The organism is Streptococcus sp. V919, from assembly GCF_054353475.1.
Genome location: NZ_JBTHHY010000001.1, coordinates 881,878 through 939,548, shown reverse-complemented (window position 1 = coordinate 939,548; position 57,671 = coordinate 881,878). Strand labels below are relative to the sequence as shown.

The window sequence follows — 57,671 nt, the reverse complement described above, 5'->3', positions numbered from 1 at the left end:
AATCTCGGACTTCTTTTTCAGTACGAGCCTTGAAGGATAAGTGATAGAGAGCTAGATTTTTTCCGTAGGAAAATTGTGCAAAGGTCTGAATTTCTGCAAACTCTTCGGGACTAATGTCCTTATCCTTGGTCAACATAAAGCGAACAATGGTATCCTCTGTAATATAGCAGGTTTGCTCCTTGTCAATTTCTAGCAGATAGAGTCTTTTTTTCTTTTCTAGTTTTGTGATTTTCATGGTTTTCCTTTTATCCGAATACTTCAAAGGCAGCAACGAGTCGAAGTTTATTGATATCAATCAGCTCTCTCCCGTAATAGTCGAGAAATAGTTCAGCGTATTTAGAGTCCTGTAGGTTATAGTTGAGAGACCAAACTGCCCAAAAGAGATCGATATGTCGGTCACTAAAATCAGCCAAACCAAGATCAATAAAACAAGAGAAGTGTTCAGCATCTTTTAGAATAAAGTTTGGTAGACAGGCATCACCGTGAATAAAGGCATCTGTTTTTAAAAGGTGGCCCTGCTCTTGAATAAGCTGAAAGGCTTCTTCACGACTATTAATATGAAATTGGGGCAAGAGGACCTTAGCGTAAAATTTGCCCTGTTCATAGTTTTTAAAGGCTCTATCTTTATAGGTCCGTAAATGATTTTCTGAAGGAAAATTTTGTGGGTTTAAGTTGTGAAGCTTTTTAAGAGCCTCTGCCATTGTTCGGCAGATTTTTTCTGGCTGGTCTAAAAAAGCGAGTGCATTATGACCAATAGCTTCTTTCGTCAAAATATAGTCTTTATCTGTCGATAGATAGTGGATGACTGGAGTTCCTATTCCCTCTTGTTCAAACCAATTCGCAATGCTAGCTTCTCGCTCTAAACGTCCCTTTCGATCTATTTTCAAATAGTAACCTGAGTCAAGATAGAGAACCGTTGCTCTTGAATGAGAAGAGCTGTCAGAAAGGGTTGCCCCCTCTATATAAGTTCGTAATTGCTCAGGAAAATCCAATGGGGAAAAATGAGATGTCTCTGTATTCATGGTTTTATTGTAACATATTCTTAACCATTGAGAAACTACGTGGTATAATAGACTTATGAGTCTTAAAGTCAAACAAAAAATTCCATTAAAAATCAAGCGCATGGGGATTAACGGGGAAGGTATCGGATTTTATCAGAAAACCCTCGTTTTTGTCCCAGGTGCTCTCAAGGGTGAAGATATCTATTGTCAGGTGACTTCTGTTAAGCGTAACTACGTTGAGGCTAAACTGCTAGAGGTCAATAAAAAATCTAAGTTTCGAGTGGTTCCAGACTGTACTATTTATAATGAGTGTGGAGGCTGTCAAATTATGCACCTACACTATGACAAGCAGTTGGAATTCAAGACAGATCTTCTCCATCAAGCACTGAAGAAATTTGCCCCTGCTGGCTACGAAAACTTTGAAATCAGACCAACCATTGGCATGCAGAAACCAAAATATTATCGGGCCAAACTACAATTTCAAACACGAAAATTTAAAGGTCAAGTCAAGGCAGGTTTGTATGCTCAGAATTCCCATTATTTGGTCGAGTTAAAGGACTGTCTTGTTCAAGACAAGGAGACGCAATCAATTGCCAATCGCATCGCTGAACTCTTGACTTACCATCAAATTCCGATTACAGATGAACGGAAAATCCTTGGGGTTCGGACCATCATGGTTCGTCGAGCACGGAAAACTGGGCAAGTCCAGATTATCATTGTGACCAATCGTCAATTGAATCTGACTCAATTTGTGAAAGACCTAGTCAAGGATTATCCTGAAGTAGTGACTGTCGCAGTCAATACCAATACTGCTAAAACTAGTGAGGTTTATGGGAATAAGACAGAGATTATTTGGGGGCAGGATAGTATACGCGAGGGTGTATTAGACTATGAGTTTTCTCTTTCACCTCGAGCTTTCTATCAGCTCAATCCCGAACAGACGGAAATTCTCTATAGTGAAGCCGTTAAAGCTTTAGATGTGACTGAGGACGACCATCTGATTGATGCTTATTGTGGTGTTGGGACCATTGGTTTTGCCTTTGCTAAAAAAGTCAAAAGTTTGAGAGGGATGGATATTATTCCAGAAGCCATTGAGGATGCCAAAGAAAATGCTAAGCGTATGGGTTATACCAATACTCATTATGAAGCAGGGACTGCAGAAGAAGTTATCCCTCGTTGGTACAAGGAAGGCTATCGCGCCGATGCTTTGATAGTAGACCCACCACGTACTGGTTTAGATGATAAGCTCTTGGATACCATCGTCAAATACGCTCCTGAAAAGATGGTTTATGTATCCTGTAATGTATCTACCTTGGCGCGTGATTTGGTTAGATTGATGGAGGTCTATGACCTGCATTATATCCAGTCTGTCGATATGTTTCCCCACACGGCTAGAACAGAAGCAGTGGTCAAATTAACGAGGCGTAAGTCAGCTTCCAAATAGAAAGAATAACAGGAAAGTTTTTGAAAAGAAGACTTTTAGTTACAGAGTATGATTTGCAAGCTCCCTCTATTTATGATAAAATAAGTAGAAAATAAAATGAAAAAAGAGGTATGTGAAATGTCACGTAAACCATTTATCGCTGGTAACTGGAAAATGAACAAAAACCCAGAAGAAGCAAAAGCATTCGTTGAAGCTGTAGCATCAAAACTTCCTTCATCAGACCTTGTTGAAGCAGGTATCGCAGCTCCTGCAGTTGACTTGACAACTGTTCTTGCTGCTGCTAAAGGTTCAAACCTTAAAGTTGCTGCTCAAAACTGCTACTTTGAAAATGCAGGTGCTTTCACAGGTGAAACTAGCCCACAAGTTTTGAAAGAAATCGGTACTGACTACGTTGTGATCGGTCACTCAGAACGTCGTGACTACTTCCACGAAACAGACGAAGACATCAACAAAAAAGCAAAAGCAATCTTTGCGAACGGTATGCTTCCAATCATCTGTTGTGGTGAGTCACTTGAAACTTACGAAGCTGGTAAAGCAGCAGAATTCGTAGGTGCTCAAGTTTCAGCTGCTCTTGCTGGATTGACTGCAGAACAAGTCGCTTCAACAGTTATCGCATACGAGCCAATCTGGGCTATCGGTACTGGTAAATCAGCTTCACAAGACGACGCACAAAAAATGTGTAAAGTTGTTCGTGACGTTGTAGCTGCTGACTTTGGTCAAGAAGTAGCTGACAAAGTACGTGTTCAATACGGTGGTTCAGTAAAACCTGAGAACGTTGCTGAATACATGGCTTGTCCAGACGTTGATGGAGCTCTTGTTGGTGGTGCATCACTTGATCCAGAAAGCTTCTTGGCATTGCTTAACTTTGTAAAATAAGCCTCAAATATCTGAGACAGACAGTTCCCTCTCTCGAGGTTAAGACTGCCTGTCTTCTTTTTAGTAAAAAGGCGTGCGTAAGCACGCTCTTTTCTGCATTTTGAATGAAAAAGAAAGGAGAATTATGCTTTATATTTGGTCTTATCTTAAACGTTATCCCAAATGGCTAGTTTTAGACTTCCTTGGAGCTATTTTCTTTGTTATTGTCAATCTTGGACTACCGACTGTTCTGGCCCGCATGATTGACCAGGGAATCAACCAAGGAGACAAGGATAAGCTCTATTTTTGGGCTATTGTCATGTTGGTCATAATCGTCTTGGGAACATGTGGGCGGATTGTTCTAGCCTATGCTGCTAGTAAATTGACCACTAATATGGTTAAGGATATGCGAAATGATGTTTATGCTAAATTACAAGAGTATTCTCATCACGAATATGAACAAATCGGTGTGTCTTCACTAGTTACTCGTATTACCAGTGATGCCTTTGTCCTCATGCAGTTTGCAGAACAGACGCTTAAGTTGGGTGTTATCACACCCATGATGATGCTGTCGAGTATTCTCATGATTTTCTTGACGAGTCCTTCACTGGCCTGGATTGTAGCTTTTTCCGTACCTTTTCTAGCTGTTGTTGTCATTTATGTGGCGGTAAAAACGCGCCCCTTATCTGAAAAACAACAAAAAACACTGGACAAGATTAATCAGTATGTCCGTGAAAATTTGATGGGTTTGAGAGTGATTCGTGCCTTTGCTCGTGAAGACTTCCAAGAAAAACGTTTTGAAGAGAAAAATGCAATCTATGCGGATAATTCGAATCGCTTGTTTAAATTAACTGGTTTGACGGAACCGCTTTTTGTGCAAATTATTATTGCCATGATTGTGGCTATCGTTTGGTTTGCTTTGGATCCCCTCAAGCAAGGAAATTTGCAGATTGGGGATTTGGTTGCCTTTATCGAGTATAGTTTCCACGCTCTCTTATCCTTCCTCTTCTTGTCAAACCTCTTTACCATGTATCCACGTACGGCTGTATCTAGTGAGCGTTTGAAGGAAATCATGGACATGCCCATTTCCATTGATCCAAATGAGGATGGAATTCAAGAAACAGAAACTCATGGATATCTAGAATTTGATAATGTGACCTTTGCCTATCCTGGGGAAACAGAAAGCCCTGTTTTGCATAATATTTCCTTCACTGCTAAACCGGGAGAAACCATTGCATTTATCGGTTCAACTGGGTCAGGTAAGTCTACTCTAGTTCAATTGATTCCTCGTTTCTACGATGTTACGCTAGGGAAAATCAAGGTCGATGGTGTTGATGTCCGGGATTACCGTCTCAAATCACTCCGTCAGAAGATTGGATTTATTCCACAAAAGGCCTTGCTTTTTACTGGGACTATCGCAGACAATCTCCGTTACGGGAAAGAGGATGCCAGTCATGAGGACTTGCACCAAGCAGCCGATGTAGCCCAGGCCAAAGACTTTATCGAAAGTCGAGAAGAAGGTTTTGCGACGCATCTGGCAGAAGGCGGAAGCAACCTATCAGGTGGTCAGAAACAACGTTTGTCGATAGCACGAGCAGTCATCAAGGGTCCAGATATCTATATCTTTGATGATTCTTTCTCAGCCTTGGACTACCGTACAGATGCTATTTTGCGCCGTCGTCTCAAGGAAGTGACACAAGATGCTACGGTATTGATTGTCGCGCAGCGTGTTGGAACTATCATGGATGCTGACCAGATTATCGTCCTTGATAAGGGTGAAATTGTTGGTCGTGGGCGTCATGAAGAATTGATGGAAACCAATGACATTTATCGAGAAATTGCTGAGTCGCAGTTGAAAAATGCGTCTCTAACAGAAGAATAGGAGGTAAAGGATGAAACAACAATCTAGTCTAGCTCGTCTATGGAGCTATTTGAAAGCCTACCGTTTTTCTGTTTTCTTTGCAGTCTTCTTGAAAATAGTCAGCGTCATTATGAGTGTTATCGAGCCATTCGTATTGGGGCTTGCTATCACTGAGTTAACCAGCAACCTCCTTGCCATGGCAAATGGTGTTGCAGGAGCGGGTATCAATACCAGCTATATCGCAGTAATTCTAGTGATTTATCTCTTGCGTGGTCTTCTCTATGAGTTGGGGTCATATTATTCAAACTACTTTATGACCAATGCGGTGCAGTCCATGATACAGGATTTGCGAAATGAAATGAGCGAAAAAATCAATCGCATTCCTTTGTCCTACTTTGACAAGCACCAGTTTGGAGATTTGCTAGGTCGTTTTACCAGTGATGTAGAGACTGTTTCAAACGCTCTGCAACAATCTTTCTTACAGATCGTCAATGCAGTCTTTACCATTCTTTTTGTTATGGGAATGGTCCTCTATCTAAATCTTCAGTTGGCCATTGTTGTCATCTTGTCGATTCCAGTGACTTACTTTGGGGCTAAAACCATTCTAAATCGCTCCCAACCATACTTTAAACAGCAAGCAGCTATTCTGGGACAAATGAATGGATTTGTACAGGAAAGCTTGACTGGTTTCAATGTTCTTAAACTTTTCGGACGTGAAGAGAAATCTCAAGAGAGATTTGAAAAAATTACGGATGAATTGCAACAAATTGGATTCAAGGCTAGCTTCATTTCAGGTTTGATGATGCCTGCCTTACACATTGTATCTGACTTAACTTATTTGATAGTCGCTGTCCTAGGTGGTTTGCAGGTTATTGCAGGACGCTTAACCATTGGTAATATGCAAGCTTTCGTTCAGTATGTGTGGCAGGTTAGTCAACCGATCCAAAATATCACTCAATTAGCGGGACAAATGCAAAGTGCTAAATCTTCGCTTGACCGTGTCTTTGAAGTTTTGGATGAACAGGAAGAAGTTCAAACTGCTAAAGTAAAAGAACTGGCGCCATTAACAGGACAAGTTAGCTTCAAGAATGTTGATTTCCAATACGTGGAAAATAAACCATTGATTCGCAATTTCAACCTAGATGTTGAACCTGGAGAGATGGTAGCTATCGTTGGACCTACTGGAGCAGGAAAAACAACCTTGATTAACCTTCTCATGCGTTTTTATGATGTAACTGCTGGAGCTATTTTAGTGGATGGCCAAGATATTCGTGACCTGTCTCGTCAGGACTATCGTCGACAGTTTGGGATGGTATTGCAGGATGCCTGGCTCTATGAAGGCAGTATCAAGGAAAATCTTCGCTTTGGGAATCTTGAGGCAACAGATGAAGAAATCGTTGAAGCTGCTAAGGCTGCCAATGTTGACCACTTTATCCGCACCCTTCCTGGTGGTTACAACATGGAAATGAACCAAGAGTCAAGTAATATTTCTCTTGGTCAGAAGCAACTTTTGACTATTGCGCGTGCACTCTTGGCTGATCCAAAAATTCTAATCCTTGACGAAGCGACCTCATCAGTCGATACGCGTCTAGAACTCTTGATTCAAAAAGCCATGAAGCGTTTGATGAAGGGGAGAACAAGCTTTGTTATCGCCCATCGCCTTTCTACTATTCAGGAAGCGGACAAGATTTTGGTGCTGAAAGATGGACAGATTATCGAACAAGGAAATCATGAAAGTCTCTTAGCTTCAAAAGGTTTCTATTATGACCTTTATCAAAGCCAATTCTCTCGGAAAGATACTGAAAATAACTAAAAAGATATCTGCTCATTTTCTTAAATTATCAGTCTATTACAACTTTTTTAATATGGGTTAATTTTCTTGCTTTTGTCTACTAGGTGTAGTATACTGAGATAGTAATCAATAAATATGGTTGCAAAAATAATATTATGAGGTGAGAAAAATGGTAGAATTGAAAAAAGATGCATTAAAAGACGTAGCAACATTATCTAAACCAGCGGCAGAAGCGCTAGTAAATACAAAGGAAGTTTTGAATCAAGCAGTAGCAGATTTGTATGTAGCCCATATTGCTCTACATCAAGTACACTGGTACATGCGTGGACGTGGTTTTATGGTATGGCATCCTAAGATGGATGAATACATGGATAGCCTTGATGGTTACCTAGATGAAATCAGCGAACGCTTGATTACACTCGGTGGTAAACCATACTCTACTTTGACAGAATTCCTTCAACACAGTGAAATCGAAGAAGGTGTTGGAGAGTTCCGTAACGTAGAAGAAAGCTTGGAACGTGTCCTTGAAATTTATCGTTACCTCATCAATCTGTTCCAAAAAGCATTGGATGTTACTGATGAAGAAGGTGATGATGTAACAAACGACATCTTCGTTGGTGCTAAGGCAGATCTTGAAAAAACTGTCTGGATGATTGCAGCAGAATTGGGACAAGCACCTGGTTTGTAAGATACTGAATTTTTCTAAAAATCCGTAGAAGTTTTCTACGGATTTTTTCTATTCAGGAGGGCATTCCAAAACAGTCTTTTTTGAAGATTTTTGATAAAATAGAACTATCAATGAAAAGGATGAGAGCATGACAAAAAAAATCGTAGCCATCTGGGCTCAAGATGAAAAGGGTGTAATCGGAAAAGAGGATCGCTTGCCATGGCATTTGCCAGCAGAGTTAAAGCATTTTAAAGAAACAACCTTGAATCATGCCATTTTGATGGGGCGTGTAACCTTTGATGGAATGGGACGACGTTTGCTTCCAGGACGTGAGACCCTGATTTTGACGCGCAACCCTGAAGAGTCAATTGAGGGTGTTCTGGTTTTCCAAAATGTTGAGGACGTTTTAGACTGGTATCAGAACCAGGATAAAAATCTCTATATCATTGGGGGTAAGCAGATTTTTCAGCTTTTTGAACCTTATCTCGATGAAATTATTGTGACACAAATCCATGCTCAAGTTGAAGGGGATACTTTTTTCCCGGAAGATTTTGACTTGACTGTTTTTGAGACTGTTGCAAGCAAATCTTATACTAGAGATGAGAAAAATGCCTATGATTTTACCATCGAATATAGAAAGAGAAAGGAAGTCTAATGGAGCGTAGTATTTTTGGATTTTTTACAGCTCTTTTGTGTGCTGTCTGTTTTGTAGCTGGAACACACGCTTTTCGTAAAAAGCGTTTTGGACTTGCTACTCTACTTTGGCTTAATGCCTTCACAAACTTGGTGAATAGCATTCATGCTTTTTATATGACCTTATTTTAGAGAGAATGAATAATTAGAACGGAAGGGAATCATGCCTACAAATAGGAAAAATGATATGATGGTTTATTGCTCATTTTGTGGCAAAAGCCAAGAAGAAGTTAAAAAAATAATCGCTGGGAACAACGCTTTTATCTGTAATGAGTGTGTGGAGTTGGCTCAGGAAATTATTCGTGAGGAGTTGGCAGAGGAAGTCCTAGCAGACTTGTCTGAAGTACCAAAACCAATCGAACTCTTAAACATCTTGAACCACTATGTGATTGGTCAAGATCGTGCTAAACGTGCTTTGGCAGTGGCTGTATATAACCACTACAAACGCATCAATTTCCATGACACTCGTGAAGAGTCAGAAGATGTGGATTTGCAAAAATCAAACATTTTGATGATTGGCCCAACTGGTTCAGGGAAGACTTTCCTTGCTCAAACACTTGCTAGAAGTTTGAATGTACCTTTTGCCATTGCAGATGCAACAGCTCTTACTGAGGCTGGTTATGTAGGTGAGGACGTGGAGAATATCCTCCTCAAACTCTTGCAGGCTGCTGACTTCAACATCGAACGTGCAGAACGTGGAATTATCTATGTAGATGAGATTGACAAGATTGCCAAGAAGAGCGAGAACGTGTCTATCACACGTGATGTTTCTGGTGAAGGGGTACAACAAGCCCTCCTCAAAATTATCGAAGGAACTGTAGCCAGCGTACCACCTCAAGGTGGACGCAAACATCCACAACAAGAAATGATTCAAGTGGATACAAAAAATATCCTCTTTATCGTGGGTGGTGCCTTCGATGGCATCGAAGAGATTGTCAAACAGCGTCTAGGTGAAAAAGTGATTGGTTTCGGACAAAACAACAAGGCCATTGATGAAAATAGTTCTTACATGCAAGAAATCATCGCAGAAGATATTCAAAAATTCGGTATTATTCCTGAGTTGATTGGACGCTTGCCTGTCTTTGCAGCCCTGGAGCAGTTGACTGTAGATGATTTGGTTCGCATCTTGAAGGAACCAAGAAATGCTTTGGTTAAACAATACCAGACCTTGCTTTCTTATGATGATGTGGAGCTTGAATTTGACGACGAAGCTCTCCAAGAAATTGCTAACAAAGCCATCGAACGTAAGACTGGTGCGCGTGGTCTTCGCTCAATCATCGAAGAAACTATGCTAGACGTAATGTTTGAAGTTCCAAGTCAAGAAAATGTGAAAACAGTTCGTATCACAAAAGAAGCGGTTGACGGAACGGCTAAGCCAATTCTAGAGACAGCCTAGAGGTGACTATGGAAATCAATACACACAATGCTGAGATTTTGCTGAGTGCAGCCAACAAGTCCCACTATCCGCAGGATGAACTTCCTGAGATTGCTCTTGCAGGGCGATCAAATGTTGGGAAATCAAGCTTTATCAACACCATGCTCAATCGTAAGAATCTGGCTCGTACTTCTGGAAAACCAGGAAAAACACAACTACTCAATTTCTTTAACATTGATGACAAGATGCGTTTTGTGGATGTGCCTGGTTATGGTTATGCCCGTGTTTCCAAAAAGGAACGTGAAAAATGGGGTCGTATGATTGAGGAGTACTTGACTACTCGAGAAAATCTTCGAGCGGTTGTTAGTCTCGTTGACCTTCGTCATGATCCGACGGCAGATGATGTGCAGATGTACGAATTCCTTAAATATTACGAAATTCCTGTCATCATTGTGGCGACCAAGGCAGACAAGATTCCGCGTGGGAAATGGAACAAGCACGAATCAGCTATTAAAAAGAAATTAAACTTTGATCCAAGTGATGATTTTATCCTCTTTTCATCCGTAACAAAAGCAGGAATGGATCAAGCTTGGGATGCTATTTTAGAAAAATTATGAGGAATACATATGGCAAAAACAATTCATACAGATAAAGCTCCAAAAGCAATCGGACCTTACGTTCAAGGAAAAATCGTTGGCAACCTTTTGTTCGCTAGCGGTCAAGTACCTCTATCTCCTGAAACTGGAGAAATCGTAGGAGAAACAATCCAAGAACAGACAGAACAAGTCTTGAAAAACATTGGAGCTATTTTAGCAGAAGCAGGTACAGATTTTGACCATGTTGTTAAAACAACTTGTTTCTTGAGTGATATGAACGACTTTGTACCTTTTAATGAGGTATACCAAACAGCCTTTAACAAGGAATTTCCAGCTCGTTCAGCTGTGGAAGTAGCTCGTCTTCCTCGCGATGTAAAAGTCGAAATTGAAGTCATCGCAGAGATTGGATAAGCTAGTAGAAGTTTGGTTCTTCCAAACTTCTTTTGATATAAGGAGACTATGATGACAAAGAAACAACTTCACCTGGTGATTGTGACAGGGATGAGTGGTGCAGGGAAAACGGTAGCCATTCAGTCCTTTGAAGATTTAGGATATTTTACCATTGATAATATGCCGCCTGCTCTCTTGCCAAAGTTTTTGCAGTTGGTCGAGACCAAGGATGATGACCACAAGTTAGCTTTAGTGGTTGATATGCGTAGTCGTTCTTTCTTTTCAGAGATTCAGGCTGTCTTGGATGAGTTGGAAAATCAAGATGATTTAGACTTTAAAATCCTCTTTTTGGATGCGGCTGATAAGGAATTAGTGGCACGTTATAAGGAAACAAGAAGAAGTCACCCACTAGCAGCAGATGGTCGTATCTTGGACGGGATTAAGCTGGAACGCGAACTCTTGGCGCCTTTGAAAAATATGAGTCAAAACGTGGTAGACACGACAGAGTTAACTCCACGTGAACTTCGAAAGACCATTGCAGAACAGTTTTCAGACCAAGAACAAACGCAGTCTTTCCGTATCGAGGTTATGTCTTTTGGGTTTAAATACGGAATTCCAATTGATGCCGATTTGGTATTTGATGTTCGTTTTTTGCCAAATCCTTACTATCTACCTGAACTCCGTAATCAGACGGGTGAGGATCAGGCAGTTTATGATTATGTTATGAATCATGAGGAATCTGAAGATTTCTACCGTCATTTGCTAGCCCTGATTGAACCGATTCTCCCTGGCTATAAAAAAGAAGGTAAATCAGTTTTAACCATTGCAGTGGGTTGTACAGGTGGGCAACACCGAAGCGTTGCCTTTGCAAAGCGTTTAGCCAATGATTTGGCGAAACATTGGCCTGTAAACGAAAGCCATCGTGATAAAGACCGAAGAAAGGAAACGGTAAACCGTTCATGAGAAAACCCAAAATTACGGTGATCGGTGGAGGAACCGGAATCCCTGTTATTTTAAATAGTCTACGGGAAAAAGACGTCGAAATTGCAGCCATAGTAACCGTTGCGGATGATGGTGGTTCTTCAGGTGAATTGCGTAAGAATATTCAACAGTTGACACCTCCAGGGGATTTACGTAATGTCCTTGTGGCCATGTCAGATATGCCAAAATTCTATGAAAAGGTCTTTCAATACCGTTTTTCAGAGGATGCAGGTGCTTTTGCTGGTCATCCATTAGGAAACATTATCATAGCTGGATTATCTGAAATGCAGGGTTCGACCTATAATGCCATGCAATTGCTGAGTAAATTCTTCCATACTACAGGAAAGATTTATCCCTCTAGTGACCATCCTTTGACACTCCATGCTGTCTTTAAAGATGGTTCAGAAGTTGCTGGGGAAAGTCACATTGCAGATCATCCAGGTATGATTGACCATGTCTATGTTACCAACACTCTAGATGATGAAAAACCGCAGGCTAGCCGTCGAGTTGTCAATACTATTCTTGAGAGTGATATGATTGTCTTGGGACCAGGTTCACTCTTTACTTCGATTTTGCCCAATATTGTCATTGAGGAGATTGGACAGGCACTTCTTGAGACCAAGGCAGAAATTGCCTATGTCTGCAACATCATGACCCAGCGTGGAGAGACAGAACATTTCTCAGATAGTGATCACGTAGAAGTCTTACATCGTCATTTGGGCCGTCCATTTATCGATACCGTTCTTGTTAATATTGAAAAGGTTCCGAGAGATTATATGGATACCAACCGTTTTGATGAATATTTGGTGCAGGTTGAGCATGATTTTGAAGGTTTGCGCAAACAAGTACCTCGTGTCATTTCATCAAACTTCCTACGTTTGGAAAATGGTGGAGCCTTCCATGATGGAGATCTAATCGTAGATGAGCTCATGCGAATTATACAGGTGAGAAAATGAGTTTCACAGTAGCAGTAAAAGAAGAAATCCTAGGTCAGCACCATCTGAGTCGCTATGAGTTATCAGCAATTATCAAGATGTCTGGTAGTGTAGGTTTATCTAGCTCTGGTTTGACATTATCCGTCATTACAGAAAACGCTAAGTTAGCTCGTCACCTCTATGAATCTTTCCTGCACTTCTATGGTATTAAGTCGGAGATTCGTCACCATCAGAGAAGTAATCTTCGGAAAAATCGTGTTTATACCGTGTTTACTGATGAGCGAGTTCAAGAACTTTTAGCGGATTTGCGTTTGGCTGATTCTTTCTTTGGCCTAGAGACTGGGATTGATCCAGATATTTTAGGAGATGAGGAAGCTGGACGTGCTTACCTTTGTGGAGCCTTTTTGGCAAATGGGAGTATTCGGGATCCTGAGTCAGGAAAGTATCAGTTAGAAATTAGTTCCGTCTATGTGGACCATGCGCAAGGGATTGCTTCGCTTTTGCAGCAGTTCTTGTTAGATGCCAAGGTTATCGAACGAAAAAAGGGAGCAGTAACCTATCTCCAAAGAGCCGAAGATATAATGGATTTCCTGATTTTAGTGGGAGCCATGCAGGCGCGTGATACTTTTGAAGGGGTCAAGATTCTCCGAGAAACTCGAAATGATCTCAATCGAGCTAATAATGCAGAGACAGCTAATATTGCACGTACGGTTTCTGCAAGCATGAAAACTATTAACAATATCAGTAAAATCATGGATACCATTGGTCTAGATAGTCTACCAGTCGATTTGCAGGAAGTAGCACATCTGCGTATCCAGCATCCAGACTATTCTATTCAACAATTGGCAGACAGTTTGACAAATCCACTCACCAAAAGTGGTGTCAATCATAGATTGCGAAAGATCAACAAAATTGCCGATGAACTTTAAAACCACGAATCAAAGGATTCGTGGTTTTTTCTTATAGACTAGTAGAGTGTTTTGGTTGTACTTTTTGCTCTGGGTCAATGTAGTTAATGGCATTGTTAACTGCAGTTGGTGCTTCACCAAGACCTGTCGCAATCAAGTCAATCTTACCTTCGTAGTAGCAACAGTCACCGATGGCGTAAATTCCTTCTTGACTTGATTCTTGCTTGCTATTGACGATAATCTTATGACGATTCAGTTCTAATCCCCAATTTTTAAGATTACCGACAGAAGATTTGAAGCCATAGTTGACGAAGAGGTGGTCGAGTTCAATGGTTTCAGTCTCATCGGATTTGACTTTTGTAATTTCAAGCTTATCTAAAGTTTTTCCATCTCCAAGGAGTTGACTTGGCACAAATGGTGTTTTGATACTTACAGATGATTCTTTTAGGGCTTGTACACTATGTTCAAGGGCACGGAAGTTATCTCTACGGTGAACAAGTGTAGTAGGGGCAATCTTTTCAAAAGCTAAGGCCCAGTCCACAGCAGAATCTCCACCACCCAGAATAGTTACTTTCTGACCAGCATATTGTTGAATGTTAGAAACGTGATAGTGGATATTTTCATAACCTTCAACGCCTTCTAATTCGAGTGGACGAGGTTTAAAGGCGCCACCACCCATAGCAATAATAACAGCTTTGCTAGTGTGACTTCCTTTAGTGGTTGTGATAGTAAAGATACCATCTTCTTTTTCAATCTCAAGAACGGTTTCGTTGAGGTAAAAAGGTGTCTCGAATCCTTCGAGTTGTTCCAAGAGACGGTTAGTCAATTCTTCCCCTGTAAGGTTTAGGAAACCTGGCACATCGAGAATTTGTTTTTCAGGATAAAGGATAGCAGGTTGACCACCTAGTTGTGGGAGAGAATCAATGATTTGTACTTTGGCTTGACGAAGATGAGCGTAAAAGGCTGCGAAAAGACCAACAGGTCCACCACCTACAATGGTGATATCATATAGTTCAGACATGGCTTCTCCTTAATTCATTTCTATCTTTTTATTTTATCATATTTTCTACCAATTTAAAATCAAGTAGGGGGAGAAAATTTTCATAGAAAATGGTATAATGAAGAGAAGCTTTTTTTATGGAGAGGAGTCCCAGGATGAATTTTCAGCAATTATCTAATCTCCAATACTGGTCTAGTTTATTTTCCAGTCCTTGGAGTATTGTGATAAATTTGATTGATATTCTAATCGTTGCTTATATCTTATATCAATTTACAAAATCAATTGCAGGAACCAAGATTATGATTCTGGTTCGAGGCGTTTTAGTTTTTATCTTAACTCAGATAGCAGCTAACTTTTTAGGCCTGACAACTATTTCCTGGTTGATTAATCAATTGATTACCTATGGAGTTATCGCAGCGGTTGTTATCTTTTCTCCAGAAATTCGGACAGGTTTGGAACGATTAGGTCGAGCTACGGACTTCTTTTCAAATACTCCTATGAGTTCAGAAGAGCAGATGGTCCAGGCTTTTGTAAAATCGGTTGAGTACATGAGCCCACGGAAGATTGGAGCTTTGGTAGCTATTCAACGTGTGAGAACCTTGCAGGAGTATATCGTTACAGGAATTCCTTTGGATGCTAAGATTTCTGCTGAGTTATTGATTAACATCTTTATCCCTAATACTCCTCTCCATGACGGTGCAGTTATTATCAGTGGAGATCGAATTGCTGTTACCTCTGCTTATCTACCATTGACTGAAAACACTGGGATTTCTAAAGAATTCGGGACACGTCACCGTGCAGCCATTGGTTTATCCGAAGTTTCAGATGCTCTCACTTTTGTGGTATCAGAGGAAACTGGTGGAATTTCGATTACCTACAATGGTGTCTTCAAACATGATTTGAGTTTGGAAGAATTCGAGGAAGAACTACGCCGTATCTTGATACCTGAGGACACACCAGAGCTAACTTTAAAAGAACGTATTTTTGGAGGGTGGAATAATGAAAAGAAATAGTCTGTATATTATCTCCTCGCTCCTATTCGCATGTGTCTTATTTGTCTATGCGACATCGATTAATTATCAAAACAATACCAGCGCAAGATCAACTAAAACAGAAACTTATACCAACACGGTAGTAAATGTACCGATTGATATCCATTATGATAGTGATCAATATTTCATCAGTGGCTTTAGTTCAGAAGTGACAGTGTTTCTAACGGGTTCAAATCGCGTAACCTTGGCCAGTGAAATGCAGGAGAGCACACGTAAATTCAAAGTTACTGCTGATTTGTCACAAGCTACAGAAGGAACAATCGAAGTTCCTTTAACCATTGAAAACCTTCCAAGTGGTTTAACAGCTGTCGCAACACCACAGAAGATTACAGTCAAAATTGGTAAGAAGGTCACTAGGGATAACGTACCTGTGGTTCCTCAAATCGATACCAGTCAAATTGATGAGCGGATTATAATCGAACGTGTTACTGTTTCTGATGAAAAAGTTTCAGTAACCAGCGACGCAGATACTCTATCTAAGATTGATCGTATTGTTGCAGTTTTGCCAACGAGTGAACAGATTACAGGAAATTACTCTGGTTCAGTTCCACTACAAGCTGTTGATAAAAATGGAGCTGTCTTACCAACAGTTATCACACCTTTTGAAACTACTATGAAAGTAACGACCAAAGCTGTCAGAGCAACAAGTAGTACAACTTCAACAAGTAATGGTTCGTCAACAGAAAACTCTTCAACGACAGCAGCAGAGACGAAGTCAGAATCTTAAAATAAACATTATACTAGAAAAGGAATCTTAAAATGGGTAAATATTTTGGAACGGACGGAGTCCGTGGAGAAGCAAACGTAGAATTAACGCCAGAATTGGCCTTTAAATTGGGTCGCTTTGGAGGATATGTCCTCAGTCAACATGCGACAGAAGCGCCTAAGGTTTTTGTTGGACGCGATACACGTATTTCAGGGGAAATGTTAGAAGCAGCCTTGATTGCTGGTCTTCTTTCTGTGGGAATTCACGTTTATAAACTTGGTGTACTTGCTACGCCTGCAGTAGCATACTTGGTGAAAACTGAGGGAGCGAGCGCAGGTGTCATGATTTCAGCTAGCCACAATCCAGCCCTTGATAACGGGATTAAATTCTTTGGTGGAGATGGCTTTAAGCTAGACGATGAAAAAGAAGCAGAAATCGAAGCCTTACTTGATGCCAGTGAAGATACTCTTCCACGTCCAAGTGCAGAAGGATTAGGTACGGTTGTTGATTACCCAGAAGGATTACGCAAGTATGAAGCCTACCTGGTTTCAACTGGAACAGCTCTTGAAGGGATGAAGGTTGCCTTGGATACTGCAAATGGAGCAGCTTCTACTAGTGCTCGCCAAATCTTTGCAGATTTAGGTGCTCAAATCACTGTCATTGGAGAAACTCCAGATGGTTTGAACATTAACTTGAATGTTGGTTCAACTCATCCAGAAGCCTTGCAAGAACTTGTAAAAGAAAGCCAATCTGCCATTGGCTTGGCCTTTGATGGCGACAGTGACCGTCTGATTGCGGTTGATGAAAATGGAGAAATTGTCGATGGTGACAAGATTATGTATATCATCGGTAAATATCTCTCTGAAAAAGGCCAATTAGCACAAAATACAATCGTAACAACTGTGATGTCTAACCTTGGTTTCCATAAAGCCTTGGATCGTGAAGGTATCAATAAAGCCGTCACTGCAGTTGGAGATCGTTATGTCGTTGAAGAAATGAGAAAATCAGGCTACAATCTCGGTGGAGAGCAGTCAGGTCACGTTATCTTGATGGATTACAATACCACAGGTGATGGTCAGCTTTCAGCGGTTCAATTGACCAAAATCATGCAAGAAACAGGTAAGAGCTTATCTCAGTTGGCTTCAGAAGTAACGATTTACCCACAAAAATTGGTCAATATCCGTGTTGAAAATGCCATGAAAGAAAAAGCCATGGAAGTACCAGCTATCAAGGCTATTATCGATAAGATGGAAGAAGAGATGGCAGGTAACGGACGTATCCTCGTACGCCCAAGTGGAACTGAGCCACTCTTGCGTGTCATGGCCGAAGCTCCAACAACTGAAGAAGTAGACTACTATGTGGATACTATTGCCGAAGTTGTGAAAGCAGAAATTGGAATTTAGGAAAGTTAGCAGAAAATAAGAAAATATGTTACAATGTCAAAGTAAATTGTAACCATGGAGAATATGATGAATTTAAAACGTGAACAAGAATTTGTTAGTCAGTATCACTTTGATGCACGTAATTTTGAATGGGAAAATGAAAACGGAATTCCTGAAACAAAGGTTGATGTCAACTTTCAACTACTTCAACATGATCAAGAAAACCAAGTGACTTCTCTCGTAGTTGTTTTGAGCTTTATGATTGTCTTTGATAAATTTGTTATCAGTGGTACTATTTCTCAAGTTAACCACGTTGAAGGTCGTATCGTTGATCAACCAAGTGACTTTAGTCAAGAAGAAGTTGAGACACTTGCTCGTCCTTGTTTGGATATGCTAAACCGTTTGACTTATGAAGTGACGGAAATTGCACTAGATTTACCAGGAATTAATTTGGAGTTTTAAAAAATGAAATTAGCGGTCATAACAGACTCATCTGCTTTTCTACAAGCGGAAACCTTGCGGAAAGAAGATTTATTTGTGCTAGACATTCCTGTGAATATCGACGGACAGGAGTATGTTGAAGGTGTAAATCTAACCGCTCAAGAATTTTATGAAAAAATGGCTCGTTCATCTGAGCTACCTAAAACAAGTCAACCAAGTATTGCTAAGTTGGATGAAATTTTGTCATCATTAAAAGAAAAGGGCTATACTCATGTTCTGGGGCTCTTCCTTTCTTCTGGAATCTCAGGATTTCATCAGAATATCCAATATATGACGGATGAGTTCGAAGGATTAACCATTGCTTTTCCTGATACTCGTATTACAAGTGCACCACTAGGTTTCATGGTGGAAAGTGTCTTTCAATGGGTTGAGCAGGGAGATGATTTCCAGTCTATACTAGTTAAGTTAACAGAACAGATTGAAAATACTTCTGCCTTTATCATGGTAGATGATCTTGATCATTTGGTTAAAGGTGGTCGTTTATCAAACGGCGCAGCCATTTTAGGAAATCTTCTTAGCATTAAACCAATTCTATATTTTAATGACCAAGGTGTTATCGAAGTTTATGAGAAGGTTCGTACAGAGAAGAAAGCAACAAAACGTCTGGTTGAAATTGTCAAAGAAGTAACAAGTAATGGAAATTATCAGATTACTGTAATTCATGGGAATGCTCCTCAAAAAGCAGCCGATTTACGTCAGCTTTTGCTAGATAGTGGAGTAGCTACAGATGTTGAGATTGCAACCTTTGGTAGTGTCATTGGAACCCACCTGGGAGAAGGAAGCATTGCTTTGGCATACACACCAATCGTCTAGATTTGTCTTACAGTCTTGGTATCTTAAAATTGAGCATAGACTATCTGCCTCTTGAAAAAAGATGCCAGTCTTGCCTTTTACGGAAAGTCGGCGCTATTCCCTATTTTTCATGGGCAGCTAACGTCCTTTGTATCTTAGAATTGAACACGCCTGGAACCCTGTGTGAAAAAGATAGTTCTTCCAAGGAGAAGAAACTCCTTGATCAGAACTCCTATTTTCACTTTGTGTTCTTACAGGCTTTGTATCTTAGATAGGAGTAAAGATGAGTATTCAAGTAATTATCGCAGGTTTTAAGGGGAGAATGGGCCAAGCTGCTTGTCAGATGGTTTTGTCTGATCCTGAACTTGAACTAGTAGCCGTTTTGGATCCTTTTGAGTCTGCATCTGAGTGGCAAGGAATTCCTGTTTTCAATGATAAGAATGACTTGGCAGGTTTTGAGGCAGATGTTTGGGTAGACTTTACCACACCATCTGTCGCTTATGAGAATACACGTTTTGCTCTTGAAAATGGCTTTGCTCCAGTCGTTGGAACAACAGGCTTTACTAGTCAAGAAATAGAAGAACTAAAAGATTTTTCTCGTTCCAAAGGTTTGGGTGGATTAATTGCTCCTAACTTTGCCTTGGGTGCTGTCTTACTCATGCAATTTGCGGCACAGGCAGCTAAATACTTCCCAAATGTAGAGATTATTGAACTGCATCATGATAAGAAGAAAGATGCTCCGAGTGGAACAGCTATTAAAACAGCTGAATTGATGGCTCAAGTTCGCGAATCTATCCAACAAGGTGTGCCTGATGAGGAAGAACTCATTGCTGGTGCACGTGGAGCTAATTTTGATGGCATGCGTATCCATTCGGTTCGTTTGCCCGGTTTGGTAGCTCATCAGGAAGTTATTTTTGGAAATCAAGGAGAAGGTTTGACTCTGCGTCATGACTCCTATGATCGTAGCTCCTTCATGACAGGGGTGAATTTGGGAATCAAGGAAGTTGTCAAGCGTCATGAGCTTGTCTATGGATTAGAACACTTATTATGAGATTAACACAAATGCCTTCTGAATTTCAGAAGGCTTTACCAGTATTAGAAAAAATTAAAGAAGCAGGATTTGAGGCTTATTTTGTTGGTGGATCCGTTAGGGATGCCCTGCTCAATCGTCCTATCCACGATGTGGACATCGCGACGTCATCCTATCCAGAAGAAACCAAGCAGATTTTTCCACGGACAGCTGATATTGGCATTGAGCATGGAACCGTCTTGGTTTTAGATGGAGATGAAGAGTACGAAGTAACCACATTCAGAACGGAAGATGTCTATGTAGACTACCGTAGACCAAGTTCAGTTTCTTTTGTTCGTTCGTTAGAAGAGGACCTCAAACGACGTGATTTCACAGTCAATGCCTTTGCCTTGGATGAGACAGGGGAAATCGTTGATTTATTTGATGGTTTACAAGATCTAGAAAATCAAGTCCTGCGAGCAGTTGGTGTAGCGAGCGAACGTTTCAACGAAGATGCTTTACGCATCATGCGTGGATTTCGTTTCCAAGCTAGTCTTGGTTTTGAACTTGAACAAGAAACGTTTGAAGCGATGAAGACCTTAACGCCACTCTTAGAGAAAATTTCTGTGGAACGTACTTTTGTAGAATTTGATAAACTTCTACTAGCCCCTCATTGGAGAGTAGGCTTATCTTCTATGATTGCAAGTAAAGCTTATGATTATCTTCCAGATATGGCAGGTAGTCAGGGCAAGCTCCAGTCTTTATTTGACTTAAAAGATAATTTCACCTTTGAATCTTCTGAACAAGCCTGGGCAGCACTTTTAAGGGTTTTAAAAGTGGAAGATGCTCAAAAATTTTTAAAACATTGGAAGACATCACGACAATTTGCCAAGCAAGTACAGGATTTATTGACTATTTTGGCTCTTCGAGAAGAAGGGAAACTCGGCAAGCGTGATTGTTACCGATTTGATTTGGACTTGCTTCTACAGGCTGAAAATATACGCAGAGCTCAAGGTAAAGAAGTCAATCTGCAAGCTATCACAGAAACCTATGAGAGTTTGACCATTCATGATAAGAAAGAAATGCAAATCAATGGTGGCATTCTCATCAAAGAATACGGCTATCAGACTGGTCCTGAATTAGGGGATGTTTTAGAAGAAATTGAGTATGCTATTGTTGATGGAGAATTGGAAAATGACCGTCAAGCCATCCATGACTACCTAAGGGAGAGAAAATGAGTGACTTTATCGTTGAAAAACTAAGTAAATCCGTTGGAGATAAGACTGTCTTTAAAGATATTTCCTTTATCATCCATGACTTGGACAGAATTGGTCTTATCGGTGTCAACGGAACCGGGAAAACCACCCTTTTAGATGTGCTTTCTGGCGTTTCAGGTTTTGATGGTGATGTTAGCCCATTTTCAGCAAAGAATGATTACAAGATTGGCTACTTAACCCAGGATCCGGATTTTGATGACAGCAAGACTGTCTTGGATACTGTCCTATCAAGTGATTTGAAAGAAATCCAGTTAATTCGTGAGTATGAACTGCTCATGCTTAACTATAGTGAAGACAAACAGACCCGTTTGGAACGGGTTATGGCTGAGATGGATTCCCTTCAAGCTTGGGAAATTGAGAGTCAGGTCAAGACGGTTCTCAGTAAACTAGGCATTCAGAACTTATCTACTCCTGTTGGGGCTTTATCTGGAGGGTTACGTAGACGGGTTCAGTTGGCGCAAGTCCTTCTTGGAAACCATGATCTCTTGCTTCTTGATGAGCCTACCAACCACTTGGATATTGCGACCATTGAGTGGCTAACCCTCTTCTTGAAAAATTCCAAGAAAACAGTATTATTTATCACCCACGATCGCTATTTCCTAGATGCTCTTTCTACGCGAATCTTTGAGTTGGACAGAGCAGGTTTGACAGAATATCAAGGAAATTACCAAGATTATGTTCGTCTCAAGGCTGAACAGGATGAGCGCGACGCAGCTCTTCTTCACAAAAAAGAACAACTCTATAAACAGGAATTAGCCTGGATGAGAAGACAACCACAAGCTCGTGCAACCAAGCAACAGGCGCGTATCAATCGTTTCCATGACTTGAAGAAGGAAGTTTCAGATACTAGTTTTGAGACAGACTTAAGCATGAATTTTGAAACTAGCCGTATCGGTAAAAAGGTCATCGAGTTTAAGGATGTTTCCTTTGCCTATGATGACAAACCGATTTTGCAAGATTTTAACCTTTTGGTCCAAGCCAAAGACCGTATCGGAATCGTTGGGGATAATGGTGTTGGGAAGTCAACTCTTCTCAATCTCATTGCAGGAAGTCTCGAGCCAACTGAAGGTCAAGTTATTATCGGAGAAACGGTTCGCATCGCTTATTTCTCTCAACAAATCGAAGGTTTGGATGAAAGCAAGCGGGTTATTAACTACCTGCAGGAAGTGGCAGAAGAAGTCAAGACCAGTGGTGGTTCTACGACATCTATCGCTGAGTTGCTAGAGCAGTTCCTTTTCCCACGATCAACGCATGGTACCTTGATTGAGAAGTTATCTGGTGGAGAGAAGAAACGTCTTTATCTCCTCAAATTACTTCTTGAAAAGCCTAATGTCCTCCTCTTAGACGAGCCAACAAATGATTTAGATATTGCAACCTTAACGGTTTTAGAAAATTTCTTACAAGGTTTTGCAGGTCCAGTTCTGACAGTTAGTCACGACCGTTATTTTCTTGATAAGGTTGCGACTAAGATCCTTGCCTTTGAGAATGGAACCATCCGTCCTTTCTTTGGACATTACACAGACTACCTAGATGAAAAAGCTTTTGAAGCAGAAACGGTAACTCAAAACCAAAAAGCTGACAAGGAAAAAGTCGTCAAAGTTCGTGAAGAAAAGAAACGGATGACCTACCAAGAAAAGCAGGAGTGGACATGTATTGAAGGTGACATCGAAGCCTTGGAAAACCGCATTGTAGAGATTGAAGAAGAGATGCAGGCAAATGGTTCTGACTTTGGGAAACTAGCCACCCTTCAAAAGGAGCTGGATGAAAAGAATGAAGCCTTACTTGAAAAATATGAACGCTATGAATATTTAAGTGAGTTGGTTTAATGGAAGAGAAAATCATCAAATGGAGCAGTAAGAAAATCATTTGGACTATTGTTCTCTGCTTAGTTGAGTTAGCTTTTCTTCTTTGGATCCTATCTTTTATGATGACCTATCCCAAGGAGGCACCTGTGGGATTGGTGGCATTAAGACTCTTTGTCTTATTCTTAATCATCATTGTTGGATGGCTCTCGTATGAACGGATACAGATTCTTCTATCAGATAAAGAGTATTTAAAATGTACGGCTCAAGGTTTTTCCTATAAGCCACACCCGAAAAAAGACTGGCAGTTTTATTCTTGGGGAGATATAGAAAAATTTGCTCTTATGAGAATTAAGGGCAGTAGAAATTCAAGGGATTTTTATACTATTGATGTTCATTTTTATGATACAAATCTTTTGAACAATAACTCTCTATGGCGACGTCTACGAAGTAGATTTACAAGTTCGAAAGATTCTAACGTTTTAAAAATTCCAATCCACTTGCTGGATGTTGGTTTGCCAAAGAGAGTATTTGAAACTATGTCTTACCTTGAGCGAGAGTGGCGCATTGAACAAAATCGTCATCGCAACCAAACCTCTAAAAATAAATAGAAGTAGGAACTTCATTGAGCTAGTGAGTAGCAACATTGAAGAATAAAAGAGAATTCTTAGACCAAGTTTCAAGACTTCTTTCTATTTTGCTTTTCTAGGAAATATGGTATAATAGGGAGTAAAAACTTAAAAAGAAAGAAATGCTATGAACTTAAAAGATTACATTGCAAGTATTGAAAATTACCCACAAGAAGGCATTACGTTCCGTGATATCAGCCCTTTGATGGCTAACGGAAATGCCTACAGCTATGCTGTTCGTGAAATTGTTCAATATGCTACTGACAAAAAGATTGATATGATCGTAGGACCAGAAGCGCGTGGATTTATCGTTGGATGTCCAGTTGCTTTTGAGTTGGGAATTGGTTTTGCGCCTGTACGTAAACCAGGAAAATTGCCACGTGAAGTCATTTCAGCTGACTACGAAAAAGAATATGGGGTTGATACTTTGACTATGCACGCAGATGCCATCAAACCAGGTCAACGTGTTCTGATCGTAGATGACCTCTTGGCAACAGGTGGTACTGTCAAAGCAACCATCGAAATGATTGAAAAACTTGGTGGTATCGTAGCTGGTTGTGCCTTCTTGATTGAGCTTGATGAGCTTAAAGGTCGTGAAGCTATCGGAGATTACGATTACAAAGTGCTCATGCATTATTAAAGAAAAAACAGTCCTTAGGGCTGTTTTCTCTTCATAGTGATATAAAAAAAGGCTATACCTAGTTAGAGAAAAACTATAATTGAAAACTATACCTTCTTACAGTATAATAAAGGGAAGAAGTGTCGTCAGCTGGATTATTCCATTTGATGACAGTCAGGTTACTTGAGTCCAGTATGATACAGTTAGGAGATTTCCATGCCGATTCGAATTGATAAAAAATTACCAGCAGTTGAGATTTTACGAACGGAAAATATTTTCGTCATGGATGACCAGCGAGCGGCTCATCAGGATATTCGACCACTGAAAATTTTGATTTTAAACTTAATGCCACAAAAGATGGTGACAGAGGCCCAGCTTTTGCGACATTTAGCTAATACTCCACTTCAGTTGGATATTGACTTTTTATATATGGAAAGTCACCAATCAAAAACAACTCGCTCAGAGCATATGGAGACATTTTATAAGACCTTCTCAGAAATCAAAGACGAGTATTTTGACGGGTTGATCATTACAGGAGCTCCGGTTGAACATCTTCCCTTCGAAGAAGTGGACTACTGGGAGGAATTTACCCAAGTGATTGATTGGTCTAAAACTCATGTCTACTCGACCCTCCATATTTGTTGGGGTGCTCAGGCAGCTCTTTACTATCGATATGGTGTAGATAAACACCAGATGGCCCAAAAGCTTTCTGGAATTTATCCTCAGGATGTTTTAAAAGAAGGTCATCTTTTGCTGAGAGGATTTGATGATCTCTATGTATCGCCTCATTCTCGTCATACAGAAATTCTCAAAGAGGATATCTTGAATAAAACTAATTTAGAGATTTTAGCATCAGGAAAAGAGGTGGGAATCTCTATCCTTGCGAGTCGAGATTTGAGAGAAGTCTATAGCTTTGGGCATTTGGAGTATGATCGTGATACGCTCGCGAAAGAATATTTTAGAGATCTAGATGCTGGTTTAGATCCACATATACCAGAAAATTATTTCAAAAATGATGACATTCACGAACTTCCATGCATGCGCTGGAGTTCATCTGCAGCCCTCTTTTTCGGTAACTGGGTAAATTATGCAGTTTACCAAGAAACGCCTTTTGAGTGGAAAAGTGCGGAAGAAGATGTGTCTCATTTTGGATATTTATAAGAGGAATTATGACATATTTAGATGCTTTTAAATCAGGGAACTTGGTGTTACCGAGTGATCTGCTTTTGAATTACAATCAACTCTTCTCGTCAAGCGATGATTTCTTGATTTGGCAATTCTTTTACCTACAAAATACAACGGCTTTGGGTGAGTTGTCGCCAAGTCAAATCGCTGAAAAAATTGGCAAAGAGGTCACTGAAGTCAATCAAGCCATTTCACGATTGACCGATAAAGGATTACTCCAATATCGTACAATTGAGCTAAATGGAGAGATTGAAGTTATTTTTGACGCAACCCTTGCCTTGGAGCGCCTAGACCAACTATTTGAAAAACAAGCTCCAAATCAAGTGAAACCAGCTCAGAATGACTTGAAGAGCTTGGTGGAAACTTTCCAACAGGAGCTAGGTCGTCTCTTGAGTCCCTTTGAAATCGAAGATTTGGAAAAGAGTTTGAAAGAAGATGGGACGAGTGCGGATTTGATAAAAGAAGCTCTACGTGAAGCTGTTTTGAATGGAAAACCAAACTGGAAATATATCCAAGCAATCCTACGAAACTGGCGACATGAGGGTATTAAGAGTGTAGCCCAGGTAGAAGCGAAACGTCAGGAGAGAGAGGCAACAAACCCTCAAAATGTTCAAGTTTCATCTGATTTTAAGAATGCCATGGATTTATGGAAGGACTAATATTTAATATAAAAAAACTTGTCTAATGGCAAGTTTTTTTGTGTCATTATTCAGTACGTCCCCAGACACTTACAGAGCCTTCAGCAACTGGGAAGTCGCCGTATCCTTCGGCAGTAATAGTTACTTGTTCTGGATGGTTCCCAAGCAAATCAACAAATGTTCGATTTGCCCACTCTTGACCGACATACATGGTTTTGTAATTTTCTTGAGCGTTTGAGATAAGAACGGCGATAGGTGATTGGTTGTCAGTGCCAGAACGGACCCAACCGATACAATTAGGGTCATCAAAGTAGTCCGTTTGCTCACCGTAAGCTAACTCTTTTCGGATAGTTAGCAAACGGTTAAGGACATCTTTAAAGTCTTGCTGGGCAAATTGACCAGAAATACCGTAGTAGTCTCCGTAAAAGACACAGGGAAGACCCTGTTCACGCAAAAGAATAAGAGCATAGGCTGCTGGCTTAAACCATTCTTCAACAGTAGATTCGAGGGCTTGACCGCGTTGTGTATCATGGTTTTCGACAAAGGTCACAGCTCGATCCGGATTGATTTGAGCCAGACTATCATCAAAAATAGTTGTTAAATCATAGTCAGCTCCTGCCCGGCTTGCCTCAAAGAGATTCATATGAAGGCGAACATCAACAAGATCAAAGCGTTCTTCAATCTTTTCAAGATAATCCAGATTAGCTTCCTTATCAGGATTCCAGAATTCTCCGAAAACATAGAAGTCTTGACCATATTTTTCCTTGATATCGCGTATGAAATTGCGCATAAAGAAAGAGTCAATATGCTTAACTGCATCTAAGCGAAAGCCTGATACACCAGTCGTTTCGATAAACCAATTTGCCCAGTCATAGATATTCTGGATGACTTCGGGGTGTTTGAAATCCAGGTCTGCGTACATGAGATAGTCGTAATTTCCGTTCTCATTGTCGACTAATTCTTCATGAGCCCAACCTTTATTCTCTCCCTGAATGAGATAGATGCCAGACTTACGACGTTTAGCATCGTAGTCAGTTCCTGTGAAGTGGTACCAGTGCCAGTGAAAATCGTTGTAGGTGTTTTGTCTACCATCAAAAGTAAAACCGGTCCAACCATTGATGGTGAAAGGTTCTCCTAGTTCGATTGTGCGGTCTTCTGGATCCACTTCGATAACTTGAAAGGATTCTAAATGATCTGCAGCTGCCTTGTGGTTTAAGACGACATCAGCCATCGGTTGGATTCCGTGAGATTTAAGTGTTTGAATGGCTTGGAGATAATCTTCTTTGAAGCCATACTTGGTACGAACAGTTCCTTTTTGGTCAAATTCACCAAGGTCGAATAGATCATAGACTCCATAACCAACATCTTTTTCGTTTGTAGCCTTAAAAGCAGGTGGCATCCAGATATGACTAATTCCTGAGTTAGCTAGGTGTTCAGCATCGTTAGTTAGTCGTTCCCAGTGTTTTCCGTCATGGGGGAGATACCACTCAAAATATTGCATTAGGGTTTGATTTTTCATAGATAGTCCTCATACTTAACAATTTGACAATCATTTTACCACAAAGCTGTACAATACGCAAACGTTTGCGCTGTGAAAATATACGGGGGGTATTTTATGTCTATTTTTTATCTTAGACATTAGAAAAATATGAAGGGGGAGACTGTCTGTTGAAAGCGATTGATGAAAATGAAGGATAAAGGGCCATCTTTCCTATGAAATCAATGCAGAAAACCAGTTTCTGTTTTGTGAAATTTCAACAAATTTGATATAATTGTATCTATGAAAAAAGTATTCGTCAGCCGGCGTGTCGAAAAAAAGCTGAATAAGGGTCAGATGGTTTTGGAAGAGATTGATTTTCCAGAGCTATCTGAAACTGATCAAGAAGTTGAGCTTTTCAATCAAAGTAAACAGTTTTTAGGAAAGGCTTATTTATCACGTCAAAATAAGGGAATTGGATGGTTTGTATCTAACCAGAAAGTTTCTTTTGACCAATCCTTCTTTGAAAGTTTGTTTGAAAAAGCCAAACAAAGACGCGCTAACTACTATCAAGATGAGTTGACAACTGCCTTTCGTTTGTTTAATCAAGAAGGCGATGGATTTGGTGGCATGACACTGGATCTTTATGGAGATTATGTTGTTTTTTCTTGGTATAACTCCTATATCTATAGCCTTCGTCCAGAGATTATAGCCGCCTTTGCTCAGGTGTTTCCAGAAGTCCTAGGTGCCTATGAAAAAATTCGTTTTAAAGGTTTGAATTATGAGTCTGCTCACGTCTATGGTCAAGAAGCAGCTGATTTTTTCACTGTTCTTGAAAATGGAGTCTTGTACCAAGTCTTTATGAACGACGGCCTTATGACAGGGATTTTCTTGGATCAGCATGAAGTTCGTGGGAGCCTGGTTGATGGTCTAGCTATGGGGAAATCCTTACTCAATATGTTTTCCTATACAGCCGCTTTCTCAGTTGCTGCAGCCATGGGAGGTGCCAGTGAAACGACTTCTGTGGATCTAGCCAAGCGTTCGAGAGAACTATCAGAAGCTCATTTTCATGCTAATGGACTGAGTCTTGATCATCATCGATTGATTGTCATGGATGTCTTTGAATACTTTAAATATGCTAAGAGGAAGGGGTTGAGCTACGACGTGATTGTTCTGGATCCGCCTAGCTTTGCCCGAAATAAAAAACAAACCTTCTCTGTAGCGAAGGATTATCACAAGTTGATTTCCCAAAGCCTAGAAATTTTAAACCCCGGTGGAATCATTATCGCTAGTACCAATGCGGCTAATGTTTCTCGTCAAAAATTCACAGAACAAATCAACAAAGGATTTGCAGGAAGAAAGTACCAGATTTTAAATAAATATGGACTTCCAGCAGACTTTGTCTACAACGAAAAAGATGAAAGTAGTAATTACCTCAAAGTGATTACCATGAAGGTTAGTAAATGAAATTAATTGTTTCCGTAATGCCAAGAAGTTTAGAGGAGGCTCAGGCTATTGATGCGATGCGCTACCATGATGCCGATATCATTGAGTGGCGAGCTGACTTCTTATCCAAGGAAGCTATTTTGCAGGTAGCACCCGCTATTTTTGAAAAATTCGCGGGTCGTGAGCTTGTTTTTACCTTGCGTACTCGTGCTGAGGGTGGTCAAATTGAACTCTCGTCAGAAGAATATGTTCAAATTATCAAGGAAGTAGCCCAGCTTTATCAACCAGATTATATTGATTTTGAGTATTTTAGTTATAGAGATGTTTTTGAGGAGATGTTAGAATTTCCAAACCTGGTCTTAAGCTATCATAATTTCCAAGAAACACCGGAAAATCTAATGGAAATCTTGTCTGAGTTGACAAGTTTAAATCCTAAAGTTGTAAAAATCGCGGTTATGGCTCATACAGAACAAGATGTATTGGATTTGATGAACTTTACACGTGGCTTTAAAACATTGAACCCAGAACAAGAATATGTGACGATTTCTATGGGGAAAATGGGTAAGGTTTCTCGTATCACTTCAGATGTGACGGGTTCTAGCTGGTCTTTTGCGAGTCTGGACGAAGCCAGTGCTCCAGGACAGATTTCACTTTCTAGCATGAAAAAAATTTGGGAGATACTAAATGAAGATTGATGGCTACACACGTTTAGCAGCTGTAGTCGCCAATCCTATCAAACACTCCATTTCACCCTTCATTCACAACAGAGCTTTTGAAGCAACCAATACCAATGGGGTTTATCTTGCTTGGGAGGTAGAAGGAACTGACTTGGCAGAAACAGTTGCCAATATTCGTCGTTATAAGATGTTTGGAATTAATCTTTCTATGCCCTACAAGGAGCAGGTCATTCCTTATCTGGATCAATTGAGTGAAGAAGCTCGTTTGATTGGTGCTGTCAATACGGTTGTGAATCGAGAGGGAACTTTAATTGGATATAACACAGATGGCAAGGGACTCTTTAAGAGCTTGCCTTCTTTTAAAATATCTGGAAAAAGAATGGTTCTGTTAGGGGCAGGTGGTGCAGCTAAAGCAATTTTGACGCAGGCAATCTTAGATGGGGTCAGTCAAGTTTCTGTCTTTGTACGATCGGCTTCAATGGGAAAAACACAACCTTACTTAGAGAAGCTACAGCATGAAACAGGATTTAGAGTAGATTTGTTTGCCTTAGAGGATGCTCAAGAGCTCCAAGAGAACATTCGAAAAGCGGAACTCTTGGTCAATGCGACCAGTGTGGGGATGGATGGGGCATCTCAGCCAATCCCAACAAGTATTGTTTTACCAGAGAAGCTATTGGTAGCAGATGTGATTTATCAACCCTTTGAAACACCATTTCTAAAGTGGGCAAGGAGCCAGGGAAATCACGCTGTTAATGGCCTAGGCATGTTGCTTTACCAAGCAGCTGAAGCTTTTCAGTTATGGACCGGCAAGGAAATGCCAACAGATCAAATCTGGGAATTATTAAAACAAAAGTATCAATAAAGAAAAAGGAGAACTGCTATGAAAATCAAAATAGACCTTCCCCAACATCCCTATGATATTCAGATTGAAAAAGGATGCTTGTCTCAAGCAGGAAAATGGTTGCGGGAACTTTGGCAACCGCAAAAAGTCGTTATCATTACCGATAACCATGTGGCTTCTCTCTATGCAGAAAAAGTAAAATTGAGCCTAGAGGATGCTGGTTTTCAAGTGGCAGTTTTTGACTTCCTAGAGGGTGAAGAGCGAAAAAATCTAACCACGGTTCAAAAGGCTTATGAATTTCTAGTTAAGCAAGACTTGACTCGTAGCGATGGTATCGTAGCTCTAGGTGGTGGAGTTGTTGGTGATTTGGCTGGCTTTGTAGCCTCAACTTACATGCGAGGTATTCATTTTGTTCAAATTCCGACCAGTTTGACTGCTCAAGTGGACTCTTCAATCGGTGGTAAGACAGGAGTGAATACTCCTTTTGCCAAGAATATGGTAGGAACTTTTGCCCAGCCAGACGGTGTTTTGATTGACCCAACTGTTCTTGAAACCTTAGGGAAGAGAGAATTGATTGAAGGAATGGGTGAAGTCATCAAGTATGGCTTAATTGAAGATCCAGAACTCTGGGACATATTATCTGAAATGGATGGTTCTGTCGAAAGCATATTGGAACATTCAGAAAGTTTGATTGAGCACTCTTGCCAGGTCAAGCGCAAGATGGTGGTTGAAGACGAATTGGACAATGGCATTCGTTTGTATCTCAACTTTGGTCATACCATTGGCCATGCTATTGAAGCAACTGCTGGTTATGGACGTGTCATGCACGGTGAGGCAGTAGCGATGGGAATGGTTCAGGTCTCAAAGATCGCAGAACAAAAAGGCCTCATGCCAGTGGGAATCACTCAGTCAATCCGAGAAATGTGTCAGAAATTTGGACTTCCTGTTGATTATGAAAACTGGGATGTTGATAAGCTTTATCAGGCCTTGACTCATGATAAAAAAGCGCGTGGAAACACTATGAAGTTAGTTTTGGTACCAGAACTTGGTTCAGCCACTATTCACCCCGTCTCACTCGAAGAAATGAAAGATTACTTGGTAAAATAAGGAGAATGTATGAGATATTTAACAGCAGGAGAATCACACGGCCCTCGTTTGACAGCGATTATTGAAGGAATTCCAGCAGGTCTTCCTTTGACTGCCGAGGATATCAATGAGGATCTCAAACGTCGCCAAGGTGGTTACGGTCGTGGTGGACGCATGAAGATTGAGAGTGATCAGGTTGTCTTCACTTCAGGTGTTCGTCATGGAAAGACGACAGGGGCTCCCATTACCATGGATGTCATTAACAAAGACCACCAAAAATGGTTGGATATCATGTCTGCAGAGGATATTGAAGACAAACTTAAAAGCAAACGAAAAATCACTCATCCTCGCCCTGGTCACGCTGACTTGGTAGGAGGTATCAAATACCGCTTTGATGATTTGAGAAATTCCCTAGAACGTTCATCTGCCCGTGAAACGACTATGCGAGTAGCAGTCGGGGCTGTGGCTAAACGACTATTGGCTGAACTTGATATTGAAATTGCTAACCATGTTGTTGTCTTTGGTGGTAAGGAAATTGATGTTCCAGAAAACTTAACAGTTGCAGAGATCAAAAAACTAGCTGCCCAGTCAGAAGTTTCTATCGTTAACCAAGAACGTGAGCAGGAGATCAAGGACTATATTGACCAAATCAAACGCGATGGAGATACCATCGGTGGTGTTGTTGAAACGGTTGTCGGTGGTGTTCCGGTTGGTCTGGGTTCTTATGTTCAATGGGACCGCAAACTAGATGCAAGATTAGCTCAAGCAGTTGTTTCAATCAATGCCTTTAAGGGAGTGGAGTTTGGACTAGGCTTTAAAGCAGGTTATCTCAAGGGGAGCCAGGTCATGGATGAAATCCTCTGGTCACCAGAAGATGGCTATACTCGTCGTACTAATAATCTTGGTGGTTTCGAAGGTGGTATGACCAATGGCCAACCGATTATTGTTCGTGGGGTTATGAAACCAATTCCAACTCTCTATAAACCATTGATGAGCGTTGATATTGAAACCCATGAGCCTTATAAAGCAACAGTAGAGAGAAGTGATCCGACTGCTCTTCCAGCAGCAGGCGTCGTTATGGAGGCAGTAGTAGCAACGGTCTTGGCTCAAGAAATCCTTGAGAAATTCTCTTCAGATAATCTGGAAGAATTAAAAGAAGCTGTTACAAAACATCGGGAGTATACAAAGAATTATTAAGGAGTTCTTATGGCAAAAACCATCTATATCGCAGGACTGGGTTTGATTGGTGCTTCGATGGCACTGGGAATCAAGCGGGATCATCCTGATTATAAAATTTTAGGATACAATCGCAGTCAGGCATCTAGAGATATTGCCTTGGAGCGAGGAATGATTGATCGTGCGACGGATGATTTTGCCAGTTTTGCTCCACTTGCAGACGTCATCATTCTTACCCTGCCAATTAAGCAAACCATTACTTTTTTACAAGAATTGGCAACTTTGGATTTGAAAGAAGGTGTCATTATTTCTGATGCTGGATCGACCAAGTCAGCTATCGTGGCTACAGCTGAGAACTGTTTTGCAGATAAGCCTGTTCGCTTTGTAGGGGCTCATCCTATGGCAGGGAGTCATAAGACAGGAGCGGCTTCTGCCGATGTTAATCTTTTTGAAAATGCCTACTATATCTTCACACCTTCGAGCCTAACGACTCCAAACACGCTTGAAGAAATGAAGGACTTGCTGTCAGGTCTGCACGCTTGTTTCATTGAAATCGATGCTGAAGAGCATGACAGAGTGACTTCTCAGATCAGTCATTTTCCGCATATCTTAGCATCAGGTTTGATGGAACAAACTGCTAGTTATGCTGAAGAGCATGAGATGTCCCGACGTTTTGCGGCAGGTGGTTTCCGTGATATGACTCGAATCGTCGAAAGTGAGCCAGGCATGTGGACTTCTATCCTCTTATCCAATCGGGAGACCATTATTGAACGCATCGAGGATTTCAAGGGGCGTTTGGACGAGATTGAGCAAGCAATCAGCAAGGGTGATGAAAACCAAATCTGGAACTTTTTCAATCAAGCGCGGGAACAACGCCAAGCTATGGAAATCCATAAACGTGGCGGTGTTGACAGTTCTTATGACCTCTATGTCGATGTTCCCGATGAGGAAGATGTGATTTTACGCATCTTGGAATTGCTAAGAGGAACTTCCTTGGTCAATATCCATATAAATGAGGAAAACCGTGAAGATGTTCACGGGATTCTGCAAATTTCCTTCAAAAATGCTCAGGATTTAAAACGTGCTGAGCAAGTCATTACAGAAAATACTGACTACACAGTCGTTATCAAATAAGGAGGACAATTATGTCAAATATTTATGATAGTGCAAATGCACTTAGTCGCGGACTACGCGAATTGCCTGAATACAAAGCAGTTAAAGAAGCTAGAGATGCTATCCAAGTAGATGCAGAAGCAAGCAAAATCTTTGCAGATTATATTGCTTTTCAGCATGAAATCCAAGTCATGGCCCAAACTGGTCAAATGCCAGACGCTTCTTTCCAAGAAAAAATGGAAAGCTTTGGCAAGTTGATTCAGGGCAACGCTCTTTTATCAGCCTTCTTTGCCAAACAGCAACAACTTTCTATCTACCTTTCTGATATTGAAAAAATTGTCTTTGAACCAATTTCAGAACTTCTAAAATAAGAATTTACCTCATAAAGTCAGGAATTTTTAAGAAATTTCTGACTTTTTATGATAAAATAAGAAAAAGTATTGTCAGTATGAGGTCTAGTATGAAGTTAAAAACAAACGTTAGGCATTTGAATGGTAGTATTCGCGTACCAGGGGATAAGTCCATCAGTCATCGCTCTATCATTTTTGGGAGCTTAGCTGAGGGCGAGACCAAGGTTTATGATATCTTACGTGGTGAGGATGTTTTGTCAACTATGCAAGTTTTTCGCGACCTCGGCGTTGAGATTGAGGACAAGGACGTTGTCGTTACCATTCAAGGTGTCGGTATGGATGGTTTGAAAGTTCCTCAAAATGCTCTAGATATGGGGAATTCTGGGACCTCTATTCGTTTGATTTCAGGTGCCCTTGCTGGTGCAGATTTTGAAGTGGAGATGTTTGGGGATGACAGTCTTTCCAAACGTCCGATGGACCGTGTGACTCTCCCTTTGAAAGAAATGGGTGTTACTATTTATGGCCAAACAGAACGAGACTTGCCACCCTTATACTTAAAAGGGACAACAAAATTAAGACCTATTCATTATGAATTGCCGATTGCCTCTGCTCAAGTTAAGTCAGCTTTGATTTTTGCAGCATTGCAGGCTCGGGGTCAGTCAGTCATCATTGAAAAGGAGTGCACTCGTAATCATACAGAAGATATGTTACGTCAATTTGGAGGAGACTTGAGTGTCGATGGTAAGAAAATCACTGTCCAGGGACCACAGAAACTAAGTGGACAAAAGGTTGTCGTTCCAGGAGATATTTCGAGTGCAGCTTTCTGGTTAGTAGCTGGTTTGATTGTTCCAAATTCTCGAGTGGTGCTCAAGAATGTTGGTATTAATGAAACACGAACAGGTATTATCGATGTTATCCGTGCTATGGGTGGTAAATTGGACATTACTGATATTGATCCAATTGCTAAGTCTGCAACCTTGACTGTCGAAACTTCAGACCTCAAAGGAACCGAGATTGGTGGAGCTTTGATTCCGCGTTTAATTGATGAATTACCAATTATCACGCTCCTTGCTACCCAAGCTCAAGGGCAAACAGTTATCAAAGATGCAGAGGAACTTAAGGTTAAAGAAACTGACCGTATTCAAGTTGTTGCTGATGCTTTAAATAACATGGGGGCAGCTATTACTCCTACAGCAGACGGAATGATTATCAAAGGAAAATCTGCTCTTCATGGAGCCAGAGTCAATACATTTGGTGACCACCGTATCGGCATGATGACAGCCATTGCAGCTCTTTTAGTTGCAAATGGAGAGGTCGAATTGGATCGTGCAGAAGCTATTAATACTAGCTACCCAAGCTTCTTTGATGATTTGGAGACCTTGATCCATGGCTAAGGTTTTACTAGGTTTTATGGGTGCAGGAAAATCTACCATCGCTAGAGGATTAGATCCTGACTTCGTAGACATGGATGCCATGCTGGAAGAACGACTGGGGATGTCGATTGCTCGTTTCTTTGAAGAAAAAGGAGAAGCAGCCTTCCGTCAAGTAGAAGAAGAAGTTTTGGCTGATTTGCTAAAGACAGATCAAGTTATCTCCACAGGTGGAGGAATAGTCATTTCTCCTCGAAATCGTGACTTGCTGAAGGAAAATTCCGACAACATTTATCTAAAAGCAGATTTTGAGACCCTTTACCAGCGAATTTCAGCTGATAAGGACAATCAACGTCCGCTATTTTTAAACAATAGCAAGGAAGATTTAGCTGCGATTTTTGATGAAAGACAGGCTTGGTATGAAGAAGTAGCAAATAAGATTGTAGATGTATCAAGCTTAAGCCCAGAGGAAATTATAGAGGAACTGAGATGAAAATTGCCTATCTAGGCCCTAAAGGATCTTTTTCGCACCATGTGGTGCAGACGGCTTTTCCTCATGAGGAACTAGAGCCTTTTTCAAATATTACGGATGTTATCAAGGCCTATGAACAGGGATTAGCAGACTATTCAGTAGTGCCGGTTGAAAATTCCATTGAAGGTAGTGTTCATGAGACCTTGGACTATCTCTTCCACCAGGCTCGGATTCAAGCAGTGGCTGAGATTGTGCAGCCAATCCATCAACAGTTGATGGCAGTGCCAGGGCAATCTAAAATTGAGAAAATCTTTTCTCACCCACAGGCCTTGGCCCAAGGGAAGAAATTTATCGATGAGCATTATCCATATGCTCAATTAGAAGTAACGGCCAGTACAGCCTATGCTGCGCGATATGTTTCTGAGCATCCTGATCAACCATTTGCAGCCATTGCTCCAAAAAGCTCTGCTGAGGAATATGGATTAAAACTGGTTGCTCAAGATATTCAAGAGATGGAAGCCAATTTCACTCGCTTTTGGGTTTTGGGGCCTAACTTACCACAAATCCCTTTGAAAGCAAGTTCTGAAAAGATGAGCCTGGCCTTGACCTTGCCGGATAATCTACCAGGAGCCTTATATAAGGCACTTTCTACCTTTGCTTGGCGCGGGATTGACCTGACTAAGATTGAGAGTCGTCCCCTTAAAACAGCCTTGGGTGAATACTTTTTTATCATTGATGTGGACTATGCTGATAAAGAATTGGTCTATTTTGCTCAAAAAGAATTAGAAACGATTGGTATCCAGTATAAAATACTTGGAGCATACCCTATCTATACCATACAGGATAAAGGGAAGGAGAAGGAATGACTAGAGAAAATCCTCTGACACACCATGAAAAATTACGTTATGACTATCTCTTGAAAAATATTCATTATCTCAATGAAAAGGAAAGAAGAGAGTTTGCTTTTTTGCAAGCTAAATTAGATGGTCAACAGAACGTACGTCCAGTTGTAACAGAAGAGGCAGATGATGTAGCCTATCAAGAATTTACTGAATCTAACATAGGCCTACCTAGTTATACAAATCGTAGTCGTGCAAGTCGTCGTACTGGCCAACCCCAACCAAAAACTAAGCTTCCAAAGCAAAAGAAACCTAAGAAAAAAAGAGTTTTTCGAATCAAACGTATTCTCGCATGGTTAGGAATGCTTTTGATTTGTGCGGCGGTTGGAATGATTTTCATGTTCTTAAAGGGATTCCAATCAGCGAATCCAAATAGCTCAAATGGACCGAAAGATGCCAAAGCCGCACAGGTTGAAGTTTTCAATGGGCAGGATACCCGAGATGGTGTCAATATTCTTATTTTGGGAACAGATGGCCGTATCGGACAGAATAGTTCAGAAACACGGACGGATTCTATCATGGTTCTGAATGTTAGTGGTAAAGATAAGAAGCTTAAGCTGGTTAGTTTTATGCGAGATAACCTAGTTTATATCGATGGCTATAGCCAAGTTATTAACGGTCAAAAACAAGCAGACCATAAGTTGAACCTGGCCTACGAATTAGGTGAGCAAGAAGGAAAACAAGGAGCTGAAATGGTCCGTAAGGTCCTAAAAGATAATTTTGACTTGGATATCAAATACTATGCCCTTGTCGATTTCCAAGCCTTTGCGACTGCTATTGACACGCTATTCCCTGACGGCGTGACCATTGATGCTCAATTTTCAACCCTAAACGGTGTTCCAGTTACAGAAGCTACAGTTGGGGATGATTTGCATGCGACAGAAACCGAATCACCTACACAGACTATTAAAGTTGGGACGCAACAAATGAACGGTTCAACACTTCTCAACTATGCACGCTTCCGTGATGATGATGAAGGAGATTATGGACGAACTCGTAGACAGCAACAAGTCATAACTGCTATTTTACAGCAGATAAAGGATCCTACAAAACTTTTCACAGGATCAGAAGCACTTGGTAAAGTATTCGCTATGACGTCTACCAACATTCCATATACTTTCTTATTGACTAATGGTTTGTCTGTCCTTGAAGGAGGTCAAAATGGTGTTGAAAAACTAACAATACCAGAGCTTGGAGACTGGGTAGACGACTACGATGTCTATGGAGGCCAAGCCCTTCGAGTAGATCAGAAAGCTTATCAGAACAAGCTAGCTCAAATGGGATTTAGATAATAGCTAACAAATCAATCAAAGCTTGAAACATCTAATAAAATAGGTGCTTCAGGCTTTGATTTTTCACATAATCAGATGGATTTTTTGACCATTTTTATGGTATAATGAAATAATGTAATTCTATAGAAGAGGAAGAGAATGGGATGAGTGATTTAAAGGCAATTCAAGCTCGTAGTTTAGAGATGGCTGAATATTTTGTGGCCTTTTGTAAAGAACATGGCTTGCTCTGTTATTTGTGTGGTGGAGGAGCGATTGGAGCTTTACGACATAAAGGGTTTATCCCCTGGGATGATGACTTAGATTTCTTTATGCCGCGCAAGGATTATGAAAAATTAGCTGAGTTATGGCCTCAATACGCGGATGAGCGATATTTCCTATCAAAGAGTGATAAAAACTTTGTCGATCGCAATCTCTTTATCACTATTCGAGACAAGGAAACAACATGCATCAAGCCCTATCAACAGGACTTGGACCTTCCGCACGGCTTGGCCTTGGATGTTCTTCCCTTGGACTACTACCCTAAAAATCCAACAGAGCGCAAGAAACAGGTCCGTTGGGCTTTGATTTATTCCCTCTTCTGTGCACAAACCATTCCAGAAAAGCATGGAGCTCTTATGAAGTGGGGTAGTACCATTTTACTAGGAGTAACTCCTAAAGCCCTTCGCTATCGTATCTGGAAAAAGGCTGAAAAAGAAATGACCAAGTATGGACCAGCCGAAAGTGATGGCATTACAGAATTATGTTCAGGTCCAGGATACATGAAGAAGAAATATCCAATTCAGGCCTTTGAAGATAGTATTTTCTTACCTTTCGAAGGAACAGAGATGCCTATTCCAGTTGGTTACGATGCCTATCTCAGCACAGCTTTTGGTGACTATATGACACCACCACCAGCAGAAAAACAAGTGCCTCACCACGATGCCATTATAGCAGATATGGATAAAAGCTATACAGAATATAAGGGAGAATATGGTGGATAAGAAGAAAATTCTATTTTTTATGTGGTCCTTCTCTCTAGGTGGAGGTGCAGAAAAAATCCTTTCAACGATTGTTTCAAACTTAGATCCGGAAAAGTATGGCATTGACATTCTTGAAATGGAACATTTTGATAAAGGATACGAATCTGTTCCTGAAAATGTAAAAATTTTAAAAGCTTTTCAAGATTATCGCCAACCAAGATGGTTAAGAGCGCTTTTATGGAGATTGAGAATTTATTTTCCGAGACTTACAAGACGTTTACTTCTAAAAGATCAATATGATGTAGAGGTTTCCTTTACAATCATGAATCCTCCTCTTTTATTTTCTAAACGAAAAGAAGTGAAGAAGATTTCTTGGATTCATGGAAGTATTGAAGAATTCTTAACAGATAGATCAAAGCGTGAATCTCATAGACGACAATTGGATGCTGCTGATACGATTGTGGGGATTTCAAAGAAAACCAGCAATTCTATCAGAGAAGTTTATCCAGAATACTCACAGAAATTGACTACAGTCTATAATGGTTATGATTTTGAAAGTATTTTAGAAAAATCAAAAGAGAAAGTAGCAATAGACATAGCTCCTCAAAGTATCTGTACCATTGGACGTATTGAGGAAAATAAAGGTTCTGACCGAGTAGTAGAAGTTATACGACTGTTGCACCAACAAGGTAAGAAATATCACCTCTACTTTATAGGTGCTGGAGAGATGGAAAGTGAATTGAAAAAAAGAGTGCTAGAATACCAACTTGAAGACTACATTCATTTTTTAGGCTATCAAAAGAACCCTTATCAGTATCTCTCTCATATGAAAGTCCTATTATCCATGTCCAAACAGGAAGGTTTTCCTGGGGTCTATGTTGAGGCCTTGAGTCTAGGGGTCCCCTTTGTGTCTACCGAGGTTGGCGGAGCAGAAGAATTATCTCAGGAAGGTCGATTTGGTAAAGTCATTGATAGTAATCAAGAAGCAGCTCAAGCGATTGATAACTACATGACAGGTGTATCAAGCTTTGATGTTAATGAAGCTAGCCAATTTATTCAACAGTTTACAATTGCTAAACAAATTGAACAAGTAGAAAAACTAATAGAGGAGTAGCATGGAAACTGCATTAATTAGTGTCATTGTTCCAGTCTATAATGTGGCGCAATACCTTGAAAAATCAATAGCATCCATTCAGCAACAAACCTATAAAAATCTCGAAATTATTCTTGTTGATGATGGGGCGACAGATGAAAGTGGTCGCTTGTGTGAACAAATTGCTGAGCAAGATGAAAGAGTTTTGGTCTATCACAAAGAAAATGAAGGCTTATCTCAAGCTCGAAATGATGGATTGAAGCAAGCGCGCGGGGACTATGTTATTTTTATAGATTCGGATGATTACATTCATCTTGAAATGATTGCTAGTTTATATCAACAATTAATCAAAGAAGATGCTGACGTTTCCAGCTGTGGGGTCATGAATGTCTATGCCAATAGTGAGAGTCCCCAAACTGAAAACCAGGATGATTATTTTGTATGTGATACTGAAACATTCCTTAGAGAATATTTAATTGGTGAGAAAATACCTGGTACTATTTGTAACAAACTTATCAAGAAAGAGATTGCAACACAGTTAAGTTTTCCAAAGGGCTTGATTTATGAAGATGCCTATTATCATTTTGATCTCATTAAAGTAGCTAAAAAGTATGTTGTAAATACCAAACCATACTATTACTATTTCCACCGAGGAGACAGTATTACTACCAAACCATATGCGAAAAAAGATTTAGCCTACATTGATATTTATCAAAAATTTTATAATGAAGTGGTTAAAGACTATCCAAGCTTAACAGAAGTAGCTTTCTTTAGACTTGCATATGCGCATTTCTTTATTTTAGATAAGATGCTCTTAGATGATAATTTCAAAGAGTTTAAAGACTATCCAAGAATTTATCGTTATTTGAAAAAACATGCCTTTGCTATTTTCAAAAATACCATTTTTAGAAAAGGAAGACGTATTAGTGCTTTAGCATTATTTGTAAATGTAAGATTGTATAGAATATTATTGTTCAAAAATATTGAGCAATCGAAAAAAATTAATTAGAAAAGGAGGGTAGAGATGATTGATGGCAAACGAATGTTGCTAACTGTTACAATTTTTAGTTATATCATAACCATAATAAGCGGTTTTGCTTATTTGTTCACCAGTAATAACGTTGGACTACTGACAACTTTACTTTTACTTTTAATTAGTAGTCTGTTACTTTGCTGGAATAATATCAAATATTATTTGATTCACTTTATATTCTTTATTACAATTTTTATATTTTTGGTTTCTAGACCTACTATTGATTATTTCAGGAATGGAGCACTAGATACCTATCAACCGATTGCTTATCGATTTGCTTTCTTAGTTGTTATCGTATCCATTTTAGGACTGACAGTAGGTGGCTTTATAGCAAGTTATTATCTTACTCGAAACAGCAAAACTGATGTAAGAGTGGAAAAAAAATCAAATGTCAATTATGTAAAAAATTTGCGATTTGTTTCATTGAGTGTATTTTTGCTTACCTATCCTTTTTATTTCCTTAGACTATTTGAGCGCTTGCTATTCCGTTTGCAAACTTCTTATTACAATTATTATGCAAATTTTGAAAGTCAACTGCCCTACTTTACTTATATCTTGTCGACTTTCACAGTTTATGCTATGTGTGTGTACCTAGCGACAAAACCTAAAAAGTCACATGCGACAATGGTATTAGTAGCTTTTATCACAGCTAACTTAATCCACTTAGTGATTGGTACCAGAAATCCCTTCATTCTAAGTTTGATTTTTGCCTTTGTATACTACTTTATGCGTGAACAAACGGAGAAAGGTAAATGGATTGGTTTCAAAGAAAAAATAGCCATTTATCTTGGGACACCGGTTCTCATGCTTGCGATGGGAGCACTAAACTATGTTCGTGATAATGCTCAAGTGTCCCATAGTGGAGTTTTTGATCTATTACTCGATTTCATTTATAAACAAGGAACTAGTTTTGGAGTTTTAGCCAGAGGATTCTTGTACAATAGTAGTCTTCCGTATAGAGACTTCCGTAATTTCACTTTTGGTCCGATTGTCGACTATTTTGCAAGAGGTAGTATTGGAATCATCTTCGGTGCTAAACCATTTGAACATACGACAAATAGTATCGAACTAGCGATTGACAGTAATAGTTACGCCCATAATCTGTCCTATCTCGTTTTAAATAAAGAATACTTAAAAGGGCATGGGATTGGAAGTAGTTACATCATGGAATTGTATACTGATTATGGTATGTTGGGACTATTTCTACTAAGTTTGTTACTTGGTATGCTCTTTATAGCTATGCTACAAGTAGCTTATCGCTCAAGACCAATCCTATTTGCTTTATCTTTGTTAATCTTGAATAATTTATTCTTTATGCCTAGAAGTAGCTTCTCAGAAAGTTTCTTTAATCTTTTTACAATGCAGTTCTGGGGAATTGTACTTCTTATCATTTTCGTAGCAAAAATGCTTACCAAAGAAAATCATCACTTAATTAAAAAAGGGGAAATACATGTTTGAACATTATTCTGTAGCTGATTTGTTTGCAAATCTTTATAAAAAACGTAAAGTGAATTTATTAGCTTTACTAGTCTTATTTGCTCTCATAGCTGTACCATTTACTTTAAAAGCTGTTAAAAATAAAAATACAGTCAAAGATTCTACTAGCTATTCAACTTATATTACTTATAAGATAACTGCTCCATCTGAATCATCAAAAACAATTTTGAATCATCAAGTTGGTGGCTATAGTGACTTCTATGCAAAACTAATTGATGGTAATCTAAACGGTGCTTTTCTTTTCAATGATGTTGATTCTGATAAAATGAAAGAAATCGCAAATGATTTAGATACAACAGAAACAGCATTAAAAAATTCTGCAAGCGACTATTGGACAAAAAAATTAACGATCAATCCATTAATTGATGATGCAGGTGTAACTGTTAAAATTTTAACTCCAAGTAAGGAAGTAAATGATTTCCTTGAAAGCAAATTTGACTCGTTGATTGATAAGTTTAAGTCCACTTTTACAGATGTTAAAATTGAAAAACTTGAAACAGTTAACTCTACAGAATTGACTCCGAATGGAGAAGTTGCGCTTGGATTTAACTTGAAAAACCTTATTTTACGCTTAGTGATTATTGGTATCCTCTGTGTAGTCTTAGTTATTTTAGCAAATATCCTAGTATATCTCTTTAATCCAACTATCAATCGTGCAGGTGATTTTTCTGCTTATCAAGTAGATTTCGTTTCAACTATTACCACTGTTGAAAATCTTTCTGAACTCCTAAGTTATATGTGCCAAGGCCAACCATTAGCAATTGTAAGTTCAGATAATCATATCTTGAATAAATTGAAGTCAGAATACAAGTTGAATCTTGAAGGAGTTCAGTTTGTTAATTTGCAGAATGTCAAAGAACTTTTAGCATTTGAGAATGTACTATTTGTAGAAGGATATGGTGTCACTCGCTATAAGAAATTTGAAGAAAGTTTGCAAGAAGTGAGAAATCTCAATCGTTCTGTTTTAGGTGTTATTGCTTTTGCGCTCTAATATCAATCATCAAGGAAAAATTAAGAATACAGAAAAAGAGGACTGAAGGTTCCTCTTTTTTTCACCGATAATCATCGAGTAAGAAATAGGATTTTAAGCTAAGTAGGCTTTTTAACTAAGTTTATGATATAATAAATCGACGAGGTAAATTGAATGAAAAGTATTAAGTTAAATGCCCTGGCTTATATGGGTATTCGTGTTTTAAATATCATTTTTCCAATTTTGACGGGTACTTATGTCGCGCGTGTTTTAGATCGTACAGATTATGGTTATTTTAACTCTGTCGATACTATTCTATCTTTTTTCTTGCCTTTTGCGACCTATGGAGTCTATAGTTACGGACTTCGTGCTATTAGTAATGTAAAAGACAATAAAAGAGAACTAAATAAAGTCTTTTCAAGCCTTTTTTATTTATGTGTAGTTTGTACGATTTTAACAAGTATTGTCTATCTGTTCTCCTATCCCTTATTCTTTAATAGCAATCCTGTTATCAAAAAAATCTTTTTGGTAATGGGAGTTCAGCTGATTGCTCAAATATTTTCAATCGAATGGGTCAATGAGGCGCTTGAAAATTATAGTTTTTTATTTTATAAAACAGCTTTCATACGTGTTCTCATGCTTGTATCCATCTTTGTGTTTGTAAGAAATGAGCATGATATTGTTGTGTATACACTAATTATGAGTCTATCAACTCTCATTAATTATCTTATTAGTTATTTTTGGATTAAAAAAGATATCAAATTTGTAAAGGTTTCCTTGGGGGAATTTAAGCCTCTCTTTCTTCCTTTAACGGCCATGTTAATCTTTGCAAATGCCAATATGTTATTTACTTTCCTAGATCGTCTATTTCTGGTAAAAACTGGAGTTGATGTAAATGTCAGCTACTATACAATCGCACAACGCATTGTGACTGTCATCGCTGGTGTAGTTACAGGTGCGATTGGAGTCAGTGTCCCTCGCTTGAGCTATTATCTAGGAATCGGGAAAAAAGAAGAATATGTAAATTTGGTGAATCGAGGAAGTCGGATTTTTAACTTCTTCATCATCCCTCTTAGTTTTGGCTTGATGATTTTAGGACCCTATGCAATCCTTTTATATGGTAGTGAAAAATATATTGGTGGTGGAATCTTAACATCCCTCTTTGCATTTCGTACCATTATTCTTGCCCTAGATACGATTTTAGGATCTCAAATTCTTTTTACAAATGGATTTGAAAAAAGAATTACGGTTTATACGATATTTGCTGGTGGATTGAATTTAGTTATGGATAGTCTTCTCTATTTTAATAACATTATTACACCAGAGTATTATCTGATTACGACTATGATATCAGAAAGTTTTTTACTAATTCTTTATGTTATCTTTATTCATAAGACTAATCTCATTAGTTTAGGACATATTTTCAAATATACTCTACGTTATTCTCTTTTCGCATCGACATTTGTTCCTATCTACTTTTTAGTTAATCTTGTTTATCCAGTTAAAATGGTTATCAACCTATCCTTCTTAATCAATATGCTGATTATTATCTTTTTATCGGCAATTAGCTATATTGGTTTACTTGTTTGGACAAAAGATAGTATCTTTTATGAATTTTTAGGACATTTTGTTTCGCTTAAAAGACGTATAAAAAAATCTTAGGAGGATTAGATGAGAAAATTAAGCATTGAAGAAGCTAAGCAGATTGAGCTTGATATTTTAGCCTATATTGACTCTTTTTGTAAGAAGCATAATATTGACTATTTTATTAATTATGGTACCTTGATTGGGGCTATCCGTCACAAAGGTTTTATTCCTTGGGATGATGATATAGACCTCTCTATGACACGAGATAACTACGAACGCTTTATCCAGTTATTTAATCAAGAGCAGTCTAAGTATAAGATTTTAGCATTAGAAACTGATGAAAGATACTATAATAATTTTATTAAGGTTGTAGATACGACAACAAAAATAGAAGATACTCGAAATACGAAAACTTATGAATCTGGAATTTTCATTGATATTTTTCCAATGGATTCTTTCAATGATCCTAAAGTTATCGATGTGTGCTATAAGTTGGAAAGCTTTAAATTATTGTCTTTCAGTAAACATAAGAATATTGTTTATGGAGATAGCAAGTTAAAAGACTTGATTCGTACCTTCTTCTGGTTTATTTTTCGTCCTATTTCTCCCCGTTATTTTGCAAGTCAAATTGAAAAGCAAATTCAAAAGTATAGGGTAAAAGATGGGAAATATATCGCTTTTATTCCTTCCAAGTTTAAGGAAAAAGAAGTCTTTGCTAAAGAAGTTTTTGAAGATTTAATTGAAGTTCCTTTTGAACATCTGATGCTTTCAGCACCGAAACAATACGATACTATTTTGAAGCAGTATTATGGTGATTATATGACTCTCCCACCAAAAGAAAAACAGTTTTATAGTCACGAATTTGAAGCCTATAAATTGGAGGATTAAATGCAGTACTTAGAAAAAAATGAAATTAAAGAAATTCAACTAGGTATTCTGGACTATGTTGATGAAATTTGTAAAAAAAATGACATTCCTTATTTCCTCAGCTATGGAACCATGTTGGGAGCTGTTCGTCATAAGGGAATGATTCCTTGGGATGATGATATCGATATTTCACTGTATAGAAAAGACTATGAGCGTCTATTAAAAGCGATTGAGGAAGATAATCATCCTATTTATCGAGTTCTTTCTTACGATACTTCTTCATGGTATTTCCATAATTTTGCAGCTATTCTTGATACATCAACAGTTATTGAAGATAACGTAAAATATAAGCGTCATGATACGAGTTTGTTTATTGATGTCTTTCCAATCGATCATTTTTCAGATTTGAGCATCGTTGATAAGAGCTATAAATATGTTGCCTTGCGTCAGCTTGCCTATATCAAAAAAGAACGTGCAGTACACGGGGATAGCAAATTAAAAGATTTCCTTCGTTTGTGTATCTGGTATCCTCTTAGACTTGTTAATCCGAGATATTTCTATAAGAAAATAGATCAATTAGTTAAAAATAGTGTGGCAGAAAATCCTGCATATGAAGGAGCCATTGGAGTTGGGAAAGAAAAAATGAAAGAAGTATTTCCAGCAGGGACTTTAAAAGAACTGATTTTAACAGAGTTTGAAGGTCGGATGGTACCTATTCCAAAGAACTATGATGCTTTTCTAACACAAATGTATGGGGATTATATGACTCCTCCATCAAAAGAAATGCAGGAGTGGTATAGCCATAGTATAAAAGCCTATCGAAAATAAATATTTTATAGGCTAGATAGATGTTCTAAAGATGCTCGCTTGATTCATCAAGTGAGCATCTTTAGACTTAATTCCAACGCCATTCTTTTGATAAAATCATTTAAATCTTGTATAATAAATAGAACTGAAAGTATGAGGTTACGAACTATGAAAATGAAACAAATCAGTGATACAACTTTAAAAATCACGATGTCTCTAGAAGATTTGATGGATCGTGGAATGGAAATCGCTGACTTTCTCGTTCCACAAGAAAAAACAGAAGAGTTTTTCTATGCAATCTTGGATGAGCTAGAATGCCCAGACAGTTTTTTAGATACAGGAATGCTTAGCTTCCGAGTGACACCGAAGCCTGACAAGGTTGATGTCTTTGTAACGAAATCTAAGATTGACCAGAACTTGGATTTTGAAGATTTGGCAGATCTTCCAGATATGGATGAGTTGGCGAAAATGTCTCCAGATGAGTTTTTGAAGACTTTGGAGAAAACCATGGCAGAGAAAACTAAAGAGGATATTGAAGCCATTCAATCTTTAGAGCAGGTTGAAAAAGAAGAGGAAGCAGCGATTGATGAAATTGCTGAGGTGGATGAAGGGAAAAGAGAACCTTATATCTACTACATCTTACGATTTGACGACTTAACTAGTTTGGTTTCTTTTGCTAAAACAGTTGATTACCAAATGGAAGCTTCAGAACTCTACAAAATGAATGACCAATACTATCTAACAGTCTTGGTAGATGTAGAGAATCATCCAAGTCTTTATCCAGCATGGTTATTGGCACGGATGCGCGAATTTGCGGATGATAGTGATATTAGTCGCTCAGTACTTCAAGAATATGGACAAGTTATCATCAATCATGATGCTGTTCAAGGACTTCAAAAAGTATAACTATGTTTATAAATGAGGCAGAGAGAATTTCTCTGTCTTTTTCGATTTGAATAATATAGAACAGTCTATTTGAAGTAGGACCATATTCCCAGCTTGATTAAATGATAAAAAAACGATATCATAGAAGGAAGTAAGCGAGGTAAAGTATGGACCAAGGACATTTACAAAAAGAGGTTGAGGAAATCCTAGAAGATGTATTGGCAAAGGCTTGTCTCCATGAGGGAGCTCTCTTTGTTTTGGGCTTATCTTCTAGCGAGGTGATAGGAGGTCGCATCGGGAAAGCCTCCAGCCAAGAAATTGGAGAATTAATTGTTCAAAAAATCTTAGAAATCTTGTCAGCAAGAGGGATCCATCTAGCAGTTCAGGGATGCGAACATGTTAACCGTGCCTTGGTAGTGGAACGAGAGGTCGCAATCAAATACAATCTGGAGATTGTAAGTGTTTTACCGACTCTGCATGCAGGAGGTTCTGGTCAATTGGCAGCCTTTCGTTATATGAAAGACCCAGTTGAGGTTGAATTTATTAAGGCAGATGCAGGGATCGATATTGGTGACACAGCTATAGGGATGCATATCAAGCATGTTCAAGTGCCTATACGTCCAGTCTTGAAATCAATCGGCCATGCACATGTAACTGCCCTTGCTAGTCGTCCGAAATTAATCGGTGGGGCGCGTGCTCAATATCCACAAGACTTTATCAGAAAAATATAGTAAAAAACGAAATCTCTCACCTGCTAAGCAGGTGGGAGTTTTTTGTGTCCCAAAAGATGCCTTATTTTCCAAACAGATTTCAAGTATTTTTAGGGTGATAGGTATATAATAGAGCTATAATACAATATCTATATTCATATGATGAGCGAGAAAGGTGATGAAAATGAAAAAATGGCAAGCAACTATATTGGTCTGCGCTAGTCTACTCTGTCTGTCAGCTTGTAAAAATCAGACGACGAGCGAGGCTGATAAACAAAATGGAGACAAACAAGCGCAAGTCAGCTCTCAAACTGCAAAAAAAGGAGAAGAAGTTCCAGACTTTGAACTCACAGGAGTTGATGGTAAAACTTATCGCCTATCGGATTATAAAGGTAAAAAGGTCTATCTCAAATTTTGGGCATCTTGGTGCTCTATTTGTCTAGCTAGCCTCCCTGATACCGATGAACTTGCAAAAGAAGCAGGCGATGACTATGTTGTCTTGACAGTGGTTTCTCCTGGTCAAAAAGGTGAGCAAGCTGAAGAGTCCTTCAAAAAATGGTATCAAGGATTGGACTATAAAGCTTTACCAGTATTGCTAGACCCTTCGGGACAACTTTTAGCGAGTTACGGAGTTCGTTCTTATCCGACTCAGGCTTTTATCGATAAAGAAGGCAAACTAGTCAAGACCCAGCCAGGTTTTATGGACAAGGAAACTATTTTACAGACGCTAAAAAGCATAGATTAGAGGCTCATCATGAATGATAAATTAAAAATAATCCTGTCGATTGGAATCATTATCTTCCTTATTTTAGGAGTTTTATTTCTTTGGGAAAAAAGAAGCGCTAGCTACACTGATACCTCTCAAATTGAGAAGGCAGCAGTTAGTCAGGGGAAACATGCTAAGAAAAATACTGAGCCAAGAAAAGATGCTGACCTACATGATATTTATCTAGCGGGAGGTTGTTTCTGGGGTGTCGAAGAGTATTTTTCACGAGTGGCAGGTGTGACAGATGCTGTTTCGGGCTATGCTAATGGTAGAGGAGAAACAACCCAGTATGAATTGATTGGCCAAACCGGGCATGCTGAGACTGTTCATGTGACCTATGATGCCAATCAAATCTCTTTAAAAGAAATCTTGCTTCATTATTTCCGGATTATTAATCCAATCAGCAAGAATAAGCAGGGTAATGATGTGGGAACCCAGTATCGGACTGGTGTCTACTATAAGGACGAGCAAGACCTAGAAGTTATCAATCAAGTCTTTGATCAAGTTGCTCAGAAGTACGACCAGCCTCTAGCGGTTGAAAAGGAAGCCTTAAGCAATTTTATCGTGGCTGAAGACTACCACCAAGACTATCTCCAGAAAAATCCTAACGGCTATTGCCATATCAATGTCAATCAAGCAGCCTATCCTGTTATTGATGCGAGTAAATATCCAAAACCAAGTGACGATGAATTGAAAAAACTCCTTTCTCCAGAGGAGTATGCTGTGACTCAAAACGGTCAAACAGAACGTGCCTTTTCTAATCGTTACTGGGATAAATTTGAAGCAGGTATTTATGTGGATGTTGCGACTGGCGAACCCCTCTTTTCTTCGAAAGATAAATTTGAATCGGGTTGTGGTTGGCCAAGTTTTACCCAGCCTATCAGTCCAGATGTTGCGACCTACAAGGAAGACAAGTCTTATAATATGGTCAGAACAGAAGTCAGAAGTCGAACTGGCAATTCTCATCTAGGACATGTCTTTACAGATGGGCCTAAGGACAAGGGAGGTTTACGCTATTGTATCAATAGTCTATCCATTCGCTTTATTCCTAAAGATCAGATGGAAGGAAAGGGTTATGGATATTTGTTGGATTATGTTGAGTAAGTTTTCTCAACCATATAAGTTAAAAAGCCAGATCTCCTGTTTGGGGTCTGGCTTTTATGGTATACTTAGGATATGCATAGAAAAACAGTGATTGATTTTAGGGCTTTGGGCGAGAGATATACCTTTACCCAGCCTATCAAAGAGTTAAAAACCAGAGATTTAACGGAAGTGGCAGACCTGCTGGCACAAGTGGAAAGCTATCAAGAGCAAGGCTATTATGTGGTAGGCTATGTCAGCTATGAGGCCGCACCTGCTTTTGAGGAAACATTAGCAGTACACTCAGGCCCCTTGTTAGGAGAGTATTTGCTTTACTTCACTGTTCATAACAGTGTTGAAACATCTAACATTCCTCTGACTTATGAGGAGGTGAAGTTACCATCAAACTGGCAGGAAGTAACATCTGCTGAGGACTATGAAAAGGCTATTGCGCAAATTCACCATCATTTACGACAAGGGGATACTTATCAGGTTAATTATACGGTTCAACTTAAACAGAATTTAAGTGCTAATCCTTTTGCTATCTACAATCGTATGGTGGTAGAGCAGGAAGCAGGTTACAATGCCTATGTTGAACATGACGACATGGCAGTAATTTCAATGAGTCCAGAACTCTTTTTTGAACAAAATGGTCGTGAATTGACGACTCGTCCTATGAAGGGGACGACTAAACGTGGTCTGACTGATGCTGAAGACTTGAAAGAGGCGGCTTGGTTGGAACAAGATCCCAAAAATCGTTCAGAAAACATGATGATTGTGGACCTCTTGCGCAATGATATGAATCGTCTGTCTGAGGTAGGGAGTGAGCATGTGGAGCGTTTATGCCAAGTGGAACAGTATTCTACAGTTTGGCAGATGACTTCAACTATCAAGAGTCAGTTACGACCAGATGTTGACCTAGTTGAAATCTTTCGTTCGCTCTTTCCATGTGGCTCCATCACAGGAGCTCCCAAGATAGCGACCATGGAAATTATCAAGGACTTGGAGCCCCAACCCAGAGGAGTTTACTGTGGAACTGTTGGCCTCTTACTTCCCAATGGACGACGAATTTTTAATGTGGCTATTCGAACCATTCAACTGCATGGAGGGCAAGCCATCTATGGAGTTGGTGGAGGCATCACTTGGGATAGCACTTGGGAGTCAGAATACCGTGAAGTCCAGCAAAAGGCTGCTGTTCTTTATCGCAAACAGCCTCGTTTTCAGCTAATTACGACAGGGAAAATCAGCCAGAAAAAATTGCTCTTTGAAAAGCAACATCTAGAAAGATTGCAAAAGGCTAGTCGTTATTTTGCCTTTCCATTTGACCAAGAAGTTTTGAGACAAAAGTTAGAGAAGGAGTGCCAGACTTGTGAACTTCATCAAGACTACCGTTTGCGAATCAGTATCAGCAAGTCTGGAGAAATAGAAATTGATCGACAAGTATTGACACCGCTTAGCTCTAGTTTTTATCAGGCCAAGCTTTGTCAGCAAGAAGCTGATTTGGAGCAGGCCTTTACCTATTTTAAGACGACACACCGACCGCATTTGACAATGGGAGAGCAGGAAATCATCTATTACACTGCTGATGGAAAATTGCTTGAAACCTCTATTGGGAATCTGGTCTTAAAAATGGATGGCAAGCTCTATACACCTCCTAGTCAGCTAGGCCTGTTACCAGGGATTTATCGCCAGCATTTACTTGAAAGCGGGCAAGTAGAAGAGAAGGTCTTAACTTTATCAGATTTGAAAGAAGCAGAAGTTATTTATGCCTGTAATGCAGTCAGAGGCTTGTATGAATTGTCAGTAAAGGAGAACTAATTGAAACTCGTATTTTTACACGGTTTGGGACAGTCAGCAGATAGTTGGAAAGAAGTTCAGGATTTGCTGGCAGATTATCCCTCTGAAGCACTGGACTTATTTCCTTCAGGAGTTGGGACCTACCAAGAAGCCAAAGAGCGCATTTATCAGCACTTATCAGAGGAGACAGAACCTTTTGTCCTAGTCGGTTTGTCTTTAGGGGCTGCACTTGCATTAGAATTGTCAAGTTACGATCTGCCAAATCTTCAGGCCTTGGTTTTATCAGGTTGTCCATTGAAATTAGCGGGAAACATCCCTTTTTATATTCAATCTCTGATATTTAAACTACTCCCAAAAAGGATATTTGAGAAGCAGGGAGCAGACAAATCGCTTTTAGTTGGAGTATCTGAAGAATTAAAAACACTTGATTTAAGAGAGATTGCAAAGAATTGTTCATATCCAACTTTGTTAATCTGTGGTAGTCAGGATAAGCCTAATCTAAAGTCTATGAAAGGTCTGCAACAACTGATTCCAAATTCTCAGATTCAGATTATTCTTGATGGACCTCATGTTCTGAATAGGGCCAAACCAAAAGAGTTTGCAGAAATAACTAGAAGTTTTCTTGAATTGCTGAAACAAGTTTGATAAAATAATATTGAGATTGATATTGATATTATAATTTTAGGAGAAAATTATGAACAAACGTCATTTATTAAAACTAGGCCTAGTTTCTTTACCTGTCCTTACTCTGTTTTTACAACCTGTTGTGGCAGATGAAAGTATCCATTTTTCGAGCTGTAAGGAAGCTTGGGAGAATGGATATGCAGATATTCATAAGGGAGAACCAGGTTATTCTGTTACTCTGGATAAGGATCATGATGGAATCGCTTGTGAATCGAAGAATGCGCCTAAGGGAGTTTTAAAAGAGAAAAAGACGAGTACATCTCAAGCTAACAACAATGTAGCACCAAATAGTGCAGCACCTGCTCCTAGTGCAGAAGCTGTAAGTGGTTGGGTTCGTCAAAATGGATCTTGGTACTATTTTTCTGCAAATGGGAAACCAGTAACAAATACTTGGCAGGGTGCATACTACCTCAAATCAGATGGAAGAATGGCTGAGAATGAGTGGGTATACGATAACTATTACCAAGCTTGGTATTACCTCAAATCATATGGTTCCTATGCCCGCAATACATGGCAAGGAAGTTACTATCTCAAATCAGATGGTAAGATGGCTCAGAATGAATGGATTTATGATTCTTACTACAAAGCCTGGTATTACCTCAAATCAGATGGATCTTATGCGCATAATGCGTGGCAAGGTGCATACTACCTCAAGTCAAATGGTAAAATGGCTCAGAGTGAATGGGTTTATAATTCTTCTTACCAATCTTGGTACTATTTAAAATCAGATGGTTCTTATGCTCGTAATGCATGGCAAGGAAACTATTATTTAAAATCAGATGGTAAAATGGCAAAAAATGAGCGAGTTGATGGCGGACGCTACTATGTAGACGCCTCTGGTTTGTGGAAACCATAGAATAGAAAAAATTTGGGAAATCAATGCAAACCTTTGCACTGATTGGCAGATTTTGTTATACTAGTACTGTAAGCATTTTCAATTGAGAATAAGGAGAAAAAGATGAGTCAAAAGATTATTGGGATTGACCTTGGTGGGACATCTATCAAGTTTGCTATTTTAACGCTGGAAGGAGAAATCCAAGAAAAATGGTCTATCAAGACTAACATTTTGGATGAAGGAAGCCATATCGTAGACGATATGATTGAATCGATTCAACACCGTTTGGGCTTACTTGGATTATCTGCTGAAGATTTTCGTGGAATTGGTATGGGTTCACCTGGTGTGGTTGACCGTGAAAAAGGAACTGTTATCGGTGCCTATAACCTCAACTGGAAAACTCTTCAACCAATCAAAGAAAAAATGGAAAAAGCCTTAGGTATTCCATTCTTTATCGACAATGACGCCAACGTAGCCGCTCTTGGTGAACGTTGGATGGGTGCTGGTGAAAACCAACCAGACGTTGTCTTTATGACACTTGGTACAGGTGTTGGTGGCGGTATCGTGGCAGAAGGGAAATTGCTCCACGGTGTTGCTGGTGCTGCAGGTGAACTTGGACATATCACAGTTGACTTTGACCAACCAATCGCATGTACGTGTGGTAAAAAAGGCTGTCTTGAGACAGTAGCTTCAGCTACAGGGATTGTCAACTTGACTCGTCGTTATGCAGATGAGTACGAAGGCGATGCAGAGTTGAAACGCTTGATTGACGACGGTGAAGAAGTAACTGCTAAAACTGTCTTTGATTTGGCAAAAGAAGGGGATGACCTTGCTTTGATCGTTTACCGTAACTTCTCACGTTACTTGGGTATTGCATGTGCCAACATCGGTTCAATCCTAAACCCATCAACAATCGTTATCGGTGGAGGGGTATCAGCTGCAGGAGATTTCCTTCTTCAGGGAGTGCAAAAGGTTTACGACGAAAATACCTTCCCTCAAGTTCGCACAACCACTAAATTGGCTCTTGCAACTTTAGGAAATGACGCTGGAGTTATCGGTGCTGCGTCCCTTGTCTTGCAATAAGAATTAAAAGGAGAAAATCACTTTCTTGAAGCGAGTGATTTTCCTCCTTTCTTTTTTTATGCTATACTAGTTAAGACAATGATTGAGGTGAGAGTAAATGACAAAAGCAGATAAGATTTTTAAAGAAAATATTGAGCAAATTCTCAATGAAGGTGTCTTTTCAGAACAAGCTCGTCCCAAGTATAAGGATGGAACAGTGGCTAACTCTAAGTACATCACAGGTGCTTTTGCAGAGTATGATTTGTCTAAGGGTGAATTTCCAATCACGACTTTGCGTCCCATTGCTATCAAATCAGCTATCAAAGAAGTGCTCTGGATTTATCAAGACCAGACAAATAGCCTAGAAGTTCTCAATGACAAGTACAATGTTCACTACTGGAATGATTGGGAAGTGGGAGACACAGGTACTATTGGGGAGCGTTATGGGGCTGTGGTTAAGAAGCACGACATCATCAATAAAATCCTCAAACAGTTGGAAGCCAATCCTTGGAACCGTCGCAATATCATCTCGCTTTGGGATTATCAGGCCTTTGAGGAGACAGACGGCCTCCTTCCATGTGCCTTTCAGACCATGTTTGATGTCCGTCGAGTAGATGGGGACATCTATCTAGATGCGACCTTGACCCAGCGTTCTAATGATATGCTGGTAGCTCACCACATCAATGCCATGCAGTATGTGGCGCTTCAAATGATGATTGCTAAACACTTTGGATGGAAAGTAGGGAAATTTTTCTACTTCATCAATAACCTTCACATCTATGACAATCAATTTGAACAAGCGGAGGAACTGCTTCGTCGTGAACCTTCAAACTGCCAACCACGTTTGGTCTTGAATGTACCAGATAAGACCAACTTCTTTGATATTAAAGCAGAAGATTTTGAGTTAGTTGACTATGATCCAGTGAAACCGCAGTTGAAGTTTGACCTGGCTATTTAAGAACAAAAAAAGAAGTTGGATTTCCCAACTTCTTTTTTTGTTTATTAACGTGATACGCGACGGCGAGCTGCTTTTTTACGGTTTTCTTCGATGAAAGCTGCTTTTTGTTCTTCTGGTTCAATCACTTTCTTTTTGAATGCGTATACTGCACCTGCAACAGCAGCAACAGTTCCTGCAACACCTGTTACGAGACCTTTAGCAAATCCTTTAGCCATGAGTCTTCCTCCTTTTATTTATAAATCAGACGGAAATAGCTCAAGAGATAGCATTTTTCTGCCTGTCCATTTTGTGATATAATAATAGTAACGAAAAAATGGGAATTTTTCAAGGAAAAACGATGAAAACAAAAATAATTGTGATTGTTGGTCCAACAGCTGTTGGAAAGACTGCACTTGCCATTGAAGTTGCTCAGCGATTTAATGGAGAAATAGTTAGTGGAGATAGCCAACAAGTCTACCGAGGCCTAGATATTGGGACTGCCAAGGCTAGTCCAGAGGAGCAGGCAACTGTCCCTCATCATTTAATCGATGTGAGAGATGTAACCGAGTCTTACTCGGCTTTTGATTTTGTTTCAGAAGCTAAGGTAGCCATTGAGGACATTCAAAGTCGTGATAAGCTTGCTATTATTGCAGGTGGGACAGGACTTTATATCCAAAGCCTGCTAGAAGGATATCATTTAGGTGGAGAGACACCACATGAGGACATTTTAGCCTATCGCGCTAGTCTAGAGCCTTTTTCGGATGAGGAGTTAGCCCATTTGGTGGATCAAGCAGGCCTTGAAATTCCCCAGTTTAATCGTCGTCGTGCTATGCGTGCCTTGGAAATTGCCCATTTTGGACAAGATTTGGAAAATCAAGAAAGTTTATATGAGCCTCTGATTATTTGCTTGGATGATGAGCGCAGTCAACTCTATGAGCGGATTAACCACCGAGTGGATTTGATGTTCGAAGCTGGACTTTTGGACGAAGCAAAGTGGCTCTTTGATCATTTTCCAAATGTGCAAGCTGCTAAAGGCATTGGCTACAAGGAACTCTTTCCCTATTTTCGAGGAGAGCAAAGTTTGGAGGAGGCTAGCGATAGTCTCAAGCAAGCGACACGCCGTTTTGCCAAGCGTCAGCTAACCTGGTTCCGTAATCGCATGCAGGTGACCTTTTATCAGATAGGAGAATCCGGTGTAAAAGAGCGAATTTTAAGCCAGATTGAGGAGTTTTTAAATGATTGAAACGGAGAAAAAAGAGGAGCGAGTCCTGCTGATTGGTGTTGAACTTCAGGGCATGGATAATTTTGACCTCTCCATGGAAGAGCTGGCGAGTCTGGCTAAGACGGCTGGTGCAGTTGTAGTCGATAGCTACAGACAAAAACGAGAAAAATACGACTCCAAGACCTTTGTAGGTTCTGGTAAGTTGGAAGAAATTGCTCAAATGGTGGATGCAGAAGAAATCACGACTGTCATCGTCAACAACCGTCTGACACCTCGACAAAATGTCAATTTAGAGGAAGTTTTGGGTGTTAAGGTAATTGACCGTATGCAGTTGATTTTGGATATCTTTGCCATGAGAGCTCGAAGCCATGAAGGGAAGCTCCAAGTTCATCTTGCCCAACTCAAGTATCTCCTGCCTCGTCTAGTTGGTCAAGGGATCATGCTTAGCCGTCAGGCAGGGGGCATTGGTTCTCGTGGTCCAGGTGAGAGTCAGCTGGAGCTTAATCGTCGTAGTGTTCGCAACCAAATCACAGATATCGAGCGTCAGCTTAAAGTGGTTGAGAAAAATCGAGCGACAGTTCGAGAAAAACG

At 39.6% G+C, this 57,671-nt stretch carries 60 protein-coding genes (2 of these 60 only partly in view); 55 read left to right on the top strand and 5 right to left on the bottom strand.

Annotation, left to right across the window (positions count from 1 at the left end):
* Together recX and ACXYSK_RS04890 are read right to left on the bottom strand one after the other, a co-directional pair.
* Positions 1 to 235 carry the 5' portion of a recombination regulator RecX gene (gene recX, locus ACXYSK_RS04895; protein WP_458625252.1) on the bottom strand. Its footprint begins 542 nt before the window's first position, so the window shows 235 of its 777 coding nt (coding positions 1–235); it begins with the start codon at positions 233 to 235; its stop codon lies off the left edge, out of view.
* 10 nt (positions 236 to 245) lie between these two features.
* Complete coding sequence (locus ACXYSK_RS04890) at positions 246 to 1,022, bottom strand: aminoglycoside 3'-phosphotransferase (protein ID WP_458625251.1); 777 nt, start codon at positions 1,020 to 1,022, stop codon at positions 246 to 248.
* A gap of 55 nt (positions 1,023 to 1,077) precedes the next feature.
* Here ACXYSK_RS04890 and rlmD point away from each other — a divergent pair, with 55 nt between their 5' ends.
* The 13 genes from rlmD (at position 1,078) to whiA (ending at position 13,519) form a co-directional block, all read left to right on the top strand.
* On the top strand, positions 1,078 to 2,445 hold the full coding sequence (gene rlmD, locus ACXYSK_RS04885; protein ID WP_458625250.1) for a 23S rRNA (uracil(1939)-C(5))-methyltransferase RlmD: 1,368 nt from the start codon (positions 1,078 to 1,080) through the stop codon (positions 2,443 to 2,445).
* 117 nt (positions 2,446 to 2,562) lie between these two features.
* Complete coding sequence (tpiA, locus tag ACXYSK_RS04880) at positions 2,563 to 3,321, top strand: triose-phosphate isomerase (RefSeq protein WP_458625249.1); 759 nt, start codon at positions 2,563 to 2,565, stop codon at positions 3,319 to 3,321.
* Between the two features lie 124 nt (positions 3,322 to 3,445).
* A complete protein-coding gene (locus ACXYSK_RS04875) occupies positions 3,446 to 5,182 on the top strand; it encodes an ABC transporter ATP-binding protein (protein ID WP_458625248.1) in 1,737 nt (578 codons plus the stop codon).
* A gap of 10 nt (positions 5,183 to 5,192) precedes the next feature.
* Positions 5,193 to 6,974 carry an ABC transporter ATP-binding protein gene (locus ACXYSK_RS04870; RefSeq protein WP_458625247.1) on the top strand — a complete coding sequence of 594 codons (1,782 nt, stop codon included), beginning with the start codon at positions 5,193 to 5,195 and terminating at the stop codon, positions 6,972 to 6,974.
* Between the two features lie 148 nt (positions 6,975 to 7,122).
* Positions 7,123 to 7,641, top strand: coding sequence for a Dps family protein (locus ACXYSK_RS04865; RefSeq protein WP_458625246.1), 519 nt, complete (start codon positions 7,123 to 7,125; stop codon positions 7,639 to 7,641).
* A gap of 127 nt (positions 7,642 to 7,768) precedes the next feature.
* A complete protein-coding gene (locus ACXYSK_RS04860; RefSeq protein WP_458625245.1) occupies positions 7,769 to 8,275 on the top strand; it encodes a dihydrofolate reductase in 507 nt (168 codons plus the stop codon).
* Positions 8,275 to 8,445: a hypothetical protein gene (locus ACXYSK_RS04855; RefSeq protein ID WP_000442253.1), complete on the top strand. Its 171-nt coding sequence runs from the start codon at positions 8,275 to 8,277 to the stop codon at positions 8,443 to 8,445. The genes ACXYSK_RS04860 and ACXYSK_RS04855 overlap by 1 nt, the downstream gene beginning before the upstream one ends.
* Positions 8,446 to 8,476: 31 nt before the next feature.
* Positions 8,477 to 9,709: an ATP-dependent Clp protease ATP-binding subunit ClpX gene (gene clpX, locus ACXYSK_RS04850; RefSeq protein WP_006145154.1), complete on the top strand. Its 1,233-nt coding sequence runs from the start codon at positions 8,477 to 8,479 to the stop codon at positions 9,707 to 9,709.
* 8 nt (positions 9,710 to 9,717) lie between these two features.
* Entirely contained in the window at positions 9,718 to 10,305 is a 588-nt protein-coding gene (gene yihA / locus ACXYSK_RS04845; protein WP_006148034.1) for a ribosome biogenesis GTP-binding protein YihA/YsxC, read from the top strand.
* A 9-nt stretch (positions 10,306 to 10,314) separates the two neighbouring features.
* Positions 10,315 to 10,695 (top strand): RidA family protein, encoded by a 381-nt coding sequence (locus ACXYSK_RS04840; protein ID WP_001140424.1) that lies wholly within the window; start codon positions 10,315 to 10,317, stop codon positions 10,693 to 10,695.
* Positions 10,696 to 10,746: 51 nt separating this feature from the next.
* Positions 10,747 to 11,637 carry an RNase adapter RapZ gene (gene rapZ / locus ACXYSK_RS04835; RefSeq protein ID WP_006150216.1) on the top strand — a complete coding sequence of 297 codons (891 nt, stop codon included), beginning with the start codon at positions 10,747 to 10,749 and terminating at the stop codon, positions 11,635 to 11,637.
* Positions 11,634 to 12,611 carry a YvcK family protein gene (locus ACXYSK_RS04830; RefSeq protein WP_458625244.1) on the top strand — a complete coding sequence of 326 codons (978 nt, stop codon included), beginning with the start codon at positions 11,634 to 11,636 and terminating at the stop codon, positions 12,609 to 12,611. Before rapZ ends, ACXYSK_RS04830 begins: the two co-directional genes overlap by 4 nt.
* Entirely contained in the window at positions 12,608 to 13,519 is a 912-nt protein-coding gene (whiA, locus tag ACXYSK_RS04825; RefSeq protein ID WP_458625243.1) for a DNA-binding protein WhiA, read from the top strand. The genes ACXYSK_RS04830 and whiA overlap by 4 nt, the downstream gene beginning before the upstream one ends.
* Positions 13,520 to 13,550: 31 nt before the next feature.
* On the opposite strand, the gene ACXYSK_RS04820 is transcribed toward whiA, so the two are convergent.
* The gene (locus ACXYSK_RS04820; protein WP_458625242.1) at positions 13,551 to 14,519 is read right to left on the bottom strand and encodes an NAD(P)/FAD-dependent oxidoreductase; all 969 of its coding nucleotides are present in this window, start codon (positions 14,517 to 14,519) and stop codon (positions 13,551 to 13,553) included.
* Between the two features lie 134 nt (positions 14,520 to 14,653).
* Here ACXYSK_RS04820 and cdaA point away from each other — a divergent pair, with 134 nt between their 5' ends.
* The 12 genes from cdaA (at position 14,654) to ACXYSK_RS04760 (ending at position 26,111) form a co-directional block, all read left to right on the top strand.
* Positions 14,654 to 15,511 carry a diadenylate cyclase CdaA gene (cdaA, locus tag ACXYSK_RS04815; RefSeq protein ID WP_458625241.1) on the top strand — a complete coding sequence of 286 codons (858 nt, stop codon included), beginning with the start codon at positions 14,654 to 14,656 and terminating at the stop codon, positions 15,509 to 15,511.
* Positions 15,498 to 16,277 carry a CdaR family protein gene (locus ACXYSK_RS04810; RefSeq protein WP_458625240.1) on the top strand — a complete coding sequence of 260 codons (780 nt, stop codon included), beginning with the start codon at positions 15,498 to 15,500 and terminating at the stop codon, positions 16,275 to 16,277. Before cdaA ends, ACXYSK_RS04810 begins: the two co-directional genes overlap by 14 nt.
* 32 nt (positions 16,278 to 16,309) lie before the next feature.
* Positions 16,310 to 17,659: a phosphoglucosamine mutase gene (glmM, locus tag ACXYSK_RS04805; protein ID WP_458625239.1), complete on the top strand. Its 1,350-nt coding sequence runs from the start codon at positions 16,310 to 16,312 to the stop codon at positions 17,657 to 17,659.
* A gap of 66 nt (positions 17,660 to 17,725) precedes the next feature.
* Positions 17,726 to 18,100, top strand: coding sequence for a DUF1149 family protein (locus tag ACXYSK_RS04800; protein WP_235083894.1), 375 nt, complete (start codon positions 17,726 to 17,728; stop codon positions 18,098 to 18,100).
* A gap of 3 nt (positions 18,101 to 18,103) precedes the next feature.
* Positions 18,104 to 18,952, top strand: coding sequence for a DegV family protein (locus ACXYSK_RS04795; protein WP_458625238.1), 849 nt, complete (start codon positions 18,104 to 18,106; stop codon positions 18,950 to 18,952).
* A gap of 262 nt (positions 18,953 to 19,214) precedes the next feature.
* Positions 19,215 to 19,982, top strand: coding sequence for a 4-hydroxy-tetrahydrodipicolinate reductase (dapB, locus tag ACXYSK_RS04790; RefSeq protein ID WP_458625237.1), 768 nt, complete (start codon positions 19,215 to 19,217; stop codon positions 19,980 to 19,982).
* The gene (locus tag ACXYSK_RS04785; RefSeq protein WP_458625236.1) at positions 19,979 to 21,178 is read left to right on the top strand and encodes a CCA tRNA nucleotidyltransferase; all 1,200 of its coding nucleotides are present in this window, start codon (positions 19,979 to 19,981) and stop codon (positions 21,176 to 21,178) included. Before dapB ends, ACXYSK_RS04785 begins: the two co-directional genes overlap by 4 nt.
* Entirely contained in the window at positions 21,175 to 23,043 is a 1,869-nt protein-coding gene (locus ACXYSK_RS04780; protein ID WP_458625235.1) for an ABC-F family ATP-binding cassette domain-containing protein, read from the top strand. The genes ACXYSK_RS04785 and ACXYSK_RS04780 overlap by 4 nt, the downstream gene beginning before the upstream one ends.
* The gene (locus tag ACXYSK_RS04775; protein WP_458625234.1) at positions 23,043 to 23,630 is read left to right on the top strand and encodes a hypothetical protein; all 588 of its coding nucleotides are present in this window, start codon (positions 23,043 to 23,045) and stop codon (positions 23,628 to 23,630) included. The genes ACXYSK_RS04780 and ACXYSK_RS04775 overlap by 1 nt, the downstream gene beginning before the upstream one ends.
* Positions 23,631 to 23,775: 145 nt before the next feature.
* Complete coding sequence (locus ACXYSK_RS04770) at positions 23,776 to 24,288, top strand: adenine phosphoribosyltransferase (RefSeq protein WP_006145170.1); 513 nt, start codon at positions 23,776 to 23,778, stop codon at positions 24,286 to 24,288.
* A 195-nt stretch (positions 24,289 to 24,483) separates the two neighbouring features.
* Positions 24,484 to 25,428, top strand: a complete 945-nt coding sequence (metA, locus tag ACXYSK_RS04765; protein ID WP_458625233.1) for a homoserine O-acetyltransferase MetA — start codon at positions 24,484 to 24,486, stop codon at positions 25,426 to 25,428.
* A gap of 8 nt (positions 25,429 to 25,436) precedes the next feature.
* Complete coding sequence (locus ACXYSK_RS04760) at positions 25,437 to 26,111, top strand: DnaD domain-containing protein (protein WP_006145172.1); 675 nt, start codon at positions 25,437 to 25,439, stop codon at positions 26,109 to 26,111.
* A 46-nt stretch (positions 26,112 to 26,157) separates the two neighbouring features.
* Here ACXYSK_RS04760 and ACXYSK_RS04755 read toward each other — a convergent pair whose 3' ends face one another.
* Positions 26,158 to 27,609 carry an alpha-amylase gene (locus tag ACXYSK_RS04755; protein ID WP_458625232.1) on the bottom strand — a complete coding sequence of 484 codons (1,452 nt, stop codon included), beginning with the start codon at positions 27,607 to 27,609 and terminating at the stop codon, positions 26,158 to 26,160.
* Between the two features lie 261 nt (positions 27,610 to 27,870).
* On the opposite strand from ACXYSK_RS04755, the gene ACXYSK_RS04750 reads away from it, so the two are divergent.
* The 28 genes from ACXYSK_RS04750 (at position 27,871) to ACXYSK_RS04615 (ending at position 55,879) form a co-directional block, all read left to right on the top strand.
* Positions 27,871 to 29,034: a class I SAM-dependent rRNA methyltransferase gene (locus tag ACXYSK_RS04750; protein WP_458625231.1), complete on the top strand. Its 1,164-nt coding sequence runs from the start codon at positions 27,871 to 27,873 to the stop codon at positions 29,032 to 29,034.
* Positions 29,031 to 29,708, top strand: a complete 678-nt coding sequence (gene aroD / locus ACXYSK_RS04745) for a type I 3-dehydroquinate dehydratase (protein ID WP_458625230.1) — start codon at positions 29,031 to 29,033, stop codon at positions 29,706 to 29,708. Before ACXYSK_RS04750 ends, aroD begins: the two co-directional genes overlap by 4 nt.
* Complete coding sequence (locus tag ACXYSK_RS04740) at positions 29,698 to 30,552, top strand: shikimate dehydrogenase (RefSeq protein ID WP_458625229.1); 855 nt, start codon at positions 29,698 to 29,700, stop codon at positions 30,550 to 30,552. Before aroD ends, ACXYSK_RS04740 begins: the two co-directional genes overlap by 11 nt.
* A gap of 18 nt (positions 30,553 to 30,570) precedes the next feature.
* A complete protein-coding gene (aroB, locus tag ACXYSK_RS04735; RefSeq protein WP_458625228.1) occupies positions 30,571 to 31,638 on the top strand; it encodes a 3-dehydroquinate synthase in 1,068 nt (355 codons plus the stop codon).
* Positions 31,639 to 31,647: 9 nt separating this feature from the next.
* Positions 31,648 to 32,814 (top strand): chorismate synthase, encoded by a 1,167-nt coding sequence (aroC, locus tag ACXYSK_RS04730; RefSeq protein ID WP_235083906.1) that lies wholly within the window; start codon positions 31,648 to 31,650, stop codon positions 32,812 to 32,814.
* A 9-nt stretch (positions 32,815 to 32,823) separates the two neighbouring features.
* Positions 32,824 to 33,927 (top strand): prephenate dehydrogenase, encoded by a 1,104-nt coding sequence (locus ACXYSK_RS04725; RefSeq protein WP_458625227.1) that lies wholly within the window; start codon positions 32,824 to 32,826, stop codon positions 33,925 to 33,927.
* Positions 33,928 to 33,938: 11 nt separating this feature from the next.
* Positions 33,939 to 34,277, top strand: a complete 339-nt coding sequence (locus ACXYSK_RS04720) for a YlbF/YmcA family competence regulator (RefSeq protein ID WP_458625226.1) — start codon at positions 33,939 to 33,941, stop codon at positions 34,275 to 34,277.
* A gap of 89 nt (positions 34,278 to 34,366) precedes the next feature.
* Positions 34,367 to 35,650, top strand: a complete 1,284-nt coding sequence (aroA, locus tag ACXYSK_RS04715) for a 3-phosphoshikimate 1-carboxyvinyltransferase (RefSeq protein ID WP_458625225.1) — start codon at positions 34,367 to 34,369, stop codon at positions 35,648 to 35,650.
* Positions 35,643 to 36,119 (top strand): shikimate kinase, encoded by a 477-nt coding sequence (locus ACXYSK_RS04710; protein ID WP_235083910.1) that lies wholly within the window; start codon positions 35,643 to 35,645, stop codon positions 36,117 to 36,119. The genes aroA and ACXYSK_RS04710 overlap by 8 nt, the downstream gene beginning before the upstream one ends.
* Positions 36,116 to 36,964: a prephenate dehydratase gene (gene pheA, locus ACXYSK_RS04705; protein WP_458625224.1), complete on the top strand. Its 849-nt coding sequence runs from the start codon at positions 36,116 to 36,118 to the stop codon at positions 36,962 to 36,964. Before ACXYSK_RS04710 ends, pheA begins: the two co-directional genes overlap by 4 nt.
* Entirely contained in the window at positions 36,961 to 38,289 is a 1,329-nt protein-coding gene (locus ACXYSK_RS04700) for an LCP family protein (protein WP_458625223.1), read from the top strand. Before pheA ends, ACXYSK_RS04700 begins: the two co-directional genes overlap by 4 nt.
* A 143-nt stretch (positions 38,290 to 38,432) precedes the next feature.
* Entirely contained in the window at positions 38,433 to 39,269 is an 837-nt protein-coding gene (locus ACXYSK_RS04695) for a LicD family protein (RefSeq protein WP_458625222.1), read from the top strand.
* A complete protein-coding gene (locus ACXYSK_RS04690; RefSeq protein ID WP_458625221.1) occupies positions 39,259 to 40,362 on the top strand; it encodes a glycosyltransferase in 1,104 nt (367 codons plus the stop codon). The genes ACXYSK_RS04695 and ACXYSK_RS04690 overlap by 11 nt, the downstream gene beginning before the upstream one ends.
* A gap of 1 nt (position 40,363) precedes the next feature.
* Positions 40,364 to 41,350: a glycosyltransferase family 2 protein gene (locus ACXYSK_RS04685; protein WP_458625220.1), complete on the top strand. Its 987-nt coding sequence runs from the start codon at positions 40,364 to 40,366 to the stop codon at positions 41,348 to 41,350.
* 15 nt (positions 41,351 to 41,365) lie between these two features.
* Positions 41,366 to 42,832, top strand: coding sequence for an O-antigen polysaccharide polymerase Wzy family protein (locus ACXYSK_RS04680; protein WP_458625219.1), 1,467 nt, complete (start codon positions 41,366 to 41,368; stop codon positions 42,830 to 42,832).
* On the top strand, positions 42,825 to 43,862 hold the full coding sequence (gene tarQ / locus ACXYSK_RS04675) for a teichoic acid biosynthesis protein TarQ (protein ID WP_458625218.1): 1,038 nt from the start codon (positions 42,825 to 42,827) through the stop codon (positions 43,860 to 43,862). The genes ACXYSK_RS04680 and tarQ overlap by 8 nt, the downstream gene beginning before the upstream one ends.
* A 153-nt stretch (positions 43,863 to 44,015) precedes the next feature.
* Positions 44,016 to 45,503 carry an oligosaccharide flippase family protein gene (locus tag ACXYSK_RS04670; protein WP_458625217.1) on the top strand — a complete coding sequence of 496 codons (1,488 nt, stop codon included), beginning with the start codon at positions 44,016 to 44,018 and terminating at the stop codon, positions 45,501 to 45,503.
* A 9-nt stretch (positions 45,504 to 45,512) separates the two neighbouring features.
* Positions 45,513 to 46,316: a LicD family protein gene (locus ACXYSK_RS04665; RefSeq protein WP_458625216.1), complete on the top strand. Its 804-nt coding sequence runs from the start codon at positions 45,513 to 45,515 to the stop codon at positions 46,314 to 46,316.
* Positions 46,317 to 47,123 carry a LicD family protein gene (locus ACXYSK_RS04660; protein WP_458625215.1) on the top strand — a complete coding sequence of 269 codons (807 nt, stop codon included), beginning with the start codon at positions 46,317 to 46,319 and terminating at the stop codon, positions 47,121 to 47,123.
* 147 nt (positions 47,124 to 47,270) lie between these two features.
* A complete protein-coding gene (mecA, locus tag ACXYSK_RS04655) occupies positions 47,271 to 48,008 on the top strand; it encodes an adaptor protein MecA (protein ID WP_458625214.1) in 738 nt (245 codons plus the stop codon).
* Between the two features lie 146 nt (positions 48,009 to 48,154).
* Positions 48,155 to 48,718: a TIGR01440 family protein gene (locus tag ACXYSK_RS04650; RefSeq protein ID WP_458625213.1), complete on the top strand. Its 564-nt coding sequence runs from the start codon at positions 48,155 to 48,157 to the stop codon at positions 48,716 to 48,718.
* A gap of 163 nt (positions 48,719 to 48,881) precedes the next feature.
* Complete coding sequence (locus tag ACXYSK_RS04645; RefSeq protein ID WP_458625212.1) at positions 48,882 to 49,442, top strand: TlpA family protein disulfide reductase; 561 nt, start codon at positions 48,882 to 48,884, stop codon at positions 49,440 to 49,442.
* A 9-nt stretch (positions 49,443 to 49,451) separates the two neighbouring features.
* Positions 49,452 to 50,567, top strand: a complete 1,116-nt coding sequence (gene msrB, locus ACXYSK_RS04640) for a peptide-methionine (R)-S-oxide reductase MsrB (protein ID WP_458625211.1) — start codon at positions 49,452 to 49,454, stop codon at positions 50,565 to 50,567.
* A 72-nt stretch (positions 50,568 to 50,639) separates the two neighbouring features.
* Positions 50,640 to 52,361 (top strand): aminodeoxychorismate synthase component I, encoded by a 1,722-nt coding sequence (gene pabB / locus ACXYSK_RS04635; RefSeq protein WP_458625210.1) that lies wholly within the window; start codon positions 50,640 to 50,642, stop codon positions 52,359 to 52,361.
* The gene (locus ACXYSK_RS04630; protein WP_458625209.1) at positions 52,362 to 52,985 is read left to right on the top strand and encodes an alpha/beta fold hydrolase; all 624 of its coding nucleotides are present in this window, start codon (positions 52,362 to 52,364) and stop codon (positions 52,983 to 52,985) included.
* Between the two features lie 49 nt (positions 52,986 to 53,034).
* Entirely contained in the window at positions 53,035 to 53,880 is an 846-nt protein-coding gene (locus ACXYSK_RS04625) for an excalibur calcium-binding domain-containing protein (protein WP_458625208.1), read from the top strand.
* A gap of 102 nt (positions 53,881 to 53,982) precedes the next feature.
* On the top strand, positions 53,983 to 54,942 hold the full coding sequence (locus ACXYSK_RS04620) for an ROK family glucokinase (RefSeq protein WP_414274892.1): 960 nt from the start codon (positions 53,983 to 53,985) through the stop codon (positions 54,940 to 54,942).
* Between the two features lie 97 nt (positions 54,943 to 55,039).
* A complete protein-coding gene (locus tag ACXYSK_RS04615; RefSeq protein ID WP_458625207.1) occupies positions 55,040 to 55,879 on the top strand; it encodes a thymidylate synthase in 840 nt (279 codons plus the stop codon).
* Positions 55,880 to 55,923: 44 nt separating this feature from the next.
* On the opposite strand, the gene ACXYSK_RS04610 is transcribed toward ACXYSK_RS04615, so the two are convergent.
* The gene (locus ACXYSK_RS04610; protein WP_001051780.1) at positions 55,924 to 56,094 is read right to left on the bottom strand and encodes a DUF3042 family protein; all 171 of its coding nucleotides are present in this window, start codon (positions 56,092 to 56,094) and stop codon (positions 55,924 to 55,926) included.
* 122 nt (positions 56,095 to 56,216) lie between these two features.
* Between ACXYSK_RS04610 and miaA the strand changes: the two genes are divergently transcribed.
* On the top strand, positions 56,217 to 57,101 hold the full coding sequence (gene miaA, locus ACXYSK_RS04605; protein ID WP_458625206.1) for a tRNA (adenosine(37)-N6)-dimethylallyltransferase MiaA: 885 nt from the start codon (positions 56,217 to 56,219) through the stop codon (positions 57,099 to 57,101).
* Positions 57,094 to 57,671, top strand: the beginning of a protein-coding gene (gene hflX / locus ACXYSK_RS04600) for a GTPase HflX (RefSeq protein WP_458625205.1). 661 nt of this gene lie beyond the right edge of the window; only the first 578 of its 1,239 coding nucleotides appear in the window; the start codon lies at positions 57,094 to 57,096; its stop codon lies beyond the right edge, outside the window. The genes miaA and hflX overlap by 8 nt, the downstream gene beginning before the upstream one ends.

Coding starts and splice junctions, on each gene's coding strand:
- ACXYSK_RS04890 (WP_458625251.1), bottom strand. CDS start 1,022: ATGAATACAGAGACATCTCATTTTTCCCCATTGGATTTTCCTGAGCAA.
- rlmD (WP_458625250.1), top strand. CDS start 1,078: ATGAGTCTTAAAGTCAAACAAAAAATTCCATTAAAAATCAAGCGCATG.
- tpiA (WP_458625249.1), top strand. CDS start 2,563: ATGTCACGTAAACCATTTATCGCTGGTAACTGGAAAATGAACAAAAAC.
- ACXYSK_RS04875 (WP_458625248.1), top strand. CDS start 3,446: ATGCTTTATATTTGGTCTTATCTTAAACGTTATCCCAAATGGCTAGTT.
- ACXYSK_RS04870 (WP_458625247.1), top strand. CDS start 5,193: ATGAAACAACAATCTAGTCTAGCTCGTCTATGGAGCTATTTGAAAGCC.
- ACXYSK_RS04865 (WP_458625246.1), top strand. CDS start 7,123: ATGGTAGAATTGAAAAAAGATGCATTAAAAGACGTAGCAACATTATCT.
- ACXYSK_RS04860 (WP_458625245.1), top strand. CDS start 7,769: ATGACAAAAAAAATCGTAGCCATCTGGGCTCAAGATGAAAAGGGTGTA.
- ACXYSK_RS04855 (WP_000442253.1), top strand. CDS start 8,275: ATGGAGCGTAGTATTTTTGGATTTTTTACAGCTCTTTTGTGTGCTGTC.
- clpX (WP_006145154.1), top strand. CDS start 8,477: ATGCCTACAAATAGGAAAAATGATATGATGGTTTATTGCTCATTTTGT.
- yihA (WP_006148034.1), top strand. CDS start 9,718: ATGGAAATCAATACACACAATGCTGAGATTTTGCTGAGTGCAGCCAAC.
- ACXYSK_RS04840 (WP_001140424.1), top strand. CDS start 10,315: ATGGCAAAAACAATTCATACAGATAAAGCTCCAAAAGCAATCGGACCT.
- rapZ (WP_006150216.1), top strand. CDS start 10,747: ATGACAAAGAAACAACTTCACCTGGTGATTGTGACAGGGATGAGTGGT.
- ACXYSK_RS04830 (WP_458625244.1), top strand. CDS start 11,634: ATGAGAAAACCCAAAATTACGGTGATCGGTGGAGGAACCGGAATCCCT.
- whiA (WP_458625243.1), top strand. CDS start 12,608: ATGAGTTTCACAGTAGCAGTAAAAGAAGAAATCCTAGGTCAGCACCAT.
- ACXYSK_RS04820 (WP_458625242.1), bottom strand. CDS start 14,519: ATGTCTGAACTATATGATATCACCATTGTAGGTGGTGGACCTGTTGGT.
- cdaA (WP_458625241.1), top strand. CDS start 14,654: ATGAATTTTCAGCAATTATCTAATCTCCAATACTGGTCTAGTTTATTT.
- ACXYSK_RS04810 (WP_458625240.1), top strand. CDS start 15,498: ATGAAAAGAAATAGTCTGTATATTATCTCCTCGCTCCTATTCGCATGT.
- glmM (WP_458625239.1), top strand. CDS start 16,310: ATGGGTAAATATTTTGGAACGGACGGAGTCCGTGGAGAAGCAAACGTA.
- ACXYSK_RS04800 (WP_235083894.1), top strand. CDS start 17,726: ATGAATTTAAAACGTGAACAAGAATTTGTTAGTCAGTATCACTTTGAT.
- ACXYSK_RS04795 (WP_458625238.1), top strand. CDS start 18,104: ATGAAATTAGCGGTCATAACAGACTCATCTGCTTTTCTACAAGCGGAA.
- dapB (WP_458625237.1), top strand. CDS start 19,215: ATGAGTATTCAAGTAATTATCGCAGGTTTTAAGGGGAGAATGGGCCAA.
- ACXYSK_RS04785 (WP_458625236.1), top strand. CDS start 19,979: ATGAGATTAACACAAATGCCTTCTGAATTTCAGAAGGCTTTACCAGTA.
- ACXYSK_RS04780 (WP_458625235.1), top strand. CDS start 21,175: ATGAGTGACTTTATCGTTGAAAAACTAAGTAAATCCGTTGGAGATAAG.
- ACXYSK_RS04775 (WP_458625234.1), top strand. CDS start 23,043: ATGGAAGAGAAAATCATCAAATGGAGCAGTAAGAAAATCATTTGGACT.
- ACXYSK_RS04770 (WP_006145170.1), top strand. CDS start 23,776: ATGAACTTAAAAGATTACATTGCAAGTATTGAAAATTACCCACAAGAA.
- metA (WP_458625233.1), top strand. CDS start 24,484: ATGCCGATTCGAATTGATAAAAAATTACCAGCAGTTGAGATTTTACGA.
- ACXYSK_RS04760 (WP_006145172.1), top strand. CDS start 25,437: ATGACATATTTAGATGCTTTTAAATCAGGGAACTTGGTGTTACCGAGT.
- ACXYSK_RS04755 (WP_458625232.1), bottom strand. CDS start 27,609: ATGAAAAATCAAACCCTAATGCAATATTTTGAGTGGTATCTCCCCCAT.
- ACXYSK_RS04750 (WP_458625231.1), top strand. CDS start 27,871: ATGAAAAAAGTATTCGTCAGCCGGCGTGTCGAAAAAAAGCTGAATAAG.
- aroD (WP_458625230.1), top strand. CDS start 29,031: ATGAAATTAATTGTTTCCGTAATGCCAAGAAGTTTAGAGGAGGCTCAG.
- ACXYSK_RS04740 (WP_458625229.1), top strand. CDS start 29,698: ATGAAGATTGATGGCTACACACGTTTAGCAGCTGTAGTCGCCAATCCT.
- aroB (WP_458625228.1), top strand. CDS start 30,571: ATGAAAATCAAAATAGACCTTCCCCAACATCCCTATGATATTCAGATT.
- aroC (WP_235083906.1), top strand. CDS start 31,648: ATGAGATATTTAACAGCAGGAGAATCACACGGCCCTCGTTTGACAGCG.
- ACXYSK_RS04725 (WP_458625227.1), top strand. CDS start 32,824: ATGGCAAAAACCATCTATATCGCAGGACTGGGTTTGATTGGTGCTTCG.
- ACXYSK_RS04720 (WP_458625226.1), top strand. CDS start 33,939: ATGTCAAATATTTATGATAGTGCAAATGCACTTAGTCGCGGACTACGC.
- aroA (WP_458625225.1), top strand. CDS start 34,367: ATGAAGTTAAAAACAAACGTTAGGCATTTGAATGGTAGTATTCGCGTA.
- ACXYSK_RS04710 (WP_235083910.1), top strand. CDS start 35,643: ATGGCTAAGGTTTTACTAGGTTTTATGGGTGCAGGAAAATCTACCATC.
- pheA (WP_458625224.1), top strand. CDS start 36,116: ATGAAAATTGCCTATCTAGGCCCTAAAGGATCTTTTTCGCACCATGTG.
- ACXYSK_RS04700 (WP_458625223.1), top strand. CDS start 36,961: ATGACTAGAGAAAATCCTCTGACACACCATGAAAAATTACGTTATGAC.
- ACXYSK_RS04695 (WP_458625222.1), top strand. CDS start 38,433: ATGAGTGATTTAAAGGCAATTCAAGCTCGTAGTTTAGAGATGGCTGAA.
- ACXYSK_RS04690 (WP_458625221.1), top strand. CDS start 39,259: ATGGTGGATAAGAAGAAAATTCTATTTTTTATGTGGTCCTTCTCTCTA.
- ACXYSK_RS04685 (WP_458625220.1), top strand. CDS start 40,364: ATGGAAACTGCATTAATTAGTGTCATTGTTCCAGTCTATAATGTGGCG.
- ACXYSK_RS04680 (WP_458625219.1), top strand. CDS start 41,366: ATGATTGATGGCAAACGAATGTTGCTAACTGTTACAATTTTTAGTTAT.
- tarQ (WP_458625218.1), top strand. CDS start 42,825: ATGTTTGAACATTATTCTGTAGCTGATTTGTTTGCAAATCTTTATAAA.
- ACXYSK_RS04670 (WP_458625217.1), top strand. CDS start 44,016: ATGAAAAGTATTAAGTTAAATGCCCTGGCTTATATGGGTATTCGTGTT.
- ACXYSK_RS04665 (WP_458625216.1), top strand. CDS start 45,513: ATGAGAAAATTAAGCATTGAAGAAGCTAAGCAGATTGAGCTTGATATT.
- ACXYSK_RS04660 (WP_458625215.1), top strand. CDS start 46,317: ATGCAGTACTTAGAAAAAAATGAAATTAAAGAAATTCAACTAGGTATT.
- mecA (WP_458625214.1), top strand. CDS start 47,271: ATGAAAATGAAACAAATCAGTGATACAACTTTAAAAATCACGATGTCT.
- ACXYSK_RS04650 (WP_458625213.1), top strand. CDS start 48,155: ATGGACCAAGGACATTTACAAAAAGAGGTTGAGGAAATCCTAGAAGAT.
- ACXYSK_RS04645 (WP_458625212.1), top strand. CDS start 48,882: ATGAAAAAATGGCAAGCAACTATATTGGTCTGCGCTAGTCTACTCTGT.
- msrB (WP_458625211.1), top strand. CDS start 49,452: ATGAATGATAAATTAAAAATAATCCTGTCGATTGGAATCATTATCTTC.
- pabB (WP_458625210.1), top strand. CDS start 50,640: ATGCATAGAAAAACAGTGATTGATTTTAGGGCTTTGGGCGAGAGATAT.
- ACXYSK_RS04625 (WP_458625208.1), top strand. CDS start 53,035: ATGAACAAACGTCATTTATTAAAACTAGGCCTAGTTTCTTTACCTGTC.
- ACXYSK_RS04620 (WP_414274892.1), top strand. CDS start 53,983: ATGAGTCAAAAGATTATTGGGATTGACCTTGGTGGGACATCTATCAAG.
- ACXYSK_RS04615 (WP_458625207.1), top strand. CDS start 55,040: ATGACAAAAGCAGATAAGATTTTTAAAGAAAATATTGAGCAAATTCTC.
- ACXYSK_RS04610 (WP_001051780.1), bottom strand. CDS start 56,094: ATGGCTAAAGGATTTGCTAAAGGTCTCGTAACAGGTGTTGCAGGAACT.
- miaA (WP_458625206.1), top strand. CDS start 56,217: ATGAAAACAAAAATAATTGTGATTGTTGGTCCAACAGCTGTTGGAAAG.